Below are 55,030 nucleotides of genomic sequence, written 5' to 3'. Positions count from 1 at the left end.
GGGGCCTGTTCAACAAGCAGGAGCGGTACCACCACGACTACAAGTTCGCCTGGTGGGTCATCGCCGCGACGATCCCGATCGTCCTGGTCGGCCTGGCCGCCAAGCCGCTCATCGACGGGCCGCTCGCCTCGCTGTGGGTGGTGGCCGGCTCGCTGATCGTCGGCAGCGGCGTGATGTGGTGCGCGGACCAGATGGGCCGGCACAAGCGCGGCGAGGACGACACCTCGTTCAGGGACGCGATGCTGGTCGGCAGCTCGCAGATCCTCGCCCTGCTCTTCCCGGGCTTCTCCCGCTCCGGCGCCACCATGTCGACCGCGCTCATCCTCGACCTCGACCGGGTGGCCGCCACCCGCCTCTCCTTCTTCCTCGGCATCCCGGCCCTCACCGGCGCCGGCCTCTACGAGCTGAAGGACGCCCTGGGCACGGGGGTGGGCGCCGCGCCGCTCGCCGTCGGCACGGTCGTCTCGTTCGTGGTCGCGTACGCCTCGATCGCGTGGCTGCTGAAGTTCGTCGCCAGGCACTCCTTCAACGCCTTCGTGATCTACCGGATCGTTGTCGGCGTGGCGCTCCTCGGACTGCTCGCGACCGGCGTGCTCAGCTGACCGGGCCGTCCTGGAAGCAGCCCACGAGCTGATCATCGCAGATCATAGGGGGTCGGGAAGCCGGTATTCAGGCGCCCCGGCCCCCTGAAAGTTTCCTTACTCCGCCCCTTGACAGTCCCGTCCGGTTACCCGGAGGATCAACCCCCGCGAACCTGTCAGACAGCCAGACAGGTGGTTCGGGACCGCGGCGCGTCAGCGCTATGGAAGCGGTCCTCACCCACCTCCGCGGCGCCCTCGAGCGCGGCGAGTACGCGATCGGTGACAAGCTCCCCTCCGAGGCCGAGCTGTGCCGCACCCTCGAGGTCAGCCGCCCCGTGCTGCGCGAGGCCCTGCGGGCCCTGCAGACCATGGGGCTGACCGTCTCGCGGACCGGCAAGGGCACCTTCGTCGTCGCCAACGCGGTCGAGGACCCGACCTTCGGCGACTACGCGGCGAGCGACCTGCTGGAGGTGCGCCGGCACATCGAGATCCCGGTCGCCGGGTACGCGGCGCTGCGCGGCACCCCGGAGAACCTGGACCACCTGGCCCATCTGATGGACCGGATGGAGCGGGAGACGGACACCACCGCGTGGGTCGCGATGGACACCCTCTTCCACCTCGCCGTGGCCGAGGCCGCCCAGAACCCGGTCTTCCGCCGGGTCATCGAGGAGATCCGCGACGCACTGGCGCGTCAGTCGGCCTTCCTCAACGAGCTGGGCGGCCGGCGCGAGCAGTCCAACCGGGAGCACCGGGCGATCGTCGAGGCGCCGATCGACGGTTCCGAAGACGACGCGGTGGCGGCCATGGCCCACCACATCGACCGCGTCGAGACGACCCTCACCGACATCCTGCGCCCCCGGCGCACGGATCTCCCCACGGAAGGCGGACCAGAGGCGTGAGCGAACAGCACCTCAAAGAAGAGACGCGCCCATCGTCCGGTCACGTCGACGCAGGAGACGCGGGCTACAGCAGGGCTACAGCAAGTCCCTGAAGTCCCGGCACGTCAACATGATCGCCATCGGCGGGGCCATCGGCACCGGCCTCTTCCTCGGCGCCGGCGGCCGCCTCGCCGACGCCGGCCCCTCCCTCTTCGTCGCGTACGCGATCTGCGGTGTCTTCGCCTTCCTGGTGGTGCGCGCGCTCGGCGAACTCGTCCTGTACCGGCCGTCGTCCGGCGCCTTCGTGTCGTACGCCCGTGAATTCCTCGGCGAGAAGGGCGCGTACACCGCGGGCTGGATGTACTTCCTCAACTGGGCGACCACCGGCGTAGCCGACATCACCGCCGTGGCCACCTACACCCACTACTGGGGCATGTTCTCCGACATCCCGCAGTGGGTGATCGCGCTCATAGCCCTGGCCGTGGTCCTCACGGTGAACCTGATCTCGGTGAGGATCTTCGGCGAACTGGAGTTCTGGTTCGCCATCGTCAAGGTCGGCGCCCTCGTGGTCTTCATGGCGATCGCCATCTTCCTGCTGGTCACCCAGCACAACGTCGACGGCAGCACCCCCGGTCCGTCCCTGATCACCGACCACGGCGGTGTCTTCCCCAACGGCGTGCTGCCGATGCTGCTGATCATCCAGGGCGTCGTCTTCGCCTACGCCTCCGTGGAGCTGGTCGGCGTCGCCGCGGGCGAGACCGAAAACCCCGAGAAGATCATGCCGAGGGCGATCAACTCGATCATGTGGCGCGTCGGCCTGTTCTACGTCGGCTCGGTCGTCCTGCTCTCGATGCTGCTGCCCTGGAACAAGTAACTCCGCCGGCGAGAGCCCCTTCCTCGTCACGGTCCTGTCCCACATCGGCGTTCCGGCAGCCGGCGGCGTGATCGCTGGAACTGCTGGGGCACGCCAAGGGCGAGTACCGGCACCTGCACCCCAACGAGGACGTGAATCTCGGCCAGTCGACCAACGACGTCTACCCGACCGCCGTCAAGATCGCGACCGTGTACGCGGTGCACGGCCTAACGACCTGCGCCTGCTGTCGTCCGGGCCGCGCGCGGGCCTGAACGAGATCAACCTGCCGCCGGTGCAGGCCGGTTCGAGCATCATGCCCGGCAAGGTCAACCCGGTGATCCCCGAGGTCGTCAACCAGGTCGCCTTCGAGGTGATCGGCAACGACGTCACCATCACCATGGCCGCCGAGGCGGGACAGCTCCAGCTCAACGCCTTCGAGCCGGTCATCCTGCACTCCCTCTCCGAGAGCATCACCCACCTGGAGCGCGCCTGCCTCACCCTCGCCGAGCGGTGCGTCGCCGGGATCACGGCCAACGAGAAGGAACTGCGGGCGGCCGTGGAGAACTCCATCGGCCTGGTCACCGCACTCAACCCGTACATCGGCTACGAGGCGGTCACCGGCATCGCCAAGGAGGCCCTGACCACCGGGCGCGGCGTCGCCGAACTCGTCCTGGAGAAGGGCCTGTTGCCCGCCGAGCGGCTGCAGGCCCTGCTGCGGCCCGAGGTGGTCGCGGGCAGCGGCTCCCCGGAGGTCTGACCTTCCCGGTGAGCAGGGAGCACGCACCTGGGGACGGCGGCCGTGGCTGCCGTCCCGCCGGGTGGAGCAGCCGCGGCCGCGTCATAGGATCCAACGCGTGATCACGAGGCACGTCAGGTGAGCGGTCCGTCGCAGGGGGCGGCACGATGGTGACCATGGCCCCGTCGTTGAACTTCCAGCCCGTGCTGGAACGTATCGCCGAAGAGATGGAGCACCGCCCCGGTCGCGGCCGGGCCGCCGACTACATACCGGCGCTCGCCGCCCTGGACCCGCGCCGCTTCGGCATGGCCGTCGCCGAACTGGACGGCACGGTGTACGGGGTGGGGGAGTGGCGGGAGCCGTTCTCCACCCAGTCCATCACCAAGGTCTTCACCCTCGCCCTCGACCTCGCCCGCGAGGGCGACGCGCTGTGGGAGCACGTGGGCCGGGAGCCGTCCGGCAACCCGTTCAACTCGCTGGTCCAACTGGAGTACGAGAACGGCATCCCGCGCAATCCCTTCATCAACGCGGGCGCCCTCGTCGTCACCGACCGGCTGCACACCCGTACGGGTGACGCGGCCGGCACCCTGCTCGACTTCCTGCGCGCCGAGAGCGGCAACCCCGGCCTCTCCTTCGATACGGAGGTCGCGGCCTCCGAGGCCGCGCACGGCGACCGCAACGCCGCCCTCGCCCATTTCATGGCGTCCTACGGCAACATCGGCAACCCCGTGCCGGTGCTGCTCGAGCAGTACTTCCGGCAGTGCTCCCTCACCGCGTCCTGCGCCGACCTCGCCCTCGCCACGGGCTTCCTGGCCCGGCACGGCGTCCGCGCCGAGGGCACCCGGCTGCTGACCCGCAGCCAGGCCAAGCAGGTCAACGCGGTGATGCTGACCTGCGGCACGTACGACGCGGCGGGCGACTTCGCCTACCGGGTCGGCCTGCCCGGCAAGAGCGGCGTCGGCGGCGGCATCATCGCGGTCGTGCCCGGCCGCTGCACCCTGTGCGTATGGAGCCCCGGCCTCGACGAGCGCGGCAACTCCGTCGCGGGTGTCGCGGCACTCGACCGCTTCACCACGCTGACCGGGTTGTCCGTGTTCTGACCGGGACTTCCGTGCCCCCATGGGCCCGTCGATCACGCGGCGGTCACAAGCAGGCCGCCCGCGCGAGAGACGGACGTTGCTTTCCGGCCACCCGGTGTTGACACGCTTCCCGAGTGTTGGCCATGGCTTTCCCCGTCGATCTCCGCCGCTGCCAGGCGCTCGGTCTGGCCGGTACCGCCTTTCTCGCGCTGGGCGGTGAGACCGCCGGGGCCCTGCCGGTCGAGGATCTGGTCTCCCCGGAGTCCGGGCGCGCCGCGCTCGGGCTGGTGGGGGTGTACTTCGGTGTCGTCCTGCTGATCGCCGCCTGGGCACTGCTCGGCCGGGTGATCCGCGGCCCCGAACCGCCGACGCCGCGGGCCCTGCTGCTCGTCCTCGCCACCTGGGCGGCGCCGCTGCTGCTGGCTCCGCCGCTGTTCAGCCGGGACGTCTACAGCTACCTCGCCCAGGGCGCCATGGTCCACGCCCACCTCGACGTCTACGCCTACGGGCCCGCCCAGCTCGGCGGTCCGCTGGCGGACGAGGTGGCTCCGGTGTGGCGGGACACCGCGGCCCCCTACGGTCCGGTCTTCCTCGTCGTCGCCTCCGCGCTGTCCGGACTGACCCGCGGCGAACTGCCGGCCGGGCTGCTCGGCATGCGGCTGGTCGCGCTGCTCGGCGTGGCCCTGATGGCGTTCACGCTGCCACGGCTCGCCAGGCACTGCGGCGCCGACCCGGCCGCCGCGCTGTGGCTCGGCGCCCTCAACCCGCTCGTCCTGCTGCACCTGGTCGCCGGCGCCCACAACGATGCCATCATGCTCGGCCTGCTGGGCATGGGCCTGCTCGCCGCCCGCGGCCGGCTGCACGTCCTCGGCGTCGTCCTGGTCACGCTCGCCGCCCTGGTCAAGGCCCCCGCCGCGCTCGGCCTGCTCGCCGTGATCGCGCTGCGCCGGCACGTCGGCGTCGCCCGGGCGACGGCGACGACCGCGGTGGTCGCGCTCGCCACCACCGCCGCGGCCACCGCCGTCGCCGGCACCGGGTACGGCTGGATAGCGGCCCTGAAGACACCCGTCTCCCCGCACAACTGGTCACCCACCAGCGTCCTCGGCCGGGTCACGGGCCGGATGCTCGACGGTCTCGGCAGCGACCTCGCGCCCCTCGCGGAACCGGCCTGGCACGCGGTCGGCGTCGCCGCGACCGCCATCACCGTGCTGGTCATCTGGGTGAAGCTGCGGCCCGCCCCGGTCTACGCGCTCGGCCTGAGCCTCGCCGTCGTCGCCGTCCTCGGCCCGGCCATCCGCCCCTGGTACGCCCTGTGGGGACTGTTCCTCATCGCCGCAGCGGCCCCCAGCACCTTGGTACGCCACCGGGTGGCCGCCGCCACCGCCGTCCTCGCGCTCGCCGTGCTGCCGAGCGGCGGCCCGCCCGACCTCGCCCAGGTGGTGCTGGCCGTCTCCGGCGGCCTGCTCGCCGTGGTCGTGCTGTGGCAGGCGCACCAAGCGGCCCAGGCATTCGTGCTGGGACGGACCGCGTGAGAACACCTCGCACCGAGAAGGGACGGCTCGCCCTCGTCCTCGGCCTCGCCGCCGCAGTGACCGTCTTCACCGCCACCGTGCCGCTGCTGCGCGGCTGGTTCGACCTGAAGGTCTACTACGGGACCGTGAACGCCTGGATCCACTACGGCGGCCACGTCTACGACTACCGGGTGCCGGGCACGACGTACGGCTTCACCTATCCGCCGTTCGCCGCGCTGTGCATGCTGCCGATGGCGTTCGTCGGCCTGCACACGGCGATCGCGCTCGCTCTGCTGTTCAACCTGGCGGCCCTCGCCGCCGTGGTGCGGATCCTCGTCGGCCGGGAGCTGGGCCGCTACGGCTGGTTCGGCTGGGGCCTGGCCGCCTGCGCGCTGGCCCTGTTCGAACCCGTCCGGGACACCTTCAGCTTCGGGCAGGTCAACCTCCTGCTCCTGGCGCTCGTGCTCGCCGACGCCTGGCTGCTGTCCACCGGGCGCGGGCGCTGGGCGGGGGCCGGTGTCGGACTCGCGGCGGCCGTCAAGCTCACCCCGGCGGTGTTCATCGCTCTGCTGCTGCTCGCCCGCAGGTGGCGGGCCGCCGCCGTCGCCACCGCCGTCGCAGGGGCCGCCACCCTGCTCGCGGCGTGGGCGGCGCCGGACGCCTCCCGCTTCTACTGGACCAGCGCCCTCTGGGACACCACCCGCGTCGGCCGCCTCGACTACGTCTCCAACCAGTCCCTGCAGGGTGTCCTCGCCCGGCTCGCGGCGCCGGACGACCCGAGCCGGGCCGCCTGGGCGCTGGCCGTCGTCGTGGTCCTCGCGGTGTGGGCGTGGCGCACGCACCGGGCGCTGCGCGCCGGGGACTGGCGGGCCGCCTTCGCCCTCACGGGGCTCATCGCCTGCCTGATCTCCCCGATCACCTGGGTGCACCATCTGGTATGGCTGCTGCCCTCGTTCGCGGTGCTGGTGCACGCACGCCGGCTGCGGACCGCGGCCGCCCTGTACGCGGTGCTGTGCACCAGCGTGGTGTGGCTGTGGTTCAACGACGCGTCCGGGATCGACGGCTTCCTCGGCAGCAACACCTACACATGGATCACCCTCGGCCTGCTGCTCGGGCTGCCGGTCGGTCAGTCCCGCTCCGGCCGTCTGCCCAGCAGCCGCAGCGCCAGCGCGACCGCCGCGCCCGTCCCCAGACCGACGGCGCCCGCCAGTGTCGCCGCCTCCGGCCAGTCGGAGGGGTCTTCGTCCTCCTTGCGGGGGGTCGTCGTCGGCAGCGCGGTGGGACCGGAGCGCGCCACGCCCGAGCCCTCGGGCAGCAGCGAGCCGACCGGCGCGACCCGCCCGGCGGCGTCGAAGCCCCAGTCGAGCAGCGAGCGGGCCTCCTCGTAGACCGTGAGCCCGCCGCCCTCCTGAGGGTTCATCACCGTCACCACGAGGGTGCGTCCACCGTGGCGGGCCGCGGCCATGAGGGTGTTGCCCGCCTTGCTGGTGTAGCCGTTCTTGATGCCGATCAGCCCCGGGTAGCGTTCGACGCCGTCGGCGCCGGTCAGCAGCCGGTTGGTGTTGCGGATCCCGTACGACGCGCCGTCGCCGGGGAACGTCGACTCCGCCAGGGAGCAGTACCGGGCGAAGTCCGGATTGCGCAGCCCGGACCTCCCGAACACCGCGAGGTCGTACGCCGACGACACCTGCCCGGGGGCGTCGTAGCCGTCCGGCGAGACCACCTGGGTGTCGAAGGCGCCCAGTTGCCGGGCCTTGGCCTGCATCCGGCGGACCGTGGTCTCCACGCCGCCGTTGAGCGCGGCCAGCACATGCACCGCGTCGTTGCCGGAGTGCAGGAAGACCCCCTTCCACAGGTCGCTCACCCGGTAAGTGAGGCCCTCCTTGATCCCGACGAGACTGCTGCCGGGTCCGATGCCCGCCAGCTCTCGCTGCCTGACGGTGTGCCGGGTGCCGGCGGGCAGCGCCGGCAGCACGGTGAGCGCGAACAGCGTCTTGAGGGTGCTCGCGGGCGGCAGCGGACGGTGCGCGTCGTGCGCGGCGAGCACATCGCCGGTGTCGGCGTCGGCCACCAGCCACGACAGCGCCGACACATACGGCACCTCGGGGGCTCCCACGCGTGGCCGCACCTGAGTGCCGGGCCCGTACAGGAGCGACGACTGCGACGCGGCGGGCCCGGGAGCGCCGACGCCGGTGCCCGTCAGAGCGGTGGCGGGCAGCGGCGCGAGGGCCGACATGCCGACCGCGCCGAGAGCGCAGCAGGAGAGGAGGGCGCGAGAGGAGAATCCGATGCTCATACCGGACACCGTAGGAACAATGAGCGCCCGTCCGCCCGGTCGGCGTGAGCCGAGTGGGGGGATCGTGCACCCGGATGCCTGACGCCGGAGCCTGTCCGGTCGGACGGATCAGCCGGCCGGCAGTGTGGGCTGGACCTGGCGCAGGAACGCCGCGTTGTCGGGCGTCGCCCGCAACCGCTCCAGCAGGGTCTCCACGGCGGGCTGCCCCTGTGACTGCAGGGCGCGCCGCAGTCCCCGTACGGCCGCCACCCCGGCCGGGGGCAGCAGGAGTTCCTCACGCCGGGTGCCGGACGCGGGGATGTCGACGGCCGGGTGGATCCGGCGGGCGGCCAGGGCACGGTCGAGCCGCAGCTCCATGTTGCCGGTGCTCTTCAGCTCCTCGAAGAAGAACTCGTCGGCCCGGGAGCCGGTCTCGACCAGGGCGGTGGCCAGGATGGTGAGCGAGCCGCCCTCCTCGGCCAGACGGGCGGCGCCGAAGAAGCGCTTCGGGCCGTGCAGGGCGGATGCGTCGACACCGCCGCTGAGGGTGCGGCCACCGGAGGAGGCAGCGTTGTTGTGGGCCCGGCACAGCCGGGTCAGCGAATCCAGCAGGACGACGACGTCCTGACCCTGCTCGACCAGCCGCTTGGCACGCTCGACGACCATTTCCGCGAGCGCGATGTGCTGCTTCGGCGTGCGGTCGAACGTGGAGGCGAACACTTCACCCCGCACTGAGCGCCGCATGTCGGTGACCTCCTCGGGCCGCTCGTCGAGCAGCACCACCATCAGGTGGCACTCGGGGTGGTTGCCGGCGACGGCCGCGGCGATCTGCTGGAGCAGCACGGTCTTGCCGGTCTTGGGCGGGGCGACGACCAGCCCGCGCTGGCCCTTGCCGACGGGCGAGAGAAGGTCCATCACGCGTCCGCCCAGGCCCGACGCCGGGTGCTCGAGCCGCAGCCGCTCACGCGGGTGCAGCGGGGTGAGGTCGCGGAAGTGCGGACGGCCGCGCAGTTCCTCCGGGGGCCGGCCGTTGACCAGCTCGACCTCGGTGAGGGAGCGCCCGGTACGGGTGCCGGCGAGGCTGTCGCCCTTGCGCAGCCCGTGACGGCGGATCAGGGCGGGCGAGACGGGGAGGTCTGCGGGCGAGGCGAGGCAGCTTGCGGCACGCAGATGCCCCTTCCCACCGGCGTCGATGTCGAGGACTCCGGTGACGGTCTGGGGCGTTCGCTCCTGCTGGATCGGGGGGTGTTCGAGTGTGGTGGTCATGGAGGGCCTTTCAGGAACGGAAGGAAGGAGGAAGGGAAGGGGAGAGGGGCCGGGAGGCGGCATGATCACGCCTCGCCACGGCGAGGAACGGCACCTCGGGTACGGCGTACGACGCACTGCCTGACGAGGTGGTGTCGGAAAGCCGATGCGCCGGTCCGCAACGACGGGCGGAACGGCGAACGGGGAGAAACGGGCACCGGCGCCCCGGACAGGGCGTACACAAGTGCTCACCGCACTGTAGCACTCAGCGGTCCTGCTGGGGAGAACACGGACGGGGCGCGGTCTGTTCCGCGCTCAGGTGACATCCGTGTCGTCCAGCGGAAAGCCGTACCGCCCGAGCAGCCGGACGAAGCAGGCCGCGGTCACGATCCGCCACTGCCGCAACCCGGACGCGGTGCGCACGAAGCACACCACCTGTTCGCGCCCGCCCGGCCCGACCGGCTGCACGAGACGGCCGGACGGCCGTAGCTGCGCGACCAGCGGCTCGGGCACCTCCGGGAACGCGGCCGAGACGATCACCGCGTCGTACGGGGCGCGGTCCGGCACACCGCCGCTGCCGTCACCGACCCGCAGCTCCACGTTCTGCACGCCCTGCCCGGCCAGATTGCCGCGCGCCTGCCGGGCGATGTCCGGCCGCATCTCGACGCTGACCACGTCGCCGGCCAGCCGGGCGAGCAGCGCGGTCTGGAAGCCGAGACCGGTACCGACCTCGAGGACGTGCTCGCTTCCGCTCAGCTCAAGGCTCTCGATCATCACGGCGGACAGCGACGGCTGTGTGGTGACCTGCCCCTGCCCGATCGGGACGGGCGAGTCCCGGTATGCGGCGGCCGCCTGAGCGGCGGGGACGAACCGGGCCCGGGGCGTCGTCCGCACGGCCTCCAGCAGCCGCTCGTCCCTGATCCCGGCGGATCGAAGAGCCCGCACGAGATCTTCGGGGCTGCTGGGTACGGAGTGCACGGGGGCTCACCTCACCCTCACTGCCAGCGTATACCTGCGCTCCGACCCCCGATGCGCTGTTCTCGGCCCTGCGAGGCCCATCGCCGGACACCCGGCTCCGCTACCCGCCGAGTTCGAAGATGCCGTAGCCGAATGCCCGGGCCGTGATCGTCCCGCCCGCGAGCTCCACCCCCGACACCTCCAGCGCGCGACCGGTGGCGGAGTACCCGTAACTCGCCTCGCTGCTCCGCGGGTTGACGACCACCAGAAACCGGCCGCCCCGGACGTACACGAACGGGTATCCGGTGTGCAGCACCTCCACCGCACCGCGCGGGCCGAACTCCGGTGTGGTCCTGCGCAGGGCGATCAGCCGGCGTACGAGATGCAGCAGCGAGGTCTCGTCGGCGCGCTGCGCGGCCACCGTCGGGCGGTCGGGGGAGGGATCCAGGGGGAGGTAGAGGAGGTCCTCGGGCGCCGTGGAGAAGCCGGCGTTCGGGCCCTCGTCCCACTGCATCGGGGTGCGGGAGCCCGCCCGGTTGTAGCGGGGGCCGAGGACGCTGCCCTCCTTGTCGGGCAGACCTGGGACGTACCGCATGCCGATCTCGTCGCCGTAGTAGATCGCCGGCAGTGTCGGCCAGGTCAGCTGGAACGCGAAGGCCGCCGGGAGCTGCTCGGCCGTGCGTGGGCCGCAGTTCAGCCGGGAGAAGTCGTGGTTGGCGGTCGGCAGGGAGACGAAGCCGGAGCCCGCCAGCGCCGTTGTCGCCTTGTCGTACGCCTCCACGAACGGGCGCGCGGAGCCCCTGCCGCTGGGGTCGAAGAAGCAGTCCAGAGGGTCCCAGGCCGCGTTCACCGTGCCCTCGCCGTTGCTCCACAGGGACCGCAGCGGCAGACCGTTCGTGGGGCCGCCGAAGTGCAGGAAGAAGTCCGTGTGGAAGCCCGCCGGGACGGACACCTCCGGGTCGCCCCACTCCGACAGCAGCACCGCCTCCGGGTGCGCCCGGTCCAGCCAGTGGCGCAACTCGGTCCAGATCGCGGTCGTCTCCGTCTTGTCCGGGTCGTCCTTGACGAGGGACGCGGCCATGTCGACGCGGAAACCGAAGACGCCGAACCGCAGCCAGTGGTCCATGATCTCGCGCAGTGCGGCCCGGTTGGCGCGCGGGCCCTCCGCGTCGACCGGCTGTCGCCAGGGCTCGGCCGGATTCTCCCGCGCATAGCCGAAGTTGAGGGCGGGCTGGCTGTCGAAGAAGTTCGGCAGATAGGAGCCGGGACGGGTGCCGGGGGAGGGGACGAAGCCCTCGGGACGGCCCTCGGGGGCCCAGATGCAGCGGTGGTCGTCCGGGTCGTCCGCCGAGGCCCGGAACCACGGGTGCGCGTCGGAGGTGTGTCCGGCGACGAGGTCGAGGAGGATGCGGATGCCGCGGCGGCCCGCCTCGTCGACGAGCGTGGCGAGATCGTCGGCGGAGCCGTAGCGGGGCGCGATCGTCAGGTAGTCCGCGACGTCGTACCCCGCGTCGCGGAACGGGGAGACGAAACAGGGGTTGAGCCACACGGTGTTCACGCCCAGCCACGCGAGGTGGTCCAGGCGCTCGGTGATCCCGTCGAAGTCACCGATGCCGTCGCCGTTCGAGTCGGCGAACGACTGAGGGTAGATCTGGTAGAAGACGGCGTCGGCCAGCCAGGCGGGGGCAGGACGGAACGAAGTCATGCACACGACCCTAGGTGAGCGGCGGGCGGCCCCGCAGGCGTCGTCGGCCGTTGACCGAAGATGATCCGAATCGAACGGTCGGAGATGAGCCCCTCCCTGGGGCGGCGCTGTTCTAAGCTGATGCCGATGTTCTCCCCGCACGGTCCCACCCTCCGCGAGCTGACCGTCCAGGCGCTGTCGTCGGTCGAGCGCGGTTATGACCTGCTCGCGCCCAAGTTCGACCACACGCCCTTCCGGACCCCGCACGCCGTCCTCGACGCCGTCCAAGGGGAGCTGAAGGGAATGGGACCCTTCGCGCGCGGGCTCGACCTGTGCTGCGGTACGGGCGCGGGGACGGATGTGCTGCGCACCGTCTGCCGCGAGAGCGTCACCGGCGTCGACTTCAGCGCGGGCATGCTGGCCGTCGCACGCGCACGGGTACGGTCCGACGGGCCGCCGCGCGTCGCGTGGGTGCGCGGTGACGCCCGCGCCCTGCCGTTCGGCCCCGTCTTCGACCTGGCGGTGAGCTTCGGCGCGTTCGGCCACTTCCTGCCGCGCGAGCTGCCCGGCCTGTTCGCCGAGGTGCACTCCGTGCTGCGGCCCGGCGGACGATTCGTGTTCCCCATCGGCGCCCCGCCGTCCCCGGCCTCGCCCTGGTACTGGGCGCTGCTCGGCTTCGACACCACGATGCGGGTGCGCAACGCCCTGTGGCGGCCGCCGTTCGTCATGTACTACCGGACGTTCCGCTTCGGTGACGTCCGGCGCGAGCTGACCCGCGCCGGATTCACCGTGGCGCACCGGGCACTGACGGACTTCGGCCACCGGCCAGACGGCAGCCCACGCTGCCGGCTGATCGTGGCCACCCGGACCTGACCGGACCCGCGCGGGCCTCGGCCGGGTCTCCCTGGTTCGTCAGAAACGTGCCGGCAGCCAGCGCAGCTTGACCCCCTGCTGGTGGGCGCCGCCGCCCTCGTGGTCGTTGAAGTCGTAGACCTCGACCGTCTTCTCCTCGTGCGCCCACGCGTTGAACGCGGCGAACACCGTCGACGGCGGACACGTCTGGTCCTCCAGCGCCGCCGAGAACAGCGCGGGCGCCCGGCCGCGCGCGGCGAAGTGCACGCCGTCGAAGTACGACAGGGTCCGCATGACCTGCTCGGTACGGCCGCGGTGCGTCTTGAGGTAGCTGCCGATCTCCCGGTACGGGTGGCGGTCCGTGAGCGTCGTCGCGCGCGGGAAGTCGCACAGGAACGGCACGTCCGGCGCGACGGCCACCAGGTCCGGTACGAGACCGCCGACCGCGATCGTGATACCGCCGCCCTGGCTGCCGCCGACGGCCGCGGTACGGGAGGCGTCGGTCAGCGGATGCGCGCGGGCCGCCTCCACGGCGCGCACGCCATCCGTGAACACCCGCCGGTAGTAGTAGCTTTCGGGGTCCTCGATCCCGCGCGTCATGAACCCGGGGAAGGACGGCGCGCTGCCCACCGGGTCCGGAGTCTCACCGCCGCCCCACCCGCTGCCCTGGCCCCGCGTGTCCATCACGAAGTGCGCGAAACCCGCCGAGGCCCACAGCAGATGCTCGTGCGGAAGGGCGCGTCCACCGCCGTAGCCGACGAACTCCACGACCGTCGGCAGCGGACCCCCCACGGAGAGGGGCACGGTCAGCCAGCCCTTCACCGGGTGGCCGCCGAACCCGGCGAACGTCGCGTCGTACACCTGCACCGTCCTCAGTCCCGTCTCGACGGGTTCGAAACGGGCGTCCAAGTCGTGCTCGCGGGCCTCCTGGAGCGTCTTCGTCCAGAACGCGTCGAAGTCCGCGGGCTCGACGGACGCGCTGCGGTACTCGCGGAGTTCGTCCAGCGGCAGGTCGAACAGGGCCATGACGGACCACCTTTGACGTCAGGTGCGGATGATCACACCGTACGGTGGCCGTCAGGGACCCGCCAGACCTTCATTGGCCTCCTTGTGAGCGCGGTCAGGCCGTCCGCCGCCCCCACTCGGGCCCGGTGCGGGCCCACTCGGCCTCCCACTCCGCCATGCGGTGTCGCTCGGCGACCCGCCTGGTCACCGCGCGGGCCAGGAGTACCGTCCCGGCCATGCCGCCTGCGGCCCACACACCGGCCGTCAGGGCGTGCTGCCACACCGCGCCGTCACTCGGTGGCGGGGCGACCCCGCGATCCCTGGAGTCCAGCCACACCGGCACCCGGTCGCCGCTGCGCGAACCCGCCGGGACCTCGGCGATCGTGGTCAGCGTGCCCTTGCCCGGCTCGCTCCAGCGCACCTTCGCCGGGTACAGGGGCTGCTTCCCGCCCTGCGTCGCGGGCGCGGCGGCCGGGGCGTCCTCGGCGAGCACCGCGGCCACCTGGTGGCGTTCTGCGCGCTGGGCCACCTGCGTGGCATGCCCCTGCTCATACGCCCGCCAGGCCACGGCCGTGCCGACGAGCGGCGCCCCGACACACAGCAGCACGGCGACGATCAACGCCGTCCACGCCTCGACGACATCGCAACGGCGGCGCAGCGGATTGCGCTTCCAGTGCCAGCCGCGCACCCGGGTTCGCATCTCGACCTCCTTGCCGCCATACCCCGCCGGCGGGTCGGTGCGCGGCGGGCGTCGCCACTCGGCGCACGGCCCGGGTGCCTCCCGTGGCCCGGGGTGGACCGTCCCCGACGGGACGTGTCCGACACGAAGCGGCTTGTGAAGCGGCTTTTACGCCCATTCTCCCTCTCGGGCGGGGTTCCCGGACCTGTGGCCGCGAAACCTTGGCCCGCCCCGCGGCGACACCCCGCTGCCGGTGCGCCGGGGCGCTCACCGGGGCCGGTCATTGCAGGCGTATGAACTCTGCCGACGCCCGGGAATAGCCGCCCCGTGATCTTCCTTGCGCTGTAGTGGCCGGGACCGGTGGCTCCTGCGACGGGTGGTCCGGCGACAGCGAAGGAGAGTGAGGCAGGACATGCCCAAGGCGTATGCGTACACCCGCTACGGCGGCCCCGAGACGGAGACGTTCATCGACGCGGACCGGCCGGGCCCCGGCCCCGGACAGCTCCTCGTCGCGGTGCGTGCGGCGGGCGTCAACCCCGTCGACTGGAAGCTGCGCTCGGGCTTCCGGCGCCCCGGCGACAGCGGCACGCCCGAGTTCCCGGTGGTGTTCGGCAGCGAGGCCGCCGGGATCGTCGAGGAGATCGGCGAGGGCGTGACCGGTTTCGCCGTCGGGGACGCGGTCTTCGGCAACACCGTGGCCGGCGGATACGCCGAATACGCGCTGCTGCCCGCGACGGTGACCGCGCACGTGCCGGGCGGCCTGTCCCTCAGGGACGCAGCGGTCCTGCCGGTCGCCGCGGCCACCGCCTACGACGGCATCCGGCAGCTCGGCCTGCCCGCCGGTGCGACCCTGCTGGTCACCGGCGCCGGCGGGGGAGTCGGCGTCGCGGTCGTGCAGATCGCCCGCGCCTTCGGCCTGCGTGTCGTGGGCACGGCCAGCGAGGGCAAGCAGGGCTTCGTCGAGCAGCTCGGCGCCGTCCACGTCCCCTCGGGCACGGATCTTGCCGCGCGGGTGCGGGCGGCCGCACCGGACGGCGTCGACGGCGTCTACGACCTGGTCGGCGGCGAGGTGCTGGAGGAGACGGCGACCCTGCTGACCGACCGCTCCAAGCTGATCACCGCAGGGGCGTCCCCGCAGGAGGTCGGGCGGCTGGGCGGCGCGCGGGTGGAGCGCGCCCGTACCGCCGCGGTGCTCGACGAGGTGGCACGGCTGGTGGTGGCCGGTGAGCTGAACCCGTATGTCACACGGACCTTCCCGCTCGAACAGGCCGGGGAGGCCCTGCGCCTGGTGGAGGACGGGCACGCCCGCGGCAAGGTCGTGATCGAGGTCGCCGCATGAGCGACCACGTGCTCGACCACCCGGCGCTCGCCTCGCTGACCGGCCCGCACGCCCACTTCGCGGAGCGCCGGGGCCGCATCCTGCGTTACCCCGTCGACGTGTCCCCGTGGGTGGGCCTGCCGGAGGATCCGGACGCCGACGACTGGGCCGACCTCGCGGCGCTGGCGGGTCCCGGTGCCGAGGCCCCGCTCCCCGGCTTCCGCGGGGAGGTCCCGGACGGCTGGGAGATCACCTTTGCCCTCGACGGCGTGCAACTCGTCGACGACGGCATAGCCGCCGCGCCCGACCCGGAGGCCGTACGGCTCACTGCGGCCGACGTGCCCGAGATGCTGGACCTGGTGGCGCGCACGCGACCCGGGCCGTTCCTGCCGCGCACCATCGAACTGGGCACCTACCTGGGCATCCGCCGCGGCGGAGCCCTGGTCGCCATGGCGGGCGAACGGCTGCACCCGCCCGGCTGGACCGAGATCAGCGCCGTGTGCACCGATCCGGCGTTCCGCGGGCAGGGCCTGGCCACCCGGCTGGTCCTGGCGGTCGCTCACGGCATCCGCGAGCGTGGCGAGACCCCGTTCCTGCACACCGGCGCGGGCAACACAGGCGCCATCCGCCTCTACGAGTCCCTGGGCTTCCGCCTGCGCCGCACGACGAAGTTCGTGTCGGCGCGGGTCCCGGAGCGGCTGGGGGACGAGCAGGTGGTGGGGATCTGACGGCAGGGCCCACGGGGTTCGCCGCAGGCGGGCCCCTTCGCGTCGCTCGTCGTCAGCCGTCAGCGGGGGCGGGCGGCCCGACCGGTGGGGCGACGGCCGCTGCGTTGTAGCGCAGCAGGTAGGCCGCGAAGCGTTCCAGGTCCTGCTCCGGCCAGCCCGCGAGCCGTTCCCGGAACGCCTCCCGGCGGCTCTCCGTGACCTGGGCGAGGATCCGCGTGCCCGCCTGGGTCAGCTGCAGCACCTGGACCCGGTGGTCGTCCGGATCCTGCCGCCGCTCGATCAGCCCGGCCCGCTCCAGCGCGGCCACCTGACGGCTCACCGTGGACTTGTCCAGGGCGTAGTGCGCGGCCAGGTCGGTCGCCCGGCAGCCGCCGCTCTCCTCCAGGTGCCCGAGCAGCGTGTACGAGACCAGGGACAGCTCCGGGTGCATACGGCCGGCCGAGGCCCGGGCGCGCCGGGCGAACACCGTCATCTCGCGCTGAATGGTCTCGACGGCGGCTTCCGCGGACGCGGCGGTGGCGCGCTCTGTCTGCACGGGACCTCCCTCGTCACTCAGTTGTAGAATACAACTTGGGCTGGCGCGGACGTCTTCGCGGCCGGAGGGGGCTTCCGCGAACGTCCCTCCTGCTAGGGTGTCCGTCCTGGCCGCGGACCGTCCCGGCTGGTGTGGCCGAGGAGGTGAGTCCCATCACCGCTGTGTCGGTTCGGGTGCTCTCCCACCTCAGGACGGCGCGGACCACCGCCGCCGGCTGACCGTGAGTGCGCCCTTCGGTCCACCGGAAGGCTTTCTCCGCTCCATGCCACCACTGTCACGTTCCCACGTCGTCTCCGCGCTGCGTTCCGCCGGCTGTGTCTTCGCCGAGGACGAGGCTGAGTTGATCCTGTCCACCGCCCGCACCCGCGACGAGGCCGCCCGGATGGTCGACCGGCGCGTCGCCGGGCTCCCCCTGGAACACGTCCTGGGCTGGGCCGAGTTCCACGGCCTGCGCATCGCGATGGAGCCGGGCGTCTTCGTGCCCCGCCGCCGCACCGAGTTCCTCGTCGAACAGGCCCTCGCCGTCTCTCGCGGTGCCCGTCTCGTCGTGGACCTGTGTTGTGGCTCGGGCGCGGTCGGCGCGGCGCTGGCGGCCGGGCTCGACCGGCCCGAACTCCACGCCGCCGACATCGACCCGGCCGCCGTGCGCTGCGCCCGCCGCAACGTCGCCGCGTACGACGGCCGGGTCCATGAGGGCGACCTGTTCGCCGCCCTCCCGGACGAATTGCGCGGCCGTGTCGACGTCCTGACCGCCAACGTCCCCTACGTCCCCACGGACGAGGTCGCGCTGCTGCCGTCCGAGGCACGCGACCACGAGCCCCTGACGGCTCTGGACGGCGGCTCCGACGGCCTGGAGGTGCTGCGCCGGGTCACCGCCGAGGCGTCCGCGTGGCTGGCACCCGGCGGCCGTCTGCTCGTCGAGACGAGCGAACGCCAAGTGCCCTCCGCGATCGAGGCGTTCACCCACGGCGGCCTCGATGTCCGGCTCGCCGTCTCGGAGGAGTTGTACGCCAACGTGCTGATCGGCACCAGGCGCTAGCGACTCCCCTCGGGCGAGCGCAGGAAGTCCCGGACGATCGCGTTGAAGGCATCGGGCCGCTCCATGTTGGGGTAGTGCCCGGTGCCCTCCACGACCGTGGCCCGGCCGTGCGCGACGGTGCGGACCAGACGCTCGGCCATGCCGATGTGGTCGGGCGAGTCGATGCCGCCGTTGACGGCCCGCACGGGTACCCCGATCTTCGCGGCGCGGGCCCAGGTGTCGGTGACGCGGACCGAGTGGTCCGGCTCGTCGCCGGTGTGCTTGGTGATCGTCGCGCGGGCCATCTCCCGCACCCGCCGCTCGACTTAGGGGTCGACGTCCTCGGCCGTGCGCTGCGGGCCGTACGTGAACCGTGCGAACGCGTCCACGAAGGCGTCGATGTCACCGGCGCCGAGCGCATGCCAGTACGCGGAGCTGACGGACTGCGTCCACGGGTCCTGGAAGTCGGGCTCCCTCGTGCCGACGACGGGGGCGCGGACGAGGTCCGGGTGCTCCAGGGCGGTGTCCACGGCGATCGCTCCGCCCATCGACAGCCCGAGCAGGGTCGCGGGACCGGTGCCGAGGTGGCGCAGCAGCGCGGCGAGGTCGTCGGTTTGGCGGAACGGCCGGGTCGCGTTCGAGGACGCCCCGTGGCCGCGCGCGTCCGGGGCGATCACGGGGTGGGTCCGCGCGAACACGAGGTCTTCGCCCTGGTGGGCCCGCTGTACCGGCGGGTGCAGCGCAAGGTCGAACAGGCCGAAGCGATCGAGGGCGTCTCCGTCGGCGTACGCGCCGTGCTCGCCCTGCTGCGCGACCACGGGCCCATGACCGTCCCGAAAATGGGGCGCGCGCAGGCGCTCAGCAGGCAGTTCGTACAGCGGATGGTCAACGAGGCGGCGCCGCGCGGGCTGGTCGAGAGTATCCCGAACCCTGCTCACAAGCGCTCCTCGCTGTTCCGGCCCACCCACGAGGGGCAGGCGGTGATCGACGCCGTCACGGCCCCCGAGTACAGGCTGCTGCGGCAGGTGCGCGGCGACCTGACCGAGGCCGATCTGCAGGCGTGTCTGCGGGTGCTGACCCGGATGCTCGACCTCTTCGACGACGTGGACGTGGACTGAGGGCTGACAGAGGCCGGCTGACGGCTGACTGAGGGCCGGCACCCGAACCGCCCTTCGGCTTTGTGCAACTAGTTGCACAAACCTGTCGCCGTCGTCTACAACAGACGGACGACACGCCGCACGGAGGGCCTCCATGAGCCGCTACCCGCACCTGCTGACCCCGCTCGACCTGGGCTTCACCACGCTGCCCAACCGCGTGCTCATGGGCTCGATGCACGTGGGCCTGGAGGAGGCCGAGCGCGGCTTCGAGCGCATGGCCGCGTTCTACGCCGAGCGGGCGCGCGGGGGAGTGGGGCTCATCGTCACCGGCGGTATCGCCCCCAACGAGGCCGGACGCCCGTACGAGGGCGGCGCCAAGCTCACCGTCGATGCGGAGGCCGAACAGCACCGCGTCATCACCGACGCCGTGCACCGTGAGGGCGGGCGGATCGCGATGCAGATCCTCCACTTCGGCCGCTACGCCTACCACCGCGACCTCGTCGCGCCCAGCGCCGTCCAGGCGCCGATCAGCCCGTTCGTCCCCCATGCCCTCACCGACGCGGAAGTCGAGCAGACGATCGACGACTACGCACGCGCCGCCCGCCTGGCCCGGCAGGCCGGGTACGACGGCGTGGAGATCATGGGCTCCGAGGGCTACCTGATCAACGAGTTCATCGTGGCGGGGACCAACCGGCGCACCGACCGCTGGGGCGGCTCCTACGAGAACCGGATGCGCTTCCCGGTCGAGATCGTGCGCCGCGTCCGCGAAGCGGTCGGCGAGGACTTCATCCTCGTCTACCGGCTCTCCATGCTGGACCTGGTCCCCGGCGGCTCGTCCCTGGAGGAGGTCGTCACCCTCGCCAAGGCGGTCGAGGCCGCCGGAGCCACGATCATCAACACCGGTATCGGCTGGCACGAGGCCCGCATCCCCACCATCGCCACCTCCGTGCCGCGCGGCGCGTACGCCTGGGTGACCAAGAAGGTCATGGGCGCCGTCTCGGTGCCGCTGGTGACGACCAACCGCATCAACACCCCCGAGCTGGCCGAGCAGTTGATCGCCGAGGGACACGCCGACATGGTGTCCCTGGCCCGCCCGATGCTCGCCGACCCGGACTTCGTCGCCAAGGCCGCGGCCGGGCGGCCCGAGACCATCAACACCTGCATCGGCTGCAACCAGGCCTGTCTCGACCACACCTTCAGCGGACGGATCACCTCCTGCCTGGTCAACCCGCGCGCCTGCCACGAGACCGAACTCGTCCTCGCCCCCACCCGGCTGCGCAAGCGCGTCGCCGTCGTCGGCGCCGGTCCCGCCGGACTCGCCTGTGCCGTCTCCGCCGCCGAGCGCGGCCACGACGTCACGCTGTACGAGGCGGCGGGTGAGATCGGCGGCCAGCTCAACGTGGCCCGCAAGGTGCCGGGCAAGCAGGAGTTCGACGAGACCCTGCGCTACTTCCGCACCCAGCTCGACCTGCGCGGCGTGGACGTCCGGTTGAACACCCCTGTCGCCGCCGGTGACCTGTCCGGATACGACGAGATCGTCGTGGCGACGGGCGTCTCCCCCCGCACGCCCGACATCCCCGGCGTCGACCACCCCCGCGTCCTCGGCTACCTCGACGTGCTGCGGGACGGCGCGCCCGTCGGCGACCGCGTGGCGATCCTCGGCGCGGGCGGCATCGGGTTCGACGTCGCCGAGTACCTCACCGACGGCGGTGACAAGGCGAGCGAGGACCCGGCGACGTACTTCCGCCACTGGGGCGTCGACATGGACTACCGCGCCCCCGGCGGCCTGGCCGCCCCCGAGCGGCCCGCCCCGCCGCGCACCGTCCACCTCCTCCAGCGCAAGACCTCCAAGGTCGGCGCCGGGCTCGGCAAGACCACCGGCTGGATCCACCGCGCCGAGCTGAAGCACCGGGGCGTGACCATGGTGCCGGGCGTCGGCTACGACCGGATCGACGACGCCGGGCTGCACATCACCGTGGACGGGGAGAGCCGCGTCCTGGAGGTCGACACGATCGTCCTGTGCACGGGGCAGGAGCCGCGCCGCGACCTGTACGAGGAGCTTCTCGCCGCGGGCCGCACCCCGCACCTCATCGGTGGCGCCGACGTGGCGGCCGAGCTGGATGCCAAGCGTGCGATCAAGCAGGGCACCGAGCTGGCAGCGGCACTGTAGGAGCCGGTCCCTAGGATGAGGCCATGTCCCTCCCGCACGCGATCCTGACCGCCCTGCTGGAGAAGCCGTCGTCGGGGCTGGAACTGACCCGCCGGTTCGACCGGTCGATCGGCTACTTCTGGTCGGCCACCCACCAGCAGATCTATCGCGAGCTGGGACGCCTCGAGAGCGACGGCCTGATCCGCACCCTGCCCGCCGAGCAGCCGGCCCGCGGGCAGAAGAAGTCGTACGAGGTCCTGCCGGCCGGCCGCGCCGAACTCGCCCGCTGGACGGCCGCCTCCCAGGACCCCAAGCCGCACCGGGACGTGCTGCTGCTGCGGCTGCGCGCCGCCGCCGTCGTCGGCACCGAGGGGATGGAGGCGGACCTGCGCCGCCATCTCGACCTGCACCGGCGCCAGCTGGCCGAGTACCGGGAGATCGAGGAACGTGACTTCGGGCCCGGCCGTGACTCGGTGCGGGACCGCCTCCAGCACCTCGTGCTGCGGGCGGGCATCGACCTGGAGACCTTCTGGATCCAGTGGCTCACCCACGCCCTGGAGGAGTTCCAGGAGCTGCCCGCACCCGAATAGCGGATCCGCTCGCACCCGGACAGCCCAACCGGACCCCGCGGACGGGGGCGGCGTTGGCCCGGGCGCGCCCGGGCTACGTATGCTGGTGCCCTACGCGGCGTGAACTCGCTTGCCTTCGAGGGCAGTTCGTGCCGACGGCGCGGTCCGCTGTCGTCGCTGATCCCGCGCCGGCGAACGCGGCCGGGGGCCGGGGCCCCGTTCCGCCCCGGCCCCCGGCCGCACCATCCCCACGACTGGGGCGCCCCGTCACTCCTTCCGGTAGGAGTACGCCTCCCTGGCCGCCGCCTCCACCGCCGCCAGGTCCGCGCCCGTCGACGCCGTGACCATCGCGGCGACCGCACCCTCGACGAACGGGGCGTCGACCAGCCGCGTGTTCGCCGGAAGCTCGTCGCCCTCCGCGAGCAGCGCCTTCACGGTGAGGACAGCGCTGCCCAGGTCCATGAGTACGGCGACCCCCGCACCCCGGTTGACGGAGGCCGCCGCGGCGGACACCAGCTCGGAGCTCGTTCCGAACCCGCCGTCCACCGTGCCGCCCGCCGCGGCGATGGGCGCGGTGGTCCCGCCGCCCGACAGCGCCTTCGCCAGCGCCGCCACCGACTCGGCGACCGCCGGGCTGTGCGAGACGAGCACGATCCCGACCATGTTCTCCGTGCCCTCACTCACCGGAGGCCTCCACGAGCGCGGCGATCAGCAGGGCGGAGGAGGTGGCGCCGGGATCCTGATGCCCGATGCTGCGCTCACCCAGATAGCTCGCCCGGCCCTTGCGGGCCTGCAACGGGGTCGTCGCCACGGCACCCTCCTCGGCGGCGGCCGCCGCCGCCCGGAAGGAGGTGGCGAGCGCGTCCACCGCGGGCACCAGGGCGTCGACCATGGTCTTGTCGCCGGGCGCGGCCCCGCCGAGCGTCATCACCGCGTCCACGCCCGCCCGCACGGCGTCCGTCAGCTGTTGTTCGGTCACCTCGGTGGCGTCCCCGAGGGCCTTGCCGGTGCGGCGCAGCAGCGTCCCGTACAGCGGGCCGGAGGCACCGCCGACCGTCGAGATCAGCTGACGGCCCGCGAGCTGGAGAATCGCACCGGGCGTGTCCGGCGCCTCCTTCTCCAGCGTGGCCGTGACCGCGCGGAAGCCGCGCTGCAGGTTGCTGCCGTGGTCGGCGTCGCCGATCGGCGAGTCGAGCGCGGTCAGCCGCTCGGCCTCGCGGTCGACGGACGCGGCGGCCGCCGTCATCCAACGGCGGAAGAAGTCGGCGTCGAGCACTGCATCTCCTTGCCTGATACGAACGTTGACCTCACTCGTCTGCCCCGCGACCGGCCCGGCGGACAGGTCGCTCACAGGCCCCAGCGCAGCGCCGGCGTGCTCACCGGTGCGTCCCACAGCCGCAGCAGCTCCTCGTCGACCTGGCAGAGGGTGACCGAGGCGCCGGCCATGTCGAGGGAGGTGACATAGTTGCCGACCAGCGTGCGGGCCACCGGGGCGCCACGCTCGGACAGCACCCGCTGCACCTCCGCGTTGTAGCCGTACAGCTCCAGCAGCGGGGTGGCGCCCATGCCGTTGACCAGGACCAGCACCGGATTGCGCGGCTCCAGGTCGTCCAGGACGGCGTTCACCGAGAAGTCGGCGATCTCCCGTGCGGTCATCATCGGGCGCCGCTCACGGCCCGGCTCGCCGTGGATGCCGATACCCAACTCCAGCTCGCCGGGCGGCAGGTCGAAGGTGGGGGTCCCCTTGGCGGGCGTGGTGCAGGCGCCGAGGGCGACACCGAAGCTGCGGGAGTTCTCGTTGACCTGCCGGGCGATGGCCTGCACCCGCTCCAGCGGCTGCCCCTCGTCGGCCGCCGCCCCCGCGATCTTCTCCACGAACAAGGTGGCGCCGGTGCCGCGCCGGCCCGCCGTGTAGAGGCTGTCGGTGACGGCGACGTCATCGTTGACCAGGACCTTCGCGACCTGGATGCCCTCGTCCTCGGCGAGTTCCGCCGCCATGTCGAAGTTCAGCACGTCGCCGGTGTAGTTCTTCACGATGAACAGGACGCCGGCGCCGCTGTCCACGGCCGCCGCCGCCCGTACCATCTGGTCGGGCACCGGGGAGGTGAACACCTCGCCCGGGCAGGCCGCCGACAGCATGCCGGGGCCCACGAAGCCGCCGTGCAGCGGCTCGTGCCCCGAACCGCCGCCGGAGACGAGCGCGACCTTTCCGGCGACCGGGGCGTCACGCCGTACGATCACCCGGTTCTCCACATCCACGGTCAGCTCGGGGTGCGCGGCCGCCATGCCCCGCAGCGCGTCGGCGACCACCGTCTCCGGGACATTGATCAACATCTTCATGGGAGCCTCCTGCGTCCACTCACTCTCGGCAGTATCGATGTTCGGGAGGCGGTGGTCACGTGTGCGGACGTTCTTCAGCGCGTCCGGCCTGCTCGAGCCGCCCGGCATGGACATGACCGCTGCCGGGGGCCGAATATCTCTACAGGTGTGACCTGTCTTACTTTCTTCTCGCATTCCCGGACTGAATACGGACATTCCGGAAGCCCGGCTGACCTGCGCAAAGCGTGAGTAAAAGAAATCCCCCTGGAAGGGTCAAATTTCAGGTGACGACCTTCTGTCGAACGGGTCTCGGTTCCTACCCTGAGCCGCCAATTGCGCGTTAATTCCCTGCTCAGATAGTGAGAGGCCCCTTGACATGGTGAACCTGGACCATGCAGCCCCTGACGCCACCCGCGACCGGACCGGTCTGCGGCGGGACGTCGGCCTGATCGGACTGATGTGGGCCTCGGTGGGGTCCATCATCGGCTCCGGCTGGCTCTACGGCGCCAAGAACGCCGTCATGACAGCCGGTCCCGCGGCGACCATCTCGTGGGTGATCGGCGCGGTCGCCATCGTCCTCCTCGCCCTCGTGCACGCCGAGCTCGGCGGCATGTTCCCGGTGGCGGGCGGCACGGCACGCTATCCGCACTACGCCTTCGGTGGCCTGGCCGGCATGTCCTTCGGCTGGTTCTCCTGGCTGCAGGCGGCGACCGTGGCCCCCATCGAGGTCGAGGCCATGATCGGCTACCTCGGGCACTGGCACTTCGCGCAGGGCTTCCAGCACGCCTCCGACGGCACCCTGACGGTCAGCGGTCTCGTCGTCGCCGTCTTCCTGATGGCCGTCTTCGTCGCCGTCAACTTCCTCGGCGTCAAGGTCCTCGCGCACACCAACAGCGCCGCCACCTGGTGGAAGATCGCCGTGCCGCTGGCCGCGATCTTCATCGTCGCGGTGGGCAACTTCCACCCGGGCAACTTCACCTCGGAGGGCTTCGCCCCGATGGGCGCCAAGGGTGTGCTCGGCGCGATCAGCACCAGCGGCATCATCTTCGCCCTCCTGGGCTTCGAGCAGGCGATCCAGCTCGCCGGTGAGAGCCGCGACCCCAAGCGCGACCTGCCGCGCGCGACCCTCGGCTCCGTCGCGATCGGCGCGGTCATCTACGTCCTGCTCCAGGTCGTGTTCATCGCCGCGCTGCCGCACAGCAGCTTCGCGCACGGCTGGGCCAAGCTCGCCTTCAAGGGCATCGAGGGCCCGTGGGCGGGCCTTGCCACGCTGGTCGGCCTCGGCTGGTTGGCCGTCGTGCTGTACATCGACGCGGTGATCTCCCCCGGCGGCACCGGCCTCATCTACACCACCGCCACCTCCCGCGTCTCCTTCGGCCTCTCCAAGAACGGCTACGCGCCGAAGCTGTTCGAGAAGGTCGACGCCCGCGGCGTGCCGTGGTTCGGCCTGATCCTCTCCTTCGTCACCGGCGTCATCTGCTTCCTGCCCTTCCCGAGCTGGCAGAAGCTGGTCGGTTTCATCACCTCGGCGAGCGTCCTGATGTACGCGGGCGCCCCGCTGGCCTACGGCGTCTTCACCGACAAGCTGCCGGACCACGAGCGCCCCTACCGCCTGCCCGCCGGCAAGGTGATCGCTCCGCTGTCCTTCGTGGTGGCCAACCTGATCATCTTCTGGTCCGGCTGGGACATCCTCTGGCGGCTCGGCGTGGCGATCGTCCTCGGCTACGTGCTGCTCGGCGGCTACGCCCTCTACGCCAACAGCAAGGGTCTGCCCGACGCGCCCCGGATGGACTTCAAGGCCGCCCAGTGGCTGCCGGTGTACCTGCTGGGCATGGGCCTGATCTCCTGGCAGGGCACCTTCGGCGGCCAGGGCAACCTCCCGCTGTGGTGGGACATCCTGGTCATCGCCGTCTTCTCCCTGGTCATCTACTTCTGGGCCCGCGCCGTCGCTCCGCGCCCGGAGGAGATCCAGCGCAGCATCGACGAGGTCGTGGTCGTGGACGTGCCCACGCACTGACCCCTCGGATCTGTGTGCAGTGAGGCGGGTGCCGTACCGGATCGTCTTTCCAGTACGACACCCGCCCCTTCTTTCCCGGGGCGCCTGAGCCGCCGTGCGCCGGCGGCGGCCTCACCCGTGATGACGCGTCAGCTCCGCTCCCCCCAGCACCGTCACCGGGGGCGTGCAGGTGAGACGGAAGCCGGTGAAGTCTGCCGTGAACGCGGCGTCGACCAGGTCGCGGGCGTGGATGCCCGCGAAGGCGCCATGAACGACACCCAGGGCACCGGCCTCACCCGGCGCACCGTTCTCCAGGCCGCGGGCGCCGCTGCGGCCGCGTACTCCCTGGTCGGCGCGGCGGCCGGGACCGCGGGAGCGGATGACACGCCCGCATCGACCGACAAGCTGATGATCCGTCCCATCCCGAGCGGGGTCCCGACCAACCTGAGCTACTCCGTCAAGGCCCGTACCTCGGGCGGCGACTGGCAGACGGTGCCGGTCTACCGCGCGAGAGCGAAGCAGATCGACGCGAACACGGGCAGCGGTCCGGTGTTCAACTCCTCCGTCGCCACGTTCGACTTCCAGGGCACCGTGGAGGTCGCCGTCACGTCCTCCAAGGGCACGATCGGCAGCGCGCGGATCCGCCCGCTGTCGTACGGCACCCATCGACAACGTCAGCGTCACCTCCCACACCCGCGGCGAGGTCTGGTCCGTGCCGCGCCCCGCCCGCACCGCCACCGACCTGAGCGCCACCGCGGGCGCCGACGCGGTGGAGCTGGCCTGGACCGACCCGGACCTCGCGGGCCGCTACAAGGTGCTGCGGTCCACGCAGGCCGACGGCCCGTACGAGACGAACGCGGCCTGCGTCGGCCCCGTCGGCTTCGGCACCCGCATCCGGTACGCGGACGCCACCGGCACGCCCGGCACGACGTACCACTACGTCGTCGCCAAGACGAACTGCGCCGGACGCGGCCCGCTGTCGGACCCGGCCACCGCGACGATGCCGACGCAGTCGGTGCCACAGGTCACCTCCGCGACGGCGGCGTTCGCCAACAAGGGCGTACCCTTCCAGTTCCTGCTGCGAGGGTCGCACGAGCCCGTTCGGTTCGCGGCGGACGGCCTGCCCGACGGGCTGAGCGTCGACAAGCGCACCGGCCTGGTCTCCGGAACGCCCAACGAGACCGGTGAGTTCAGCGTCGCGACCACCGTGGGCAACGCGGCCGGTGACGCCACCGGCACCCTCACCCTCACGGTCGGCACCCCGCCGCCGGACCCCTGGACGTACGGCGACCTCGGTGACGTCGTCATCGACGATCGCGCCTTCGGCACCTTGTGCGTGGTCGCCATCCAGACCCCCGGCAGCACCTCCTACGAAGACGGGTCCTTCGTGGTGCGGGGCGCCGGGATCGACCTCAACGCCAACAGCCGGGGAATGACAGGCCAGTTCGTACGACAGCCCGTCACCGCCGACTGCGAGGTGACCGCCCGGCTGGTCTCCCGCAGCGGAGCGAGCGGTGACCGGGTGGGGCTGCTCATGGTCCCTTTCGCCGTTCGACCAGGCGGCCGGGGCCATCGTCACCGGCGGCACCAGCGCCCAGCTCATGCTGCGCACGACCGTCGCCGGAAAGTCCGCCTTCACGGCCAACGCGGCGGTCACCGCACCTGGCTGCTGCGGCTGAAGCGCACCGGGACGAGCTTCGCCGCGTCCGTCTCCACCGATGACGGCGTCACCTGGACCCCCCTTGCCGCGGGAGACAGCCCCGGCTTCGGTGACGCCCCCTACTACGTGGGCCTCGTGGTCTGCTCACGCAACCCGCCGGCCCTCGGCACCTCCCCGTTCGATGAGGTGAGCATCACCACGACATAGATCCCCCCACGGATCGGAGATGCACGAATGAGCCGCAGAGATCTCCACCCAGCAACGGATTCCCCCCACACCGGGCCCAGTCGGCGGGGCGTGCTGCGCACCGCCGCGATCTCCTCCGCTTCCCGCGGACAGATCCGTCCGGTGTGGGCGATGCTCCACTTCCACTACAACCGGCGCCTGTACCTCGACGACAAGTACATCTCGGCGATGTACTACAACCTCGTCTCCCCCGAGGGCGGCGGCGGTGACTACGGCTCCACCAGCGGCGGCTACGACCAGCTCGGCTTCGGCACGCTGACGTACGTCAAGTAGCGCACCGCAGGGCCGCGCGGGCCGGTCGGCATCGGATCGGCCGACGGGCCCGCGCGGAAAACAGGGCGGCTGAGGGTGCGGATGCGGGCCCTGTTCCCTAGCGTGGCAGGGGTCGAAGTCTCCCGCTGGAGGGATCTGTCATGGCCGTGCTCCGGATCGTGATCGTCGGCGGCGGGTTCGCCGGCATGGAGACCGCGCGGCGACTCGAGCGGATTCTCAAGCCCGCCGAGGCGCGCCTGAGGCTCGTCGCGCCCTACAGCCACCAGCTCTATCTGCCCCTGCTGCCGCACGTCGCGTCGGGAATCCTCACCCCGCAGTCGGTCGCGGTCCCGCTGCGCCGGCTGCTGCACCGTACGCTGCTCGTGCCCGGCCAGGCGGTCGGCGTCGATCCCTCCGCCAAGGCCGTGGTCGTGCGCAAGATCAACGGCGAGACGACCATCGAGCACTACGACTACCTGGTGCTGACGCCCGGCAGCGTGACCCGGCAGTTCGACATCCCCGGGGTGGACCGGTACGCGGTGGGCATGAAGACGCTGGCGGAGGCGGCCTGGGTACGGGACCACGTCATCTCCCAGCTCGACCTCGCCGCGGCCAGTTCCGACCCGGTCGAGCGCGAGACCCGGCTGCAGTTCGTGGTCGTCGGCGGCGGCTACGCCGGCACCGAGACCGCCGCCTATCTGCACCACCTCACCACCGCCGCCGTGAAGCGCTATCCGGGCCTGGACCCGTCCCTGGTGAAGTGGCACCTCGTCGACATCGCGCCCAAGCTCATGCCGGAACTCGGCGACCGGCTCGGCGCGAAGGCACTCGCCATCCTGGAGCGGCGCGGCGTGCACGTCTCACTCGGCGTCTCGGTCGCCGAGGCCACGGCGGACACCGTCACCCTCACCGACGGCCGCAAGCTGCGCTGCCACACCCTGATATGGACCGCCGGCGTCGCCCCCAGCCCGCTCATCGCCACGCTGGACGCCGAGACCGACCGCGGCCGGCTGGTCGTCCGCGACGACCTGGCCGTGCCGGGCCTCGACGGTGTGTTCGCCCTCGGTGACGCCGCGGCGGTGCCCGACCTCGCCAAGGGCCCCGGCGCCATCTGCCCGCCGACCGCCCAGCACGCCATGCGCCAGGGCTGGAGGGCCGCGAAGAACGTCGCGGCGGCGCTGCGCGACGTGCCGCTGACCCCCTACCACCACCGCGACCTGGGGCTCGTCGTCGACCTCGGCGGCCTCCAGGCCGTGTCAAAACCGCTCGGCGTGGAGCTGACCGGCCTGCCCGCACAGGTCGTCGCGCGCGGTTACCACCTGGGCGCCCTGCGCACGGTCCCGGCCCGCCTTCGCACGCTGACGAACTGGACCCTGAACGCGATGGCAGGTTACGACTTCGTCCGCACCGGCTTCCAGGCCGGGCGCCCGGCCACGCTCAAGGACTTCGAGCGGACCGACGCCTATCTCACGCCCGACCTGATCGCCTCGCACACGACACCGAAGGCGGTCGACTGACTCGGGTCAGGTGCCGACCGGCATGGGTCAGGTGCGGTTGCCCTTCGGCTTGCCCCGCTGATCGGGTGTCCCGTGCGGCGGCGGGCTCATGGGCTCCGGCGAGGTCGCCGGGGACACCGGCGAGCCCCCACTGCTCCGGCTCGCCTCGGGACGCAGGCCCGCGGTGTCGCCGGACGTCGGCTCGGCGCCCGCGCGCAACTGCTCCAGCTGGGCCGTGAGCAGCTCGGTCACCGGGACACGGCCCGCGTGCTCACGCTCGTACGCGAGCAGCTGCTCCACCTCGTCCGCGCTCAGCGCGCGGATGCGGCTCTCCAGGCTGCCGAGGGGCAGCTCGTCGTAGTCGGGCAGCGGCAAGGTGCCGCGGCCGGGCTCAGCCATGGATCTTCACTTCCCTCTGTGCGACGGCCTGACGTGGGACGCGGCTCAGCGCGACCGTGCGGCCCGGGTACGCGAGCGGTTCTCCTTGCGGATCGCGTCCAGCAGCTCCGCCTTCGACATCCGGGACCGCCCGTCGATGCCCAGGTGCTGCGCGACGTGGTAGACGTGCTCCTTCGAGGCGTTCTCGTCGACGCCCTCGCCGCTGCGCCCGCCCTGCTGCCGGGGCCGCGCCGAACGGGGGTCCGAGGGGCCCTTGCGGCCGCCCTCCTTGCGCTCCCAGTGGTCGCCGACCTTCTCGCAGGTGTGCTTGAGCGCGCCGTACGCCACCCGGTGCGCCCGCTCGCCCTCGCCGTAACTCTCGACCGCCGAGTCGTGCGCCTTGATCCAGGTGCGCCGCGCGTCCTGGGAGGAGCGCTCCAGCGTCGACGGCAGTTCCTGTCGTCCGGGCACGGATCCACCTCCTCGTCTCGTCGCTCTCTGTGCCCCACGAGTGCCCTGGGGCCCGCCGGGAAAACGGGCAGAGCCCCCGCGAACGCCGGTTTGACGGGGTCGTCATCGGCTACCCGCGCGGTGTGACAGCCACGACTTCACACACGACTTCGCAGCAGGATCCCATTCGGTTTCTGGAGGATCGCTTCGCCTGCGCACAGGCATGCACGGAGTGCGCGCGGGCGTGCGCCTTGCGCGCGAGCCTCGCCGAACCGGGCGGTACCCAGGGCCAGGAACGTCTGCGGCGCAAGGGCATCATGTGCGCGGAGGTCTGCGACGCGACCTGCCGCGTGCTGTCCGCGTACGGCAGTCAGGACGAGGACGACATCCGCAGCCAGGTCACCTGGTGCCGGGCCGTCTGCCTGGACACCGCGCACGTCTTCGACGCGGACCCGGGTGGCGAGGAGGCGGCGCGGGCCTGTCGCGCGGCCGCCCGGGCCTGTTCCGACTTCCTTCAGACCCTGGGCTGACGGATCCGGACACCGGACTCGACGCTCCGGACGCCGCGCCGGGCATTCCCCTCCCTCGGCATTCCCAATTTCTGGAACAGGTTCTACGGTGTGCGCCGTCAGGACCGGCCTTGGGGAGCCTGGAGGCGCCGTGCATCTCGAGCAGCAGCGGCTGCGCAACGAGCTGCGCGGGTACTTCGCGCGGCTGGTGCCCGAGGGCGCCTACGCCCGGCACACCGACCCGGCGGCGCAAGCGCTCCACGGCGAACTGGAGCGCGGCTACCGCTCTGCGGTGATCTTCACCTTCGGTGGCGGGAACAACGAGATCGAGCGCGAGATCATCTCCTGGATCGGCCTCGGCATGCCCCGCGTGCGCAGGTGACGGCCGGGCGCGTCAGCTGCGCGGCCGGGGCGTGAACCCGGCCTTGTCGTAGGCGGTGTCGATGAGCCGCATCGTCGCCAGCGCGTCGTCCGCGCCCAGGGGCAGCGGCTGCCCGCCCCGCACCCGGGCCGCGAACGCCTCGAGCTGGTAGGTGTACGAGGACCTGCGGCCCAGCTCCTCCGTCCGTTCGCCGCTGTCCGTGCGCACCACGACCCGGTCGTCCTGGCGAGGCAGCACGAAGTCGAGCGCCGTGGCCTCGCCCCGGGTGCCGACCAGCCGGCACGTCGCCTGCCAGGTGCCGTGCACCATGGAACAGCGCGCGGTTCCGGTGGCGCCGCCGGGGAAGACCAGCTCCGCGTCCAGCCAGGCGTCGACGCCCGGCGCCTGCGGCCGTTCCCCACCGCACGCCGAGACCACCTCGGGGGCGCCGCCGGCCCACGGGGCGAGCATCCGCTGGGCGTGCAGGGCGTAGCAGCCCAGGTCCATCACGGCGCCGCCGGCCAGCGCGAGTGACCAGCGCACGTCGTCGTCCGGTGGCGGGGGCATGGCCACCACGGTCTCCACGTGCCGCAGTTCGCCGAGTTCCCCGGAGGCGAGCAGTTCGTGCAGCCGCCGGGTGACCGGGTGGAAGAGGTAGTGGAAGCCCTCCATGAACACCGTGCCGCCCAGCGCCGCCGCGTCGCGTACCTCGGCCGCCTCCTCGGCGTTGCTCGCGGACGGCTTCTCGGTCAGCACATGCTTGCCCGCCTTCAGCGCCGCCAGGTTCCAGGGGCCGTGCAGGCCGTTGGCGAGCGGGTTGTAGACGACGTCGACCTCGGGGTCGGCGACGAGATCGGCGTACGAGCCGACGACCCGCTCCACGCCGTGGGCGTAGGCGAACGCCTGCGCCCGGTCCCGGTCACGGGCGGCCACCGCGACCAGGCGGTGGCCGCCCGCGCGGGCCGGGGCCACGAGCGCGATGTCGGTGATGCGGGCCGCACCCAGCAGGCCGATGCGCAGCGGTTCGCTCATGCCTCACTTCACCTCGTCCATGCCGTGGCGCACCTCGTCCATCCGCACCGGCCGGTGCTGCGCCAGCGACAGCGTGCAGGCTTCGGCGATCCAGCTCGCCTCGATGGCGTCGGCCACCGTACACGGTGAGGGCCTCCCGCCCGCCACCATCTCGGTGAACGCGGCGAGTTCGGCGCGGTAGGCGTCCGCGAAGCGGTCCATGAAGAAGTGGTGCGGGGCACCGGCCGGGAAGGTGGCGCCCGGTTCCACGGACCGCAGCGGCAGCTTCTCCTCCAGGCCCACGGCGATGCTGTCCTTCATGCCGTGCAGCTCCAGACGTACGTCGTAGCCGCGCGCGTTGTGCCGGGAGTTGGAGATCACCGCCAGGGTGCCGTCGCCCAGGGTGAGGAGCGCGGAAGCGGTGTCGACGTCGCCCGCGGCCGCGATGTACGCGGCACCGCGGTTGCCGCCGGCCGCGTACACCTCGGTGACCTCCCGCCCGGTCACCCAGCGCACGATGTCGAAGTCGTGCACGGAGCAGTCGCGGAAGATGCCCCCGGAGACCGCGATGTACGCCTCCGGCGGCGGCGCCGGGTCCAGGGTGGTGGAGCGCACGGTGTGCAGCGCGCCGAGTTCACCGGCGAGGACCGCCTCGCGCGCGGCGACACAGCCCGCGTCGAAGCGCCGGTTGTACCCGATCTGCACCTCGACGCCGCTGTCCCGCACCGCGCGCAGTACGGTCAGGCTCTCCTCGACGGTCTTCGCCACCGGCTTCTCGCAGAAGACGGGGATGCCCGCCTCGACGGCGGCGAGGATCAGCGCCGGGTGGGCGTCCGTGGCGGCGGCGATCACTACGCCGTCGACCCCGGCGGCGAACAGCGCCTCGGGGGAGTCGACCGCCCTCGCCCCGAAACGCTCCGCCGCCGAGGCGGTGGCCGCGGCCACGGGGTCGGTGACCACCAGGGAGTCCACCGCGTCCAGTGCGGCGAGGGTGGCGGCGTGGAAGGCGCCGATCCGGCCGAGGCCCAGGATGCCGATACGCATGGGAAGTTGCTCCAATGAACGATGTGCGACAGCTGACGGGGTGAGGGGTGAGGGGTGAGGATTCAGTCGAGTCCGCCGAAGACGATCTGGTCCCAGTCGATCAGCGAACCGGTCACCACGCCGCTGCGGTCGGAGAGCAGGAAGACGACGAAGTCGGCGATCTCGTCGACCTGCCCGATCTTGCGCATCGGCACGGCCTCGGCCGCCTTCTCACGCCAGTCGTCCCCGGCGCCGTGGAAGGCGCGCTGGATCGCGTCCTCGCCCTCGGTGTCCGTCCAGCCGATGTTCACTCCGTTGATCCGGACGCGGTCCCAGCGGTGCGCGTGCGCGGCGTTGCGGGTGAGCCCCATCAGACCGGACTTGGCGGCGACGTACGGGGCGAGGAACGGCTGCCCGCCGTGGGCCGAGGAAGTGATGATGTTGACGATGGTGCCGGGCGCCCCGCGGTCCACCATGTTCCGCACGGCCGCCTGCATCGCGAAGAACGGCGCCCGCAGATTGATCGCGACGTGCGCGTCGAAGAGTTCCGGCGTGGTGTCCAGCAGCGAACCGCGTGAGGTCAGCCCGGCCGCGTTCACCAGGCAGTCGATCCTGCCGTACAGGTCCACGACCTGTTCCACGCTGCCGCGCGCCTCGGCCGGATCCGCGAGGTCCGCCCGTACGAAGACGGCGCCGGTCTCCTTCGCGAACGCCTCGCCGGCGTCGGCCCTGCGCCCGGTGAAGACGACGCGCGCCCCTTCACGCAGGGCCGCCCGGACGATACCGGCGCCGACACCCTGGCTCCCGCCGTTGACGAGGACGACCTTGTCCAGAAGCAGTTCCATGTGATGCCCTTCTCAGATCCGGCGGCGCTCGGCGCCCGCCCGCAGTTCCTGCCGCAGCCGCTCCGGGCTCCAGTCCTCGGCCACGGCCCGCCACACGGTGTCCGCCTGCGAGGGCGGTGCCAGCCCGTCGACCGGCGGGTCCAGATCCAGGTTGGTGGGGAAGGGATAGCCCTCGGCGCAGGCGGCGACCACCCGGCGCAGCCAGTCCTCGTCGGCGCCCTCGGCCTTGCGCCTCAGCAGCACCGGATAGACCGCGTTCGACACCGCCTCGCGGTCGACGGTCTCCATGGCGCGGCCGAAGGCGGAGGAGATCTGCAGCAGGTTCGCCATTCGCCGGATGTCCGCGGACCTGTTGTGCCCGGCTGCGTGGAAGAGCGCGGGATTGAAGAAGACCGCGTCGCCCTTCCGAAGGGGCAGTTGGACGTGGTGCTCCTCGAAGTACGCGACGAACTCCGGCCGCCGCCAGGCCAGATAGCCGGGCTCGTACTTCTGCGAGTGCGGCAGGTACAGCGTGGGTCCCGACTCCACGGGCATGTCGCAGTGCGCCACCGCTCCCTGCAGGGTCAGCACGGGGGAGAGCCGGTGGACGTGGGCCGGGTAGCGGGCCGCCTGCTCCTGGCGCAGGAACCCGAGGTGGTAATCGCGGTGCACGCTCTGCGCCGCGCCGCCCGGGTTGACCTGGTTGATCTGCGAGGTGATCTGGTAGCCGGGGCCGAGCCAGGCCTCGGCGATCAGCGCCAGCATGTCGTTGCCGTAGTAGTCGGCGAACGTCACCGGATCGTGCGCGGCCATCTTGTCGAGCGCGTTCCACACCCGGTCGTTGGCGCCGGGTTTGGCGAAGTGGTCACCGCGGGCGGTGCCGGCCGCGCGCTCCCGCTCGATCAACGCGGTGAAGACGGCGCTCGCACGGTCCACCACATCCAGGTCGGGGAACGCGCGCTTGAGCACCACGATCCCGGGCCCGTCCAACAGGGCCCGCACCCACTCCGTCCGTACCTGCTCCGGCCCGGCGCCCCGCAGCCGGTCGCTGTCGTACAGGAGGACGTTCTGCTCGACCCCGTCGGCGAGCGGGTATTCCGCCGGATCGGTGCGCCCGTCGACCAGGGAGCGGAAGGCGTCGAGGTCGCAGTCCTCCTCGCGTAGCCAGGTCCCGGGTCCCGCGGTGGTGAGAGACATCGCGGAGTCCTTTCGCAGTGCCGTCGTTTCCGCCAGTCTTGTGAACCCGGACCCTTCAATCAACAATCAGGAGACCATCAAAAAACCATCATCACGGGCCATCACCCTCCTCCACTTCCGGGAACAGCCATGGGACACCCGTACACGATCCGCGAGATCGCCCGTCAGGCCGGACTGAGCCAGGCCACCGTGGACCGCGTCCTCAACCATCGGGGCGGAGTACGGGAGAGCACGGCGCGCGAGGTGCACCAGGCGATCAGGGACCTGGACCGGCAGCGGACGCAGGTCCGCATCGGCGGCCGCACCTTCATGATCGACATAGTGATGCAGACCCCGGCCCGGTTCTCCACCGCGGTGCGCGACGCCCTCGAGGCCGAACTGCCCTCCCTGCACCCGGCGGTCGTCCGCTCCCGCTTCCACTTCCGCGAGACCTGCCCGCCCGCGGAGCTCGTCCGCGTTCTCGACCGGATCGCCCGGCGCGGCACCCAGGGCGTGATCCTCAAGGCCCCGGACCTGCCCGAGATCACCGACGCCGTCGGCCGGCTGGTGGCGGCCGGGATCCCCGTGGTCACCCTGGTGACGGACCTGCCCGGCAGTGCACGCCTCGCCTATGTCGGCATCGACAACCGCGCCGCGGGAGCCACCGCCGCGTACCTCCTCGACCAGTGGCTGGGGAACCGCCGGGGCCAGGTGCTGGTCACCATCAGCCGGGGCTTCTTCCGCGGCGAGGAGGAACGCGAGATGGGCTTCCGCGGCGCGCTCCGGATGACCTGCCCCGACCGCACCGTGGTCGAGGTCACCGACAGCGACGGCCTGGACGCCACCCAGCGCGACCTGGTCCTGGCCGCGCTGGAACAGGACCCGGACATCAACGCCGTCTACTCCATCGGCGGTGGCAACGCGGCGACCGTGGAAGCCTTCGCGACACTCGGCCGCGCCCCGGCCGTCTTCATCGCGCACGACCTCGACCACGACAACACCCGCCTGCTGCGGGAACACCGTATCTCCGCCGTCCTCCACCACGACCTGCGCCAGGACATGCGCCACGCCTGCCAGACGGTCATGCGGGCGCACGGCGCGCTCCCCGAGGAAGGGCCCCGTCTTCCCTCGCCGATCCAGGTGGTCACGCCGTTCAACCTGCCGCCCGGGGTGGTGACGGAGGGGTGATCGGGCCGGGCAAACCTCAGAACTGGCATCCGGCACCATAACTCTCAAAGATCACGTAACATCCAGATCGGAATTCGATCAACTGTCGCAGTCACCCGCCCAGTTGGAGAACTCCTCCACACCTCGACCAAGGGTGACCGCGCAAGGGGGAAGGAAGAAACCGATGAAGTCATCCGGTCTCCGGCGACGCCTCGCCGGGACGGCGGCCACCGCTGTCATGGTCGGTGCGGGCGTCCTGGCGGGCGCACCTTCGGCGGCGGCGAAGGCCAACCTGCTGGCCATCGACAAGGTGTCGTTCCACGCCCCGGGCCTGCAGGTGAAGGTCACCTACTCCTGCGACCCCGGCATGGACCACGAGCTCGTGGCCAACGCGACGGCGCTCGGCCGGGGCACCCACGACGAGTCGATCGCCGCGGGGACCATCAAGAAGGACAAGCTCGTCTGCGACTACGACAGCCACATCGCGCAGGTCACACTGCGCCCGGCCGTGGGTTCACACTTCGCAAAGGGAGACAAGGTGCAGGTCGCCGTCTTCTACTTCGACACTGACGGGTTCAGCTACGCCCGCCAGGAGACCGTCGCCGTTCTGTGACGCGGCACTCGCCCCGGCAGGCGGCACACGGGCGCTCGGGAGACCGACCGGCCCGTCGCCCGCCGGGGCGGTGCGCACGGCCGGAGGCTGCTCGGCAGGACAACAGCGCCGAGCGCAGATCCTTGCCGGTCGGTGGATTCTTGCGACCACGGCACCAGACCACGCGACCTCATCGGGCGCTCATAGTGCAAGGACCCCTAAGCCCCGGGGCCGAACTCCCGCAGGACGGCCTGCGCCGCCGCACGGTGCTCGGCGGCCTCCGCCGGATCCGTCCGGTCGAGCACGGTCGCGATGCCTTCGTGGGCCAGCACCTCCTCGTGCCGGTTTCCCAGCCTCGGGGCCAGCTCCAGCGCCTGCCGGTGCAGCCGTAGGGCCTCCTGGGTCAGTCCCGCGAGCCGGCAGGTCTCGGCATAGCCGTTGAGGAAATGGATCTTCCAGTGTTCCTCGAACAGCTCGTCGAGCAGCGCGAACGCCTCCCGGTGGCCGGCCAGTGCCTCCTCGTACCGGCCCATCTGCCGCAGCGCCACGCCCAGGCAGTTCAGGCACCACGCCTGATTGTGAAGGTGCCCGTCGTCGCGGGCCACCGCCAGCGCATGGCGCAGGTGCTCCGCCGCCTCGTCGGGCTCCTCGCGGGCGATGGCCACGCCGAGCGTGATCCTGGCCGTCAGAGCGGGCGGCCACGCGGGGTCGGTGTGGGGGATGCCCAGCACCTCCCGGGCCCGCTGCGCCGCCTCCTCACGGTGCCCCAGCTGCAGCATCGCCCAGGCCTCCGACGCGGCCGCGTCGGCCACGCCCGTCGGGCAACCGGCCTGCTCGTACAACTTCCCCGCCAGCCGGAACAGTTCGAGCGGCTCCTCGACGTGCCCCGCGTCCCAGGTCAGACAGCCGCGGCGCATGGCCAGTTCGGCCTCCGCCCGCGCGTCACCCGCCTCGGACAGCCGGAGTGCCGCCGCCCCGTACGCGGCGGCGGCCTCCGCCATCCGGCCCGCGTTGTAGCGCGCGAAGCCCAGATCGCTGTGCGCCTCGGCCAGTCGCAGCGGGTCGCCCAGGCGCTCGGCGGCGGCGAGCGAGCGCTCGAAGAGGACATTGAGATGCGTCGTGCCGCAGCGCCGCGCGAAGTAGGCCCGCAGGAAGCGCGGCAGCTCGCACACGTGCACGTCGGCCCCGACGGCGGCCGCCGTCTCGAAGGCGGCGATGACGTTTCCGTACTCGGTGACGAGCCAGGCGAAGGCCGCGTTCTTGTCCGGGAACCGTGGCAGCTCGGCCGGAGGCGGCCCAGCGGAGGCCGCTCGGCCGGGCGACACGAACGGCATGGCGGCGTCGGCGGCGGCCGCCGCGTGCACGTAGTAGCCGAGCACCCGGCCCAGTGCCCGCTCCCGCTCGTCCGCCGAGTCCTGTTCCGCCGCGGCCCGGCGCGCGTGCTGGTGCACCAGGTCGTGCAGCCGGTAGCGGCCCGCCGTCGGCTGCTGGACCAGGTGCGCGTCGAGCAGGTCCTCCAGCATCGCCTGCGCGCTGCGCAGCGGCACGTCCGCCAGGGCCGCCACCACGTACTCGTCGAAGGACTCCCCGGGCAGCAGGCCCAGCATCCGGAACAGGCGGGCCTGGGAACGGTTCAGCTGCCGCACCGACATGGCGAACGCCGCGCTGAACGCGGCGTCGAACTCGCTCACCCCCTGCGCCATCCGTTCGACGAGGATGCCCACGGTCCAGCCCGGGCGGTGCCGCAGTCGTGCCGCGGCCAGCCGCAGGGCCAGCGGCAGATGGCCGCACAGCCGCAGCACCTCGGCGGCGGACTCCGGATCGCGGGCGAGCCTGCCCTCGGGCCCGACGGGGTCGCCGCTGGCACGGGCCAGCAGCTCCGCGCTCTCCTGCGGGCTCAGCACGTCGAGCGAGACGGGGGGCACCTCGTCCAGGCCGAGGAGCCGGTTGCGGCTCGTGATCAGGGCGACGGAGGGGCCGGCGCCGGGCAGCAGCGGGCGGACCTGGTCGGCGTCGGCGGCGTTGTCGAGGACCACGACGACCCGTCGGCGGGCCAGTTCCGACCGCCAGCAGGCGGCCAGTTGCTCGATGCCCTCCTGCGGGACCTTCTCCGACGGGACGTCGAGCGCGCCGAGCAGCATCCGCAGCGCGGAGTCGGGGTCGAGCGGGGGCCGGCCCTCGGTGAACCCGTGCAGATCCACATAGAGTTGGGCGTCCGGGAAGCCGGCGGCGAGCCGGTGCGCGGCGTGCACCGCCAGACAGGTCTTGCCGACGCCCGCCATGCCGTCGACGGAGACCACCCGATGGCTGTCCACCGCGGCGAGCACGGCGGCGAGCCGGGCCTCCCGTCCGGTGAAGTCGGGCACGTCGCGCGGCAGATCGTTGCGGGTCAGCGGCCGGACCTGGCGGGTGCTCCTCGGGGGCGCCGGCAACGGGTTCGAGGTCCGTTCCCACAGGGGGCGCAGGGGCCGGGGGTCGCGCTTGACGAGGCGGCAGAGGGCGACCACCGCGGGCCAGGGCGGCACGGTCTGCCCGTTGAGGTAGCGCGACAGCGACGAGGAGCTGAGGCCGGTGTCCCGCGCGAGGGCCCTTACGCCGAGCCCGGACAGTTCCTGGAGCAGGCGCAGCCGGGCCGCCAGCTCCTCCTGTGGGTCGGCCTTCGCCGTATGTGCTTGCGCGTCCACCCGTTCCCCCCGTTTCCCGTCCCGCTCCGGCAGAAGTGTCCCGAGCCAAGTCACCGCTGGTCAAGGTCGTTTCAGCTGTCCCACGGTGTCCCATCGCCGTGGCCGGAGCAAGCCGGCCCGGCTGTCATGGAGTCACGCCCCGACGACAGCGGGGCACCGACAGAAAGAGGAGAACACTGAGATGCAGTCCCGTATGCAGAACCCCGCCGTCGTCCTGTCCGGTGCGATGCAGCCCATCCAGGAGATCCTCAAGGCCGTGCAGTCCGGTGGCGTGGACGGGCAGACGCTGGAGCTGGTGCATCTGCGGGTCAGCCAGATCAACGGATGCAGCGCCTGCGTCGTCGGCGGCGCCAAGACGGCCCGCAAGGCCGGAGTCAGCGACGAGCGGCTGGACGCGGTCGCCGCCTGGCGGGAGACCCCGTACTTCACCGAGGAGGAGCGGGCGGCACTCGCGCTGGCCGAGGCCGCGACGCGGCTGGCCGACCGTCCCGACGCGGTGAGCGACGAGGTGTGGGACACGGCCGCCACCTACTTCGACGAGAAGCAGCTGGCGGCGATCGTCCTGATGATCGGCGTCACCAACCTGTTCAACCGGCTCAACGCCACGACCCGCCAGATCGCCGGCGCGTGGGGATGACGCCCGCCGCCACCGGCCAGGACGAGCCGGCGAGCGATCTCAACACCGATACTGCATACATCCATGATCCGCACACCCGGAGGGAACCCGCTGTGAAGGACGCACAGAAGCCCGCCAAGAGCACCACCGCGGCCGACAGGACGTCCGAAAGATTCACGGACGAGGAGCGGGCCGCGATGAAGGAGCGCGCCCAGGAGCTGAAGGCGTCCGCGCGCCGCGGGTCCAAGGCCGCCAAGGCGGCGGAGGACGAGGCCGCCGTGCTCGCGAAGATCGCCGAGATGCAGGAGTCGGACCGGGTCACGGCCGAACGGATCCACGCCGTCGTCAAGGAGAGCGCGCCGGAGCTCGCCCCGAAGCTCTGGTACGGGATGCCCGCGTACGCCCTGGACGGCAAGGTCGTCTGCTTCTTCCAGAGCGCGGAGAAGTTCAAGTCCCGCTATGCGACGTTCGGCTTCAGTGACAAGGCCAACCTCGACGACGGCACCATGTGGCCGGCCTCCTACGCCCTGAAGGAGCTGACCACCGCCGACGAGGCGAGGATCGGCGCGCTCGTGAAGCAGGCGGTGAACTGAGGCCTGGGGCCTGTCGTCCGGATCAGGGCGGCCGTGCTGACATGTCAGCACGGCAGGCCCGGTCGCCGAGCCGGCGTACCGCGGTGGACGGTGGGTTGATGGAGCCCGGCGGGCGAGGTCACACTGGCCGGGTGGACGCGGATCCGGGGTTCTACGGGCCCTCCTCGGTGACCTGGCAGATGCACGCCGACCCCATGATGTGGGTCGCCGGTATCCGCGCGCTCTACCTCCAGGCCCTGCATCCGCTCACCGTGCGCGGCGTCCTGCAGAACTCGGACTTCCGCCGCGACGCCTGGGGCCGGCTGATGCGCACCGCCAACTTCGTCGGGACGACCACGTACGGCACCACCGAGGCCGCCGAGCGGCTGGCGGCGCGGGTGCGGAAGATTCACGGCATGCTCGGCGCCACGGACCCCGACACGGGGGAGCGGTATTCCGTCGACGAGGCCGGGTTGCTGCTGTGGGTGCACTGCGCCGAGATCGACTCCTACCTCCACGTCCTGCGCCGCTCGGGGTTCCTGCTCACCGAGGCACAGGCTGACCGGTACCTCCGTGAGAACCGGGCCGCCGCCGCCCTCGTCGGACTCGACCCCGAGCAAGTCCCAGCGAGCCAGGCCGAGTTGGCCGCGTACTTCGAGAAGGTACGACCCGAACTCGCCGCCGGGCCCGAGGCCCGCGAGGTGGACGACTTCCTGCGGCGCCCGCCGATCCACCCGCTGCTGGTCCCGATGCGCGCCCTGCTGTGGCGGCGCGTGGCGAACCTGGCGTACGCCGCCCTGCCCCCGTGCGCCCACGAACTCTACGGCCGCCCCGCCCCGAGCCCCGCGGCGGTCACCCGGCGGCTGCGCCTGACCGGCACCCTGCTGCGCAGCATCCCGGCACGCGTGCGCTGGCAACTGCCCCCGAAGCACGTTCTGCGCGCCATGGCCCGGCTCGGCCCCGGCGCACGGCCCGCACCGGACAGGGTCGGCCGGCACGTCGGCTGATCCGGCGCCGTCCGGCCCGTCTCTGGCCGATCCGGATCTTCGCGTGCTACGAAGAAGCATGCCTGCACGCGAAGGACACGAGGGAAACCCGAGGCACGAGCGATACGACGCCGTGATCGTCGGCGGCGGCCACAACGGCCTCGTGGCCGCCGCCTATCTGGCCCGGGCCGGGCGATCCGTGCTCGTGCTGGAGCGGCTGGACCACACCGGCGGCGCCGCCGTGTCCACGCGCCCGTTCGCCGGGGTCGACGCGCGGCTGTCGCGCTACTCCTACCTGGTCAGCCTGCTGCCCCGGAAGATCGTGCGGGACCTGGGGCTGGACTTCCGCGTGCGGGCGCGCACCGTCTCGTCGTACACCCCCGTCGAGCGCCACGGGCGCCCCACCGGGCTGCTCGTCGGCGGTGGCGAGCGGCGCACCCGGGAGGCGTTCGCCCGGCTCACCGGCGCCGACCGTGAGTTCGAGGCCTGGCAGCGCTTCTACGGCATGACCGGGCGGGTGGCCCAGCGGGTGTTCCCGACGCTCACCGAGCCGCTGCCCACCCGTGACGACCTGCGCCGCCGCATCGACGACGAGGAGGCGTGGCGGGCCCTGTTCGAGGAGCCGATCGGCGCCGCGATCGAGGCCCGCTTCACCGACGACCTGGTCCGCGGAGTCGTCCTCACCGACGCGCTCATCGGCACCTTCGCCGACGCCCACGACACCTCCCTGAAGCAGAACCGCTGCTTCCTCTACCACGTCATCGGCGGCGGCACCGGCGCCTGGGACGTCCCCGTCGGCGGCATGGGCGCCCTCACCGACGCGCTCGCCACGGCCGCGCGCGCCGCCGGGGCGGTCGTCGCCACCGGGCGCGAGGCGGTACGGATCGACACCGACGGGCGCGCCGCCGAGGTCACGTTCAGGAGCGCGGACGGGGAGGGCACCGTCTTCGCCCGGCACGTCCTGGTGAACGCCTCCCCGCAGGAGCTGGCCCGGCTCACCGGCGACACCCCGCCGGCCCCGGCCGAGGGCGCCCAGCTGAAGGTGAACATGCTGCTCACCCGGCTGCCCGCGCTGCGCGACACCGGCGTCGACCCGCGCGAGGCGTTCTCCGGCACCTTCCACATCGCCGAGGGATACGAGCAACTGGCCACCGCCCACGCCCAGGCCGCCGCCGGTTCACTGCCCGCCGCGCCACCGTCCGAGATCTACTGCCACTCGCTCACCGACCCCACCATCCTCGGCCCCGACCTCGTCGAGCGCGGCTACCAGACCCTCACCCTCTTCGGCCTCCACACCCCCGCCCGGCTCTTCGAGGAGGACAACGACGCCGTACGCGAGGAGCTGCTGAAGACGACGCTGGCGCAACTGGACGCCCACCTCGCCGAGCCGGTCGAGAACTGCCTGGCCACCGACGCGGACGGGCGTCCCTGCATCGAGGCCAGGTCCCCGCTCGACCTGGAGCGCGACCTGCGGCTGCCGGGCGGCAACATCTTCCACCGCGAACTGGCCTGGCCGTACGCCCAGGAAGGCACGGGCCGCTGGGGCGTGGAGACCCGGCACGCGAACGTCCTGCTGTGCGGCGCGGGCGCGGTGCGCGGCGGCGGGGTGAGCGGCGTGCCCGGGCACAACGCGGCGATGGCGGTGCTGGAAGACCTGGGGGAGCCGCTGCCGGTCGGTGCACGGGCGTGACGGGATCCGGCCGCGGGGACGGCACTCCCACCTTCACCGAGCAGGCCCGGCGCCGCCAGCTCATCGAGTGCACCATCGACCTGGTCTCCACCCGGGGCTATCCGGCGACCTCGCTCTCCGCGATCGCCGAGGCGGCGGGGGTCTCGAAGGCCGCGGTGCTCTACCACTTCGGGTCCAAGGACAGCCATCTACCCCGCCGAGGTCGAGGCCGCGCTCCTCACCCACCCCGCCGTCGCCGACGCGGCCGCCTTCGGCATCCCGCACGACGACTGGGGCGAGGAGGTCAAGGCGGTCGTCGAACCCGCCGCAGGCCACGAGCCCGGCCCGGCACTCGCCACGGACTGCGCACGGCAACTCGCCGGCTACAAGCGGCCCAAGGGCGTCGACTTCGTCGCGACGATGCCCCGCGACCCCAACGGCAAGCTGTACAAACGACGACTGCGCGAACCGTACTGGGAAGGCGGTACCCGCTCCTTGTTTACGGCTGCTTGACCTGCCCCACGAGCCCGGCGAGGATCGCGCCAGGGCCGGACACGAAGGAGCGGGACATGACGGCGGGACGAAGCGTCACGGTCGACGGCACGTTGCGGCGCAGCGCCCGGCGCACCCCGGCGAGGGTGGCGATCCGCTACGGCGACCGGTCGTGGACCTACGCGGAACTCGACGACGCCGTCTCGCGCGCCGCCCGCGCCCTGCGGGAGGCAGGGCTCTCCCCAGGCGACCGGGTCGGCGCCCTGGGCCACAACTCCGACGCCTGTCTGATCGCCTTCCTGGCCTGCGCCCGCGCCGGACTGGTGCACGTACCGGTGAACCAGAACCTGACCGGCGACGACCTGGCGTACATCGTCGACCAGTCCGGCTGTTCCCTCGTCCTCGCGGACCCTGACCTCGCGGGGAATCTCCCGCAGGGCGTACGGCGGCTGCCGCTGCGTGACGCGGACGACTCGCTGCTCGCGCGGCTCGCCGCGACCGAGCGGTACGACGGCGAGGAACCGCGCGGGGAGGACCTGGTGCAACTGCTGTACACGTCCGGCACGACCGCGCTGCCCAAGGGCGCGATGATGACGCACCGCGCCCTGGTGCACGAGTACCTGAGCGCGATCACCGCCCTCGACCTGAGCGCGGGCGACCGGCCGGTGCACGCGCTGCCGCTCTACCACTCGGCGCAGATGCACGTCTTCCTGCTGCCCTACCTCGCCGTCGGCGCGGAGAACGTCATCCTGGACGCGCCCGACGGCGACCGGCTCTTCGACCTGGTCGAGGCGGGCCGCGCCGACAGCCTGTTCGCGCCGCCCACGGTCTGGATCGGACTGGCGAACCGCCCCGACTTCGCCACCCGCGACCTGAGCGGCCTGCGCAAGGCCTACTACGGCGCCTCGATCATGCCGGTGCCCGTCCTGGAGCGCCTCAAGGAGCGGCTGCCGAAGCTCGCGTTCTACAACTGCTTCGGGCAGAGCGAGATCGGCCCGCTCGCCATGGTGCTCGGGCCCCACGAGCACAAGGGACGCATGGACTCGTGCGGGCGTCCGGTGCTGTTCGTGGAGGCGAAGCTCGTCGACGAGTCCGGCGAGGACGTGCCCGACGGGGAGCAGGGAGAGATCGTCTACCGGTCACCGCAGCTGTGCGAGGGCTACTGGGAGAAGCCGGAGGAGACCGCCGAGGCGTTCCGCGACGGCTGGTTCCACTCCGGGGACCTCGCCGTGCGGGACACCGACGGGTACTTCACCATCGTCGACCGGGTGAAGGACGTCATCAACTCCGGCGGCGTACTGGTCGCTTCGCGGCAGGTCGAGGACGCCCTGTACACCCACGAGCGGGTCGCCGAGGCCGCGGTGATCGGGTTGCCGGACGAGCGGTGGATCGAGGCGGTCACCGCGGTCGTCGTACAGCGCGGCGAGGTGACCGAGGTCGAACTGATCGACCACGTGCGCGAGAAGTTGCCGCACTTCAAGGCGCCCAAGCGGGTGCTGTTCGTGGACGAGCTGCCGCGCAATGCGAGCGGGAAGATCCTGAAGCGGGAGCTGCGGGACCGGTTCGGCTCCTGAGACCGTCGGCAGCTCCCGCAGACAGGCCCTAGCGGGGCCGCAGGTCCACGATCCGCCTGATCTTGCCCACGGACCGCTCCAGGGACTCCGGTTCGACGATCTCGACCCCCACCGAGACACCGATCCCGTCCTTCACGGCCGCCGCGATGGCGAGCGCCGCCGTCTCACGCTGCTCCGGGGTGGCGCCGGGCCGGGCCTCGGCCCGCACGGTCAGCGCGTCGAGCCGGCCCTCGCGGGTCAGCCGGAGCTGGAAGTGCGGGGCCACGCCCGGGGTGCGCAGCACGATCTCCTCGATCTGCGTGGGGAAGAGGTTGACCCCGCGCAGGATGACCATGTCGTCGCTGCGTCCGGTGATCTTCTCGATGCGCCGGAAGACCCGCGCCGTGCCGGGCAGCAGCCGGGTCAGGTCCCGCGTCCGGTACCGGATCACGGGCATGGCCTCCTTGGTGAGGGAGGTGAAGACCAGCTCGCCCTCCTCACCGTCCGGCAATACTTCGCCGGTGATGGGATCGACGATCTCCGGGTAGAAGTGGTCCTCCCACACGTGCAGGCCGTCCTTGGTCTCGACGCACTCCTGCGCCACACCCGGGCCGACGACCTCCGACAGGCCGTAGATGTCCACCGCGTCGATCGCGAACCGCTCCTCGATCTCGCGCCGCATCTCCTCGGTCCACGGCTCGGCTCCGAAGACGCCGACGCGCAGGGAAGTGGTGCGCGGATCGACGCCCTGGCGCTCGAACTCGTCCAGCAGGGTGAGCATGTACGAGGGGGTGACCATGATGACGCCGGGTTGGAGGTCCTGGATCAGCTGCACCTGGCGGGCCGTCATGCCACCGGAGGCGGGGATCACCGTACAGCCGAGGCGTTCGGCGCCGTAGTGCGCGCCGAGGCCGCCGGTGAACAGGCCGTAGCCGTACGCCACATGCACCGTGTCACCGGGCCGGCCGCCCGCCGCGCGGATGGACCGGGCCACCATGTCGGCCCACATCGACAGGTCGTTGTCGGTGTACCCGACGACCGTGGGCCGTCCGGTGGTGCCGCTGGAGGCGTGGATGCGGCGGATCCGCTCCCTGGGGACGGCGAACATGCCGTACGGGTACTGCTCTCGCAGGTCCGCCTTCACGGTGAACGGGAAACGGGCGAGATCCGCGAGCGTACGGCAGTCCTCCGGCCGCATCCCCGCCTTGTCGAAGGACTCACGGTAGAAGGGCACGTGCTCGTAGGCATGTCGCAGCGAGGCCCGCAGCCGCTCCAGCTGCAGGGCCCGCAGCGCCTGAGCGCCGAGCCGTTCCCCCGCGTCCAGCAGGCCCTGAGCGTCTGCCATGGGGACGCCTCCCTAGCAATCACAAGCAATCGTCACGAACCGGTCGACCGATCATTCGGTAGACGCCGAGGATCAGTAATCCAGCCCGCTCGGCCGGAGGCAAGAGCCCGACCGAAACTTTCTTGCGGCGAAGCCGCCCCCGCCGCGAAGATCAGGTGCATGCCGAGCTTTGACGCCTGCGACGGGACCCGACTCGCCTACCACCTGCGGGGAGAGGGGGAACCGCTCGTCGTGCTGCCCGGTGGACCGATGCGGGCCTCCGCCTACCTCGGGGATCTCGGCGGGCTCGACCACCGGCGGCAGCTGGTGCTGCTCGATCTGCGCGGATCCGGGCAGGCCTCGAGCCGGTCCTCGGCCGTGGCGGGCATCCCGAGCGCCCACGGTGTGACGGTGATCAGGGCGAGCCGGGCGACGCGCTCGGGGAACCGGGCCGCGTAGAGCAGGGCGAGGCTGCCGCCCGCCGAGTGCGCGAGGATGTCCATGCGTTCCAGGCCGAGGTGCTCGCGCAGCGCCTCCACATCGTCGACCGGCGAGGCTGCGCGAGGGCGAGTCCTGGTTCGAGGAAGCCTTCCCGGCGTTCGAGGCCTGGCTGAAGGGAGACGGCGAGTTCGACCCGGTCTTCATCTGAAACCTCCGAGGAAACCTCCGCGTTCAAGCGGAGGAAGGAATCGGACTCCTGCGGAGCAGGGCAGGGGGAAGCCGAATCGCCGCCACGGCGATTCGGCGTCGACCCCCGACAAACCGTCAGAAAGTCACAAGCTGATCTGATATCTTGTGAGGCATGGCCACTGGCGTGAAGCGGGCGTTCAAGTACCGCTTCTACCCGACAAATGCGCAGGCAGCGGAGCTGTCGCGCACGTTCGGGTGCGTGCGGAAGGTCTACAACCTCGCCCTCGCGGCGCGTACCGAGGCGTGGACGTTGCGGGCCGAGCGGATCACCTACAACGCCACCTCGGCGATGCTGACGGCGTGGAAGAAGACCGAGGAACTGGCGTACCTGGGCGACGTCTCCTCCGTCCCGCTCCAGCAGGCACTGCGCCACCTGCAGACGGCGTTCACCCACTTCTTCGCCAAGTGGGCCAAGTACCCGCGCTTCAAGTCGCGGAAGAAGTCCCGCAAATCCGCCGAGTACACCACCAGCGCGTTCCGCTTCCGTGACGGTGAGCTGACGCTGGCGAAGATGACCCAGCCGCTGGACATCGTGTGGTCGCGGCCACTGCCCGAAGGCGCGCAGCCTTCCACGGTGACGGTGTCCCAGGACGCGGCCGGACGCTGGTTCGTGTCCCTCCTCGTGGAAGATCCCGGCATCAGGGCGCTGCCCGCCACGGATACGGCGGTCGGCGTCGATGCCGGCCTGGACCATCTGCTGACTCTCTCGAGCGGGGAGAAGATCACCAATCCCCGGCATGAGCGCAAGGACCGGGCCCGGCTTGCCAAAGCCCAGCGGGAACTGTCTCGCAAAGCCAAGGGTGACGGCGCCAACCGGGCCAAGGCACGGCGGAAGGTCGCCCGTATCCACGCCCGCATCGCCGACCGCAGGCGTGACCATCTGCAGAAGCTCACCACTCGGCTCGTTCGTGAAAATCAAACGATCGTGATCGAGGACCTCACCGTTCGCAACCTGCTCAAGAACGGCAGGCTCGCCCGCGCCATCTCCGATGCGGCATGGAGCGAGTTCCGCAGCATGCTGGAGTACAAGGCCCAGTGGTGCGGCCGTGAAGTGATCGCCGTCGACCGCTGGTTTCCCTCCTCCAAGCTGTGCTCGGCCTGCGGAAGGCTGCAGGCCAGGATGCCACTGCACGTCCGTACCTGGACGTGCGACTGCGGCGTCACCCACGACCGCGACGGGAACGCCGCGAAGAACCTTCTGGCCGCCGGGCTGGCGGTGTCGGCCTGTGGAGCTGGTGTAAGACCTCAACGGAGCACTCCGGGCGGGCAGTCGGCGACGAAGCAGGAAACCCTACAGCGCGAGCCGTAGGAATCCCCCGCCTTCAGACGGGGGAGGAAGTCAAACCCTTCTTCTACGGCCGGTGGGACGCTGCGGCGCAGGAGCACGTCGCGGAACGGGCGGGGCAGGCCAACGACGCGGCGGCCGACTTCTTCCTCTCCGACGCGGCCTTCCACCCGCCCGCCACCCTGGCCGCGCTCGCCCGACTGACCGCGCCCGTCCTCGTGTACGCGGGCGAACTCGACGGCGGTCCCCGCCCCGAACTCGCCCGCCGTGTCACCGAGTTCTTCCCGCGCGCCGAGTTCACGGTCCAGCCGGGCGCCGGGCACTACCCGTGGCTGGACGACCCCGAGCACTTCGCCGCGCGGGTGGACGCCTTCTTCGCGGGCTGAGCGGGCCTGAGGGGGTGGCCTCGGCCGTCAGCCGCCCGTGGGGGTCAGACGGGCCGCCGCCCGGGCCCGGGCCGCCTCCAGGACCGCCAGCAGAACCGCCTTGCTGGAGCTGCGGTCCCGTACGTCGCACAGGAGTACCGGTGTCGACGCGTCCAGGGCCAGTGCCGCCCGCACCTGCTCGGCCGTGCAGTCCCGCCGCCCGTCGAAGCAGTTGACCCCCACCGCGAACGGGATCTCCCGCGCCTCGAAGAAGTCGATCGAGGCGAACGAGGCGTCCAGGCGGCGGGTGTCGGCGAGGACCACCGCCGCCAGCGCGCCCGTCGCCAGGTCGTCCCACATGAACCAGAACCGGTCCTGCCCGGGCGTGCCGAACAGGTACAGCACCAGCTCCGGCGCGATGGTGATCCGGCCGAAGTCCATGGCGACCGTCGTGGACGACTTGCCCTCCACCCCGGTCAGGTCGTCGACCCCGAGGCTCGCCTCGGTCATGCGTTCCTCGGTCTCCAGCGGGGGCACCTCGCTCACCGCGGCCACCATGGTGGTCTTGCCCACGCCGAAACCGCCCGCGATGAGGATCTTCAACGCGGTGGGCATGACCGGCTCAGAGCTGACGGATACCATCCATCACCCTTTCGATGATTTCCACACTCGGCTGGTCGTCCTGCCCGGGCGGCGACTGGACGATGATGAGCGAGGCGTTGAGCAGATCCCCGCACAGGATCTTCACCACACTCACCGGCAGGTCCAGATGCGCGGCGATCTCGGCGACCGCCACCGCGCGGTCCCGGCACAGCTCGAGGATCTGGACCGCCTCGGGCTCCAGGTACTCGTACTCGAACTCAGTCTCGGACCGCGAGACGACCAGCGTGATCAGTGTGAACGTGTGCTGACTGTGGCGGGTGCGCCCGCCCGTGATGGCGTACGGCCGTAAATGACGCCCGGCCTCCGCACCGTCGAGCCACCGCGGTTCACGCATCCTGAATAAGACCGCCGGACGGTGTCTGGACGCGAGGCGCGGCGCTCATGTACTGGCCGACCTGCTTGACGAGCGTGCCCATCTCGAAGGCCATCATCCCCACGTCCACTTCCTCCGAGGCGATCGCGGCCAGCCGGGCACCCTTGCCCGCGGCCGTGACGAACAGGAACGCCCTCTCCATCTGGATGACCGTCTGCTGGACCTCCCCGCCGTGGAAGTGGCGGGCGGCGCCCCGGGCCAGGCTGTGCATGCCCGAGCCCACCGCCGACAGGTGCTCGGCGTCGTCGCGGCGCAGGTCCTTCGACTTGCCGATGAGGAGGCCGTCCCCGGACAGCACGATGGCACAGCGGATCTCCGGGATCCGGTCCACCAGGCCGTCGAGGAGCCAGTCCAGCTGCGGCCCGGGATGTACCTGCTCAGTCATTGCTCAACGTTCCCTCACAGTCGATTGGCACCGGGGTCCTCCGAATCCTGCGGCCGGCCCTCCGCGCCGGCCGGCCCGTCCGGATCGGACATCCGGGCCCGCTTCAGCCCCTGCTGAATGGCGATCATCGCGCGCGCCGACGCTTCCGGGGAGACGACGCCGTTGTCCTCTTCGCCCTCGGGCCGGCCCTGGGTTTGTGCTGCCTCCCTGCGCAGCTGCTGCGCGAGGCTGGCTCCCCGGGTCCGCTGCGGCAGCACCGGGGGCGTTGTCAGCGGGCGCGCCGCATCGGGTGCGGACGCCTGCCCGGCGAACGCGGACCGCTGCCCGGCGGGCGCGGTGCGCCCCGCGCCGGGCTCACGTCCGGGCGGGGGCCCGGCTTGGGGCCGGTGCTGTCCCGGCGGGGGTCCGGTCTGCGGCCGTTGCTGCTCCGGCGGGGGTCCGGCCTGCGGCCGGGCGTACCCGGTCGACGGACCGGCGTACTCGGCGGACGGCCCGCTGAACTCGGCCGACGGACCGGCGTACTCGGCCGACGGCCCCCGGTACTCGGCGGACGGCCCCCGGTACTCGGCGGACGGCCCCGCGTACCCGGGCCCGGCCTCGGAGGTCGCCCCCCGTGGTGCCGGGGCCGTCTGCTGGGGCGTGGCCCACCGGTCCGGCTCGGAAGGGGGTACCGGGTGTTCCGACACGGGCGGCAACAGACCTGCACCTCCGTACTCGGGAAAGCCGCTGTTGTCCGCGATGCGGGAGTGCGTGAGCACGTCCGCTCCCACGACCGCCGACGCGGTCACGCTCCCGGTGGCTCCCACGGCCGCGCCCGCGAGCGCCCTGTCCTCGGCCCGGGGCTCGCTCTGAAGCACGTTGCCGGCCGCCGCGGCCGCCGACCTGAGCTGGTCGAGGACAGGCGACTGGAGATCCTCCAGCAGCTCCGAGGGCAGCAGGACGACGACGAGCGTGCCGCCGTAGACGGAGTCGCGCAGCTCCACCTTGATCTTGTGCCGCTCGGCGAGCCGGGCGACCACGAAGTGGCCCAGACGCGGGTCCTCGCCCAGGGACGTCATGTCCAGCTTGGGCGGATGGGCGAGCAGCTCGTTGGCGTACGCCATCTTGTCGGGCGGCATGCCGAGTCCGTGGTCCTCGACATGGATGGCCAGCCCCTTGGCCACCTTGGTGGCGCTCACGAACACCTGGGTGTCCGGCGGCGAGAAGCTCGTGCCGTTCTCGATCAGCTCGGCGAGCAGGTGCGTGACGTCCGCGACGGCCCGGCCCGCGAGGGCGACACGCCGCTCCGCGGGCAGGTTCTTCACCTTCACGCGCGTGTACAGTGCGGTCTCCGCGACCGCACTGCGCATCACGTCGGTGATGGAGACCGGCGCGGTCATGCGGCGGCTCGGCGGGGAACCGCTGAGGATCACCAGGTTCTCCGCGTGCCGTCGCACGCGGGTCGCGAGGTGGTCGACCTTGAAGATGTCCTTCAGCAGGTCGGAGTCCTCGTGCTTGCGCTCGAGGTCGTCGAGGAGCGAGATCAGACGGTGGATCAGGATCTGGGTGCGCCGGATGAGCTGTGCGAAGACCTTCTCGGTGCCCTCGCGGCCCCTCGACTGACGCATCGCGGTGTCCGCGGCGACCCGGCCCAGCCGGTCGATGGCCCCGGCCAGCCGTTCCAGTTCGTCGCCGGCCTGGCGATCCTGCGGGCCGAGGACGGCAGGGTCCACGTGCTCGCCGCGCTCGATACGGGCCAGCAACTGGGGGAGTGCTCGGGACAGTTCCTCGGTCCGCGCCTGGAGTTCGGACGCCCGGCCGAGCGTCGCGCGGCGGGCGCGCAGCGCGATCACCGCGCCGCCGGCCAGTGCTGCCAGGGTGGCGGCGGTGCCCAGGAGCATGCCCAGCAGCAGCTCGTCGGCCCGGTCCGAGGCGGCGTCCGCGAGCCCCCGCACGGAGTCCGCGCCCAGCGACTGCAGATCGCCCAGGACACCGCTCGCGGTGTCCGGCCATGTCGAGGCCTTCGAAGGCAGCGTCGTGCCCTGGGCGGACGCCACGGAGTCGCCGAGCGTGCCCAGCGTCGTCCACTGCGCGCCGTCGGTGATCTGCCCATAGCCGGCGGCCGCCCCGGCGGGCAGGTCACGGGCGGTCAGGCCCGCACTGAACTCCCGCTGGAGCGCCAGGTACTCCGCGAACTGGGCGCGGGTCGTCGCCGGTATGCGCCCGGAGGGCAGGACACCGGACAGCAGGGCGTCCTGGCGCGAGAGCATCTCCGTGATCTGCATCAGGGAGACCGTGGCGGTGCCGCCCCGCGCGAGGGACCCGTTGTCGCTGCGGACGGCGGCGGTCACCAGCGACACGCCCTGGGAGATGCTGTCGGTGAAGTACTGGAAGGCGTCGGTGGCGGACAGGGCGCGGGCGTCGATCGCCCGGCGGCGGTCGGACAGCGCGGCCAGCGCGTCGTCGAGCGACTTCGCCCGGCGTCGCAGCGTCGAGGTGTCCAGGCCCGAGGAGCCGCGGTAGGCGGTGAGGGCCGCGTCGGTCCGCTTCCGGGTGGCCTCGAGGTCGCTGCGCGCGACGCCGGTACGGCTCGCCTGCCAGACGGCGGTCAGACGGCGCTCGTTCTGCAGGGCGGAGAGCACTGCCTGGGCCGGCCGGGCGGCCGACGTGTCGTGGTCCGCGTCGGCCTGCGACTGGACGTGCTCGTCGACGAGACCGGCCGCCGTGTACCCCCACAGTCCGGTCAGGCAGACGGCGGGCACGACGAAGGGCAGGACGAACGAGAATCGGAGAGATCTGCGCGGGGCGGACCGATGACGTGTCCGCCGGTCGCGGGTGCCTGGCATCTGATTCCTCGTACGGCAGCGAAGCACTGGTTCGGTTGGGACGGTGCGAGTGCCGGATTGAGCCCGGCGCGGCGACTTGACCTCACCGTCATCGGAGTCGGCGATCAGGCTGAACCGTATCAGGATCATGGCGCAGCGTCAGCTTCCGCTTAGGGCAACTAACGGCTTTCATATGCGAGTTGCCAGGTGTGTTCACGGAATTCGCTGCTGTCGCCGTCCGGGTGGACGTGGGGGGGACATATCACAGCAGAGCGAGAAGTTTAGGGGTGTAGAGGGCGCCCGCCGTCTCGATTCCGGCCACCATGTCGAAATAGATCGCGGTCAATTCCGGATCCGTCTGCACGGCGCGCAGCAGGGACAGCCGCTGTTCGTGCGGTGTGAGTTGAGCCACCCCGAGAGTGGACTCGTAGCCCGGGGTGAGCACTTCGTCCCGCTCCTTGGCGAAATCCCGCAGAGCGGCGTCGAGTCCGGCCGGGTCGCCGTCGAGCCGGCCCTCCAGCCTGCGGGCCAGGGCATCGGCCTGGAGGAAGGCGTCGCTGATCCCGCGCGCGGTGATGGAGTCCTTGTGGTGCCCCGCGTCGCCCACCAGGACCCAGCCGGGCCCGGCGGCCTGCCGGAAGAAGTTCTGCTGGTCACCGGTGCCGCGCAGCCGCTCCAGGGGCTCCTTGCCCGCGAGCCGCTCGTACAGGCCGGGCGCGGTGGTGCGGATCTGTTCCAGGTAGGCCCGCCGGGCGTCGGTGCGGACCTCCTCGAAGCGGGACTGCGGGAAGTAGGCGAGGACCAGCGTCGCCGCGTCGTTGGTGGCCACGGCCGCCACCCAGCTGCCCGGCCTCTCGTACAGCTCCAGGGTGGCCGGGACGTCCGCCCAGTACGTGTAGTAGGCGCAGGTCAGCCGGGGATCCTCCACTGTGTACGGCGCCTGCGCGAGCCGGGCGACGGTGGAACGCATGCCGTCCGCGCCGATCACGAGGTGTGCGCGTTCGGTGAAGGAGTGTTCCCCGGATCTTCCTTCCACCCCCACGACCCGCCCGCTGAAGTCGCGCAGCAGTCCGGTCACCCGGCAGTGGTGGCGCACCTCGACGCCCGCCGCGGCCGCCGCCTCCACCAGGAGGGCGTCCAGGACGTGGCGCCGTGGCGCGAACCCCGCCCGCTGCCCTTCCACGCCCCGGGCGCAGCCTTCGAGGCGGATGTCGGCGACCTCGTAGACCACGCGGTCCAGGGGCGGGCACCCCGAGGCGCGTAGCGAGTCCAGCAGCCCCCAGCGGGCGAGCGTCGCCACCCCGGGCTGGTGGATGAGATGGGTGGAGAGGGTGTCCGTGCCGGAGGGCGCCTTGTCGAG

At 71.9% G+C, this 55,030-nt stretch carries 46 protein-coding genes and 13 pseudogenes (2 of these 59 only partly in view); 33 read left to right on the top strand and 26 right to left on the bottom strand.

Annotated elements, in window-relative coordinates:
* The 7 genes and pseudogenes from AB0N14_RS09230 to AB0N14_RS09200 form a co-directional block, all read left to right on the top strand.
* Nucleotides 1-602 carry the 3' portion of an undecaprenyl-diphosphate phosphatase gene (locus tag AB0N14_RS09230; protein WP_366025044.1) on the top strand. 232 nt of this gene lie to the left of the window's left edge, so the window shows 602 of its 834 coding nt (coding positions 233-834); the start codon falls outside the window, past its left edge; it ends in the stop codon at nt 600-602.
* Nucleotides 603-802: 200 nt separating this feature from the next.
* Nucleotides 803-1,480: a FadR/GntR family transcriptional regulator gene (locus AB0N14_RS09225; RefSeq protein WP_366025043.1), complete on the top strand. Its 678-nt coding sequence runs from the start codon at nt 803-805 to the stop codon at nt 1,478-1,480.
* Nucleotides 1,477-2,403: pseudogene (locus AB0N14_RS09220) on the top strand (amino acid permease); the annotation flags it as partial. The gene AB0N14_RS09225 and the pseudogene AB0N14_RS09220, both read left to right, overlap by 4 nt.
* A 1-nt stretch (nt 2,404) precedes the next feature.
* Nucleotides 2,405-3,069, top strand: a pseudogene (locus AB0N14_RS09215) (lyase family protein); the annotation flags it as partial.
* Between the two features lie 146 nt (nt 3,070-3,215).
* Complete coding sequence (locus AB0N14_RS09210; RefSeq protein WP_366025042.1) at nt 3,216-4,148, top strand: glutaminase; 933 nt, start codon at nt 3,216-3,218, stop codon at nt 4,146-4,148.
* Between the two features lie 122 nt (nt 4,149-4,270).
* Nucleotides 4,271-5,659 (top strand): polyprenol phosphomannose-dependent alpha 1,6 mannosyltransferase MptB, encoded by a 1,389-nt coding sequence (gene mptB, locus AB0N14_RS09205; RefSeq protein WP_366025041.1) that lies wholly within the window; start codon nt 4,271-4,273, stop codon nt 5,657-5,659.
* Nucleotides 5,656-7,026, top strand: a complete 1,371-nt coding sequence (locus tag AB0N14_RS09200; protein WP_366025040.1) for a glycosyltransferase 87 family protein — start codon at nt 5,656-5,658, stop codon at nt 7,024-7,026. Before mptB ends, AB0N14_RS09200 begins: the two co-directional genes overlap by 4 nt.
* Nucleotides 7,027-7,061: 35 nt before the next feature.
* On the opposite strand, the pseudogene AB0N14_RS09195 reads toward AB0N14_RS09200, so the two are convergent.
* The 4 genes and pseudogenes from AB0N14_RS09195 to AB0N14_RS09180 form a co-directional block, all read right to left on the bottom strand.
* Nucleotides 7,062-7,874: pseudogene (locus tag AB0N14_RS09195) on the bottom strand (serine hydrolase); the annotation flags it as partial.
* A gap of 168 nt (nt 7,875-8,042) precedes the next feature.
* Entirely contained in the window at nt 8,043-9,179 is a 1,137-nt protein-coding gene (rho, locus tag AB0N14_RS09190) for a transcription termination factor Rho (RefSeq protein WP_366025039.1), read from the bottom strand.
* 294 nt (nt 9,180-9,473) lie between these two features.
* Nucleotides 9,474-10,136 carry a protein-L-isoaspartate(D-aspartate) O-methyltransferase gene (locus AB0N14_RS09185; RefSeq protein ID WP_366025038.1) on the bottom strand — a complete coding sequence of 221 codons (663 nt, stop codon included), beginning with the start codon at nt 10,134-10,136 and terminating at the stop codon, nt 9,474-9,476.
* 100 nt (nt 10,137-10,236) lie between these two features.
* Nucleotides 10,237-11,820, bottom strand: coding sequence for an alpha-amylase family glycosyl hydrolase (locus AB0N14_RS09180; protein ID WP_366025037.1), 1,584 nt, complete (start codon nt 11,818-11,820; stop codon nt 10,237-10,239).
* A 126-nt stretch (nt 11,821-11,946) separates the two neighbouring features.
* Between AB0N14_RS09180 and AB0N14_RS09175 the strand changes: the two genes are divergently transcribed.
* Nucleotides 11,947-12,672 carry a class I SAM-dependent methyltransferase gene (locus tag AB0N14_RS09175; protein WP_366025036.1) on the top strand — a complete coding sequence of 242 codons (726 nt, stop codon included), beginning with the start codon at nt 11,947-11,949 and terminating at the stop codon, nt 12,670-12,672.
* 39 nt (nt 12,673-12,711) lie between these two features.
* Here the strand turns inward: AB0N14_RS09175 and AB0N14_RS09170 are convergent, their stop codons facing one another.
* Together AB0N14_RS09170 and AB0N14_RS09165 are read right to left on the bottom strand one after the other, a co-directional pair.
* Complete coding sequence (locus AB0N14_RS09170; protein WP_366025035.1) at nt 12,712-13,677, bottom strand: acetylxylan esterase; 966 nt, start codon at nt 13,675-13,677, stop codon at nt 12,712-12,714.
* A gap of 94 nt (nt 13,678-13,771) precedes the next feature.
* Nucleotides 13,772-14,356 (bottom strand): hypothetical protein, encoded by a 585-nt coding sequence (locus tag AB0N14_RS09165; RefSeq protein ID WP_366025034.1) that lies wholly within the window; start codon nt 14,354-14,356, stop codon nt 13,772-13,774.
* A gap of 391 nt (nt 14,357-14,747) precedes the next feature.
* On the opposite strand from AB0N14_RS09165, the gene AB0N14_RS09160 reads away from it, so the two are divergent.
* Nucleotides 14,748-15,674 (top strand): NADP-dependent oxidoreductase, encoded by a 927-nt coding sequence (locus AB0N14_RS09160; RefSeq protein ID WP_366025033.1) that lies wholly within the window; start codon nt 14,748-14,750, stop codon nt 15,672-15,674.
* Nucleotides 15,671-16,381: a GNAT family N-acetyltransferase gene (locus AB0N14_RS09155; RefSeq protein WP_366025032.1), complete on the top strand. Its 711-nt coding sequence runs from the start codon at nt 15,671-15,673 to the stop codon at nt 16,379-16,381. The genes AB0N14_RS09160 and AB0N14_RS09155 overlap by 4 nt, the downstream gene beginning before the upstream one ends.
* 52 nt (nt 16,382-16,433) lie before the next feature.
* On the opposite strand, the gene AB0N14_RS09150 is transcribed toward AB0N14_RS09155, so the two are convergent.
* Complete coding sequence (locus AB0N14_RS09150; protein WP_366025150.1) at nt 16,434-16,853, bottom strand: MarR family winged helix-turn-helix transcriptional regulator; 420 nt, start codon at nt 16,851-16,853, stop codon at nt 16,434-16,436.
* Nucleotides 16,854-17,178: 325 nt separating this feature from the next.
* Here AB0N14_RS09150 and AB0N14_RS09145 point away from each other — a divergent pair, with 325 nt between their 5' ends.
* Nucleotides 17,179-17,955 (top strand): putative protein N(5)-glutamine methyltransferase, encoded by a 777-nt coding sequence (locus tag AB0N14_RS09145; protein WP_366025031.1) that lies wholly within the window; start codon nt 17,179-17,181, stop codon nt 17,953-17,955.
* Here AB0N14_RS09145 and AB0N14_RS09140 read toward each other — a convergent pair.
* A pseudogene (locus tag AB0N14_RS09140) lies at nt 17,952-18,617 on the bottom strand (alpha/beta hydrolase); the annotation flags it as partial. The gene AB0N14_RS09145 and the pseudogene AB0N14_RS09140 overlap by 4 nt on opposite strands.
* Between AB0N14_RS09140 and AB0N14_RS09135 the strand changes: the two are divergent.
* From AB0N14_RS09135 to AB0N14_RS09125, 3 genes are all read left to right on the top strand, one after another.
* Nucleotides 18,585-19,052 (top strand): MarR family transcriptional regulator, encoded by a 468-nt coding sequence (locus AB0N14_RS09135; protein ID WP_366025030.1) that lies wholly within the window; start codon nt 18,585-18,587, stop codon nt 19,050-19,052. The pseudogene AB0N14_RS09140 and the gene AB0N14_RS09135 sit on opposite strands and share 33 nt — an antisense overlap.
* Before the next feature lie 133 nt (nt 19,053-19,185).
* A complete protein-coding gene (locus tag AB0N14_RS09130; RefSeq protein WP_366025029.1) occupies nt 19,186-21,201 on the top strand; it encodes an NADPH-dependent 2,4-dienoyl-CoA reductase in 2,016 nt (671 codons plus the stop codon).
* Between the two features lie 23 nt (nt 21,202-21,224).
* Nucleotides 21,225-21,770, top strand: a complete 546-nt coding sequence (locus AB0N14_RS09125) for a PadR family transcriptional regulator (protein WP_366025028.1) — start codon at nt 21,225-21,227, stop codon at nt 21,768-21,770.
* Nucleotides 21,771-22,016: 246 nt separating this feature from the next.
* On the opposite strand, the gene AB0N14_RS09120 is transcribed toward AB0N14_RS09125, so the two are convergent.
* The 3 genes from AB0N14_RS09120 to dhaK form a co-directional block, all read right to left on the bottom strand.
* Complete coding sequence (locus AB0N14_RS09120; RefSeq protein WP_366025149.1) at nt 22,017-22,412, bottom strand: PTS fructose transporter subunit IIA; 396 nt, start codon at nt 22,410-22,412, stop codon at nt 22,017-22,019.
* A gap of 13 nt (nt 22,413-22,425) precedes the next feature.
* Nucleotides 22,426-23,025: a dihydroxyacetone kinase subunit DhaL gene (gene dhaL / locus AB0N14_RS09115; RefSeq protein WP_366025027.1), complete on the bottom strand. Its 600-nt coding sequence runs from the start codon at nt 23,023-23,025 to the stop codon at nt 22,426-22,428.
* A 71-nt stretch (nt 23,026-23,096) separates the two neighbouring features.
* Entirely contained in the window at nt 23,097-24,089 is a 993-nt protein-coding gene (dhaK, locus tag AB0N14_RS09110; protein ID WP_366025026.1) for a dihydroxyacetone kinase subunit DhaK, read from the bottom strand.
* Nucleotides 24,090-24,444: 355 nt separating this feature from the next.
* Between dhaK and AB0N14_RS09105 the strand changes: the two genes are divergently transcribed.
* Nucleotides 24,445-26,085, top strand: a complete 1,641-nt coding sequence (locus AB0N14_RS09105; RefSeq protein ID WP_366025025.1) for an APC family permease — start codon at nt 24,445-24,447, stop codon at nt 26,083-26,085.
* 479 nt (nt 26,086-26,564) lie between these two features.
* Here AB0N14_RS09105 and AB0N14_RS09100 read toward each other — a convergent pair whose 3' ends face one another.
* A complete protein-coding gene (locus tag AB0N14_RS09100; protein ID WP_366025024.1) occupies nt 26,565-26,726 on the bottom strand; it encodes a hypothetical protein in 162 nt (53 codons plus the stop codon).
* Between the two features lie 5 nt (nt 26,727-26,731).
* Between AB0N14_RS09100 and AB0N14_RS09095 the strand changes: the two are divergent.
* The 3 genes and pseudogenes from AB0N14_RS09095 to AB0N14_RS09085 all read left to right on the top strand — a co-directional run.
* Nucleotides 26,732-27,931: pseudogene (locus tag AB0N14_RS09095) on the top strand (putative Ig domain-containing protein); the annotation flags it as partial.
* Between the two features lie 108 nt (nt 27,932-28,039).
* Nucleotides 28,040-28,243, top strand: a pseudogene (locus tag AB0N14_RS09090) (cell wall anchor protein); the annotation flags it as partial.
* 140 nt (nt 28,244-28,383) lie between these two features.
* A complete protein-coding gene (locus AB0N14_RS09085; protein ID WP_366025023.1) occupies nt 28,384-29,739 on the top strand; it encodes an NAD(P)/FAD-dependent oxidoreductase in 1,356 nt (451 codons plus the stop codon).
* Between the two features lie 27 nt (nt 29,740-29,766).
* Here AB0N14_RS09085 and AB0N14_RS09080 read toward each other — a convergent pair whose 3' ends face one another.
* Together AB0N14_RS09080 and AB0N14_RS09075 are read right to left on the bottom strand one after the other, a co-directional pair.
* Nucleotides 29,767-30,117, bottom strand: a complete 351-nt coding sequence (locus tag AB0N14_RS09080) for a hypothetical protein (RefSeq protein ID WP_366025022.1) — start codon at nt 30,115-30,117, stop codon at nt 29,767-29,769.
* Between the two features lie 45 nt (nt 30,118-30,162).
* The gene (locus AB0N14_RS09075; RefSeq protein ID WP_366025021.1) at nt 30,163-30,567 is read right to left on the bottom strand and encodes a ChaB family protein; all 405 of its coding nucleotides are present in this window, start codon (nt 30,565-30,567) and stop codon (nt 30,163-30,165) included.
* 122 nt (nt 30,568-30,689) lie between these two features.
* Here AB0N14_RS09075 and AB0N14_RS09070 point away from each other — a divergent pair, with 122 nt between their 5' ends.
* Nucleotides 30,690-31,076 carry a ferredoxin gene (locus AB0N14_RS09070; RefSeq protein WP_366025020.1) on the top strand — a complete coding sequence of 129 codons (387 nt, stop codon included), beginning with the start codon at nt 30,690-30,692 and terminating at the stop codon, nt 31,074-31,076.
* A 235-nt stretch (nt 31,077-31,311) separates the two neighbouring features.
* Nucleotides 31,312-31,437: pseudogene (locus AB0N14_RS09065) on the top strand (acyl-CoA dehydrogenase); the annotation flags it as partial.
* 12 nt (nt 31,438-31,449) lie between these two features.
* On the opposite strand, the gene AB0N14_RS09060 reads toward AB0N14_RS09065, so the two are convergent.
* The 4 genes from AB0N14_RS09060 to AB0N14_RS09045 form a co-directional block, all read right to left on the bottom strand.
* Nucleotides 31,450-32,448, bottom strand: coding sequence for a Gfo/Idh/MocA family oxidoreductase (locus AB0N14_RS09060; RefSeq protein ID WP_366025019.1), 999 nt, complete (start codon nt 32,446-32,448; stop codon nt 31,450-31,452).
* A gap of 3 nt (nt 32,449-32,451) precedes the next feature.
* Nucleotides 32,452-33,471, bottom strand: coding sequence for a Gfo/Idh/MocA family oxidoreductase (locus AB0N14_RS09055; protein WP_366025018.1), 1,020 nt, complete (start codon nt 33,469-33,471; stop codon nt 32,452-32,454).
* A gap of 62 nt (nt 33,472-33,533) precedes the next feature.
* Nucleotides 33,534-34,295, bottom strand: a complete 762-nt coding sequence (locus AB0N14_RS09050) for an SDR family oxidoreductase (protein WP_366025017.1) — start codon at nt 34,293-34,295, stop codon at nt 33,534-33,536.
* A gap of 12 nt (nt 34,296-34,307) precedes the next feature.
* Nucleotides 34,308-35,471, bottom strand: a complete 1,164-nt coding sequence (locus AB0N14_RS09045) for a phytanoyl-CoA dioxygenase family protein (protein WP_366025016.1) — start codon at nt 35,469-35,471, stop codon at nt 34,308-34,310.
* A 129-nt stretch (nt 35,472-35,600) separates the two neighbouring features.
* On the opposite strand from AB0N14_RS09045, the gene AB0N14_RS09040 reads away from it, so the two are divergent.
* Nucleotides 35,601-36,638 carry a LacI family DNA-binding transcriptional regulator gene (locus AB0N14_RS09040; RefSeq protein ID WP_366025015.1) on the top strand — a complete coding sequence of 346 codons (1,038 nt, stop codon included), beginning with the start codon at nt 35,601-35,603 and terminating at the stop codon, nt 36,636-36,638.
* Nucleotides 36,639-36,801: 163 nt separating this feature from the next.
* Entirely contained in the window at nt 36,802-37,230 is a 429-nt protein-coding gene (locus tag AB0N14_RS09035; protein ID WP_366025014.1) for a hypothetical protein, read from the top strand.
* Between the two features lie 197 nt (nt 37,231-37,427).
* Here the strand turns inward: AB0N14_RS09035 and AB0N14_RS09030 are convergent, their stop codons facing one another.
* On the bottom strand, nt 37,428-39,893 hold the full coding sequence (locus AB0N14_RS09030; RefSeq protein ID WP_366025013.1) for a helix-turn-helix domain-containing protein: 2,466 nt from the start codon (nt 39,891-39,893) through the stop codon (nt 37,428-37,430).
* A 181-nt stretch (nt 39,894-40,074) separates the two neighbouring features.
* Between AB0N14_RS09030 and AB0N14_RS09025 the strand changes: the two genes are divergently transcribed.
* The 7 genes and pseudogenes from AB0N14_RS09025 to AB0N14_RS08995 all read left to right on the top strand — a co-directional run bounded on the left by AB0N14_RS09025 (nt 40,075) and on the right by AB0N14_RS08995 (nt 45,802).
* The gene (locus AB0N14_RS09025; RefSeq protein WP_263233864.1) at nt 40,075-40,530 is read left to right on the top strand and encodes a carboxymuconolactone decarboxylase family protein; all 456 of its coding nucleotides are present in this window, start codon (nt 40,075-40,077) and stop codon (nt 40,528-40,530) included.
* Nucleotides 40,531-40,706: 176 nt separating this feature from the next.
* Nucleotides 40,707-41,102, top strand: a complete 396-nt coding sequence (locus tag AB0N14_RS09020) for a DUF1801 domain-containing protein (RefSeq protein ID WP_366025148.1) — start codon at nt 40,707-40,709, stop codon at nt 41,100-41,102.
* A 98-nt stretch (nt 41,103-41,200) separates the two neighbouring features.
* Nucleotides 41,201-42,088, top strand: a complete 888-nt coding sequence (locus AB0N14_RS09015; RefSeq protein ID WP_366025012.1) for an oxygenase MpaB family protein — start codon at nt 41,201-41,203, stop codon at nt 42,086-42,088.
* 58 nt (nt 42,089-42,146) lie between these two features.
* Entirely contained in the window at nt 42,147-43,757 is a 1,611-nt protein-coding gene (locus AB0N14_RS09010; RefSeq protein ID WP_366025011.1) for an NAD(P)/FAD-dependent oxidoreductase, read from the top strand.
* Nucleotides 43,643-43,927 (top strand): annotated as a pseudogene (locus tag AB0N14_RS09005) (TetR/AcrR family transcriptional regulator); the annotation flags it as partial. The gene AB0N14_RS09010 and the pseudogene AB0N14_RS09005, both read left to right, overlap by 115 nt.
* Before the next feature lie 16 nt (nt 43,928-43,943).
* Nucleotides 43,944-44,249: pseudogene (locus AB0N14_RS09000) on the top strand (acyl-CoA synthetase); the annotation flags it as partial.
* 56 nt (nt 44,250-44,305) lie between these two features.
* Nucleotides 44,306-45,802 carry an acyl-CoA synthetase gene (locus AB0N14_RS08995; protein WP_366025147.1) on the top strand — a complete coding sequence of 499 codons (1,497 nt, stop codon included), beginning with the start codon at nt 44,306-44,308 and terminating at the stop codon, nt 45,800-45,802.
* A 28-nt stretch (nt 45,803-45,830) separates the two neighbouring features.
* On the opposite strand, the gene paaK is transcribed toward AB0N14_RS08995, so the two are convergent.
* Entirely contained in the window at nt 45,831-47,126 is a 1,296-nt protein-coding gene (gene paaK / locus AB0N14_RS08990) for a phenylacetate--CoA ligase PaaK (RefSeq protein ID WP_366025010.1), read from the bottom strand.
* A gap of 159 nt (nt 47,127-47,285) precedes the next feature.
* Between paaK and AB0N14_RS08985 the strand changes: the two are divergent.
* Nucleotides 47,286-47,459: pseudogene (locus tag AB0N14_RS08985) on the top strand (alpha/beta hydrolase); the annotation flags it as partial.
* A gap of 8 nt (nt 47,460-47,467) precedes the next feature.
* Here AB0N14_RS08985 and AB0N14_RS08980 read toward each other — a convergent pair.
* Nucleotides 47,468-47,653 (bottom strand): annotated as a pseudogene (locus AB0N14_RS08980) (alpha/beta fold hydrolase); the annotation flags it as partial.
* 2 nt (nt 47,654-47,655) lie between these two features.
* Between AB0N14_RS08980 and AB0N14_RS08975 the strand changes: the two are divergent.
* From AB0N14_RS08975 to AB0N14_RS08965, 3 genes and pseudogenes are all read left to right on the top strand, one after another.
* Nucleotides 47,656-47,748, top strand: a pseudogene (locus AB0N14_RS08975) (alpha/beta hydrolase); the annotation flags it as partial.
* Nucleotides 47,749-47,907: 159 nt separating this feature from the next.
* Complete coding sequence (locus tag AB0N14_RS08970) at nt 47,908-49,104, top strand: RNA-guided endonuclease TnpB family protein (RefSeq protein ID WP_366025009.1); 1,197 nt, start codon at nt 47,908-47,910, stop codon at nt 49,102-49,104.
* A gap of 35 nt (nt 49,105-49,139) precedes the next feature.
* Nucleotides 49,140-49,466 (top strand): annotated as a pseudogene (locus AB0N14_RS08965) (alpha/beta hydrolase); the annotation flags it as partial.
* 27 nt (nt 49,467-49,493) lie between these two features.
* Here AB0N14_RS08965 and AB0N14_RS08960 read toward each other — a convergent pair.
* The 5 genes from AB0N14_RS08960 to AB0N14_RS08940 form a co-directional block, all read right to left on the bottom strand.
* A complete protein-coding gene (locus AB0N14_RS08960) occupies nt 49,494-50,087 on the bottom strand; it encodes an ATP/GTP-binding protein (RefSeq protein ID WP_366025008.1) in 594 nt (197 codons plus the stop codon).
* A complete protein-coding gene (locus AB0N14_RS08955; RefSeq protein WP_366025007.1) occupies nt 50,068-50,442 on the bottom strand; it encodes a DUF742 domain-containing protein in 375 nt (124 codons plus the stop codon). The genes AB0N14_RS08960 and AB0N14_RS08955 overlap by 20 nt, the downstream gene beginning before the upstream one ends.
* Nucleotides 50,435-50,866, bottom strand: a complete 432-nt coding sequence (locus AB0N14_RS08950; protein WP_366025006.1) for a roadblock/LC7 domain-containing protein — start codon at nt 50,864-50,866, stop codon at nt 50,435-50,437. The genes AB0N14_RS08955 and AB0N14_RS08950 overlap by 8 nt, the downstream gene beginning before the upstream one ends.
* A 14-nt stretch (nt 50,867-50,880) precedes the next feature.
* Complete coding sequence (locus AB0N14_RS08945) at nt 50,881-53,691, bottom strand: nitrate- and nitrite sensing domain-containing protein (RefSeq protein ID WP_366025005.1); 2,811 nt, start codon at nt 53,689-53,691, stop codon at nt 50,881-50,883.
* 241 nt (nt 53,692-53,932) lie between these two features.
* Nucleotides 53,933-55,030, bottom strand: partial view of an FAD-dependent monooxygenase gene (locus AB0N14_RS08940; protein ID WP_366025004.1) — the 3' portion only. 87 nt of this gene lie beyond the right edge of the window; the window shows 1,098 of its 1,185 coding nt (coding positions 88-1,185); its start codon lies off the right edge, out of view; the stop codon is at nt 53,933-53,935.

Origin of the sequence: Streptomyces sp. NPDC051104 (genome assembly GCF_040682835.1) — a bacterium.
Classification (GTDB): Bacteria; Actinomycetota; Actinomycetes; order Streptomycetales; family Streptomycetaceae; genus Streptomyces; species Streptomyces cynarae.
Note: the sequence above shows the minus strand (reverse complement) of the source record. Positions and strands in the feature narration are given on the sequence as shown.

What these genes read in the sequence shown, in the direction of transcription:
- AB0N14_RS09225 (WP_366025043.1), top strand. Translation starts at nt 803, where the DNA reads ATGGAAGCGGTCCTCACCCACCTCCGCGGCGCCCTCGAGCGCGGCGAG.
- AB0N14_RS09210 (WP_366025042.1), top strand. Translation starts at nt 3,216, where the DNA reads ATGGTGACCATGGCCCCGTCGTTGAACTTCCAGCCCGTGCTGGAACGT.
- mptB (WP_366025041.1), top strand. Translation starts at nt 4,271, where the DNA reads ATGGCTTTCCCCGTCGATCTCCGCCGCTGCCAGGCGCTCGGTCTGGCC.
- rho (WP_366025039.1), bottom strand. Translation starts at nt 9,179, where the DNA reads ATGACCACCACACTCGAACACCCCCCGATCCAGCAGGAGCGAACGCCC.
- AB0N14_RS09180 (WP_366025037.1), bottom strand. Translation starts at nt 11,820, where the DNA reads ATGACTTCGTTCCGTCCTGCCCCCGCCTGGCTGGCCGACGCCGTCTTC.
- AB0N14_RS09175 (WP_366025036.1), top strand. Translation starts at nt 11,947, where the DNA reads ATGTTCTCCCCGCACGGTCCCACCCTCCGCGAGCTGACCGTCCAGGCG.
- AB0N14_RS09170 (WP_366025035.1), bottom strand. Translation starts at nt 13,677, where the DNA reads ATGGCCCTGTTCGACCTGCCGCTGGACGAACTCCGCGAGTACCGCAGC.
- AB0N14_RS09165 (WP_366025034.1), bottom strand. Translation starts at nt 14,356, where the DNA reads ATGCGAACCCGGGTGCGCGGCTGGCACTGGAAGCGCAATCCGCTGCGC.
- AB0N14_RS09160 (WP_366025033.1), top strand. Translation starts at nt 14,748, where the DNA reads ATGCCCAAGGCGTATGCGTACACCCGCTACGGCGGCCCCGAGACGGAG.
- AB0N14_RS09155 (WP_366025032.1), top strand. Translation starts at nt 15,671, where the DNA reads ATGAGCGACCACGTGCTCGACCACCCGGCGCTCGCCTCGCTGACCGGC.
- AB0N14_RS09150 (WP_366025150.1), bottom strand. Translation starts at nt 16,853, where the DNA reads ATGACGGTGTTCGCCCGGCGCGCCCGGGCCTCGGCCGGCCGTATGCAC.
- AB0N14_RS09145 (WP_366025031.1), top strand. Translation starts at nt 17,179, where the DNA reads ATGCCACCACTGTCACGTTCCCACGTCGTCTCCGCGCTGCGTTCCGCC.
- AB0N14_RS09130 (WP_366025029.1), top strand. Translation starts at nt 19,186, where the DNA reads ATGAGCCGCTACCCGCACCTGCTGACCCCGCTCGACCTGGGCTTCACC.
- AB0N14_RS09125 (WP_366025028.1), top strand. Translation starts at nt 21,225, where the DNA reads ATGTCCCTCCCGCACGCGATCCTGACCGCCCTGCTGGAGAAGCCGTCG.
- AB0N14_RS09120 (WP_366025149.1), bottom strand. Translation starts at nt 22,412, where the DNA reads ATGGTCGGGATCGTGCTCGTCTCGCACAGCCCGGCGGTCGCCGAGTCG.
- dhaK (WP_366025026.1), bottom strand. Translation starts at nt 24,089, where the DNA reads ATGAAGATGTTGATCAATGTCCCGGAGACGGTGGTCGCCGACGCGCTG.
- AB0N14_RS09105 (WP_366025025.1), top strand. Translation starts at nt 24,445, where the DNA reads ATGGTGAACCTGGACCATGCAGCCCCTGACGCCACCCGCGACCGGACC.
- AB0N14_RS09085 (WP_366025023.1), top strand. Translation starts at nt 28,384, where the DNA reads ATGGCCGTGCTCCGGATCGTGATCGTCGGCGGCGGGTTCGCCGGCATG.
- AB0N14_RS09080 (WP_366025022.1), bottom strand. Translation starts at nt 30,117, where the DNA reads ATGGCTGAGCCCGGCCGCGGCACCTTGCCGCTGCCCGACTACGACGAG.
- AB0N14_RS09060 (WP_366025019.1), bottom strand. Translation starts at nt 32,448, where the DNA reads ATGAGCGAACCGCTGCGCATCGGCCTGCTGGGTGCGGCCCGCATCACC.
- AB0N14_RS09055 (WP_366025018.1), bottom strand. Translation starts at nt 33,471, where the DNA reads ATGCGTATCGGCATCCTGGGCCTCGGCCGGATCGGCGCCTTCCACGCC.
- AB0N14_RS09050 (WP_366025017.1), bottom strand. Translation starts at nt 34,295, where the DNA reads ATGGAACTGCTTCTGGACAAGGTCGTCCTCGTCAACGGCGGGAGCCAG.
- AB0N14_RS09045 (WP_366025016.1), bottom strand. Translation starts at nt 35,471, where the DNA reads ATGTCTCTCACCACCGCGGGACCCGGGACCTGGCTACGCGAGGAGGAC.
- AB0N14_RS09040 (WP_366025015.1), top strand. Translation starts at nt 35,601, where the DNA reads ATGGGACACCCGTACACGATCCGCGAGATCGCCCGTCAGGCCGGACTG.
- AB0N14_RS09035 (WP_366025014.1), top strand. Translation starts at nt 36,802, where the DNA reads ATGAAGTCATCCGGTCTCCGGCGACGCCTCGCCGGGACGGCGGCCACC.
- AB0N14_RS09025 (WP_263233864.1), top strand. Translation starts at nt 40,075, where the DNA reads ATGCAGTCCCGTATGCAGAACCCCGCCGTCGTCCTGTCCGGTGCGATG.
- AB0N14_RS09020 (WP_366025148.1), top strand. Translation starts at nt 40,707, where the DNA reads ATGAAGGAGCGCGCCCAGGAGCTGAAGGCGTCCGCGCGCCGCGGGTCC.
- AB0N14_RS09015 (WP_366025012.1), top strand. Translation starts at nt 41,201, where the DNA reads ATGGAGCCCGGCGGGCGAGGTCACACTGGCCGGGTGGACGCGGATCCG.
- AB0N14_RS09010 (WP_366025011.1), top strand. Translation starts at nt 42,147, where the DNA reads ATGCCTGCACGCGAAGGACACGAGGGAAACCCGAGGCACGAGCGATAC.
- AB0N14_RS08995 (WP_366025147.1), top strand. Translation starts at nt 44,306, where the DNA reads ATGACGGCGGGACGAAGCGTCACGGTCGACGGCACGTTGCGGCGCAGC.
- paaK (WP_366025010.1), bottom strand. Translation starts at nt 47,126, where the DNA reads ATGGCAGACGCTCAGGGCCTGCTGGACGCGGGGGAACGGCTCGGCGCT.
- AB0N14_RS08970 (WP_366025009.1), top strand. Translation starts at nt 47,908, where the DNA reads ATGGCCACTGGCGTGAAGCGGGCGTTCAAGTACCGCTTCTACCCGACA.
- AB0N14_RS08960 (WP_366025008.1), bottom strand. Translation starts at nt 50,087, where the DNA reads ATGGTATCCGTCAGCTCTGAGCCGGTCATGCCCACCGCGTTGAAGATC.
- AB0N14_RS08955 (WP_366025007.1), bottom strand. Translation starts at nt 50,442, where the DNA reads ATGCGTGAACCGCGGTGGCTCGACGGTGCGGAGGCCGGGCGTCATTTA.
- AB0N14_RS08950 (WP_366025006.1), bottom strand. Translation starts at nt 50,866, where the DNA reads ATGACTGAGCAGGTACATCCCGGGCCGCAGCTGGACTGGCTCCTCGAC.
- AB0N14_RS08945 (WP_366025005.1), bottom strand. Translation starts at nt 53,691, where the DNA reads ATGCCAGGCACCCGCGACCGGCGGACACGTCATCGGTCCGCCCCGCGC.